The sequence below is a fragment of the Acidobacteriaceae bacterium genome (assembly GCA_028283655.1).
GTDB lineage: Bacteria > Acidobacteriota > Terriglobia > Terriglobales > Acidobacteriaceae > Granulicella.
Map to the genome: position 1 here is coordinate 3,512,637 of JAPWKE010000003.1, position 57,671 is coordinate 3,570,307.

Annotated in this window: 57 protein-coding genes (2 of these 57 cut by a window edge); 17 read left to right on the top strand and 40 right to left on the bottom strand. The window is 61.6% G+C overall.

All coding sequences use genetic code 11. The features are described from left to right. Together PW792_17400 and PW792_17405 are read right to left on the bottom strand one after the other, a co-directional pair. Positions 1-331: the 5' portion of a hypothetical protein gene (locus tag PW792_17400; GenBank protein ID MDE1163703.1), read on the bottom strand. Its footprint begins 377 nt before the window's first position; only the first 331 of its 708 coding nucleotides appear in the window; the start codon lies at positions 329-331; its stop codon lies off the left edge, out of view. 83 nt (positions 332-414) lie between these two features. Then, complete coding sequence (locus PW792_17405; GenBank protein MDE1163704.1) at positions 415-1,413, bottom strand: isoaspartyl peptidase/L-asparaginase; 999 nt, start codon at positions 1,411-1,413, stop codon at positions 415-417. 111 nt (positions 1,414-1,524) lie between these two features. Between PW792_17405 and PW792_17410 the strand changes: the two genes are divergently transcribed. After that, on the top strand, positions 1,525-2,148 hold the full coding sequence (locus PW792_17410; GenBank protein MDE1163705.1) for an FMN-binding negative transcriptional regulator: 624 nt from the start codon (positions 1,525-1,527) through the stop codon (positions 2,146-2,148). Positions 2,149-2,163: 15 nt separating this feature from the next. Here the strand turns inward: PW792_17410 and PW792_17415 are convergent, their stop codons facing one another. Continuing rightward, positions 2,164-3,135 (bottom strand): amidohydrolase family protein, encoded by a 972-nt coding sequence (locus PW792_17415; protein ID MDE1163706.1) that lies wholly within the window; start codon positions 3,133-3,135, stop codon positions 2,164-2,166. A 14-nt stretch (positions 3,136-3,149) separates the two neighbouring features. Next, the gene (locus PW792_17420; GenBank protein MDE1163707.1) at positions 3,150-3,782 is read right to left on the bottom strand and encodes a CDP-alcohol phosphatidyltransferase family protein; all 633 of its coding nucleotides are present in this window, start codon (positions 3,780-3,782) and stop codon (positions 3,150-3,152) included. A gap of 103 nt (positions 3,783-3,885) precedes the next feature. Here PW792_17420 and PW792_17425 point away from each other — a divergent pair, with 103 nt between their 5' ends. Beyond that, positions 3,886-6,000 (top strand): prolyl oligopeptidase family serine peptidase, encoded by a 2,115-nt coding sequence (locus tag PW792_17425; protein MDE1163708.1) that lies wholly within the window; start codon positions 3,886-3,888, stop codon positions 5,998-6,000. Between the two features lie 77 nt (positions 6,001-6,077). Here the strand turns inward: PW792_17425 and PW792_17430 are convergent, their stop codons facing one another. Both PW792_17430 and ruvX read right to left on the bottom strand, forming a co-directional pair. Beyond that, the gene (locus tag PW792_17430) at positions 6,078-6,551 is read right to left on the bottom strand and encodes a transcription elongation factor GreA (protein ID MDE1163709.1); all 474 of its coding nucleotides are present in this window, start codon (positions 6,549-6,551) and stop codon (positions 6,078-6,080) included. Positions 6,552-6,641: 90 nt separating this feature from the next. Next, positions 6,642-7,127: a Holliday junction resolvase RuvX gene (ruvX, locus tag PW792_17435; protein MDE1163710.1), complete on the bottom strand. Its 486-nt coding sequence runs from the start codon at positions 7,125-7,127 to the stop codon at positions 6,642-6,644. A 32-nt stretch (positions 7,128-7,159) separates the two neighbouring features. On the opposite strand from ruvX, the gene PW792_17440 reads away from it, so the two are divergent. Beyond that, positions 7,160-8,191, top strand: a complete 1,032-nt coding sequence (locus PW792_17440) for a VWA domain-containing protein (protein MDE1163711.1) — start codon at positions 7,160-7,162, stop codon at positions 8,189-8,191. A 3-nt stretch (positions 8,192-8,194) separates the two neighbouring features. Here PW792_17440 and PW792_17445 read toward each other — a convergent pair whose 3' ends face one another. From PW792_17445 to PW792_17455, 3 genes are all read right to left on the bottom strand, one after another. Next, the gene (locus PW792_17445; protein MDE1163712.1) at positions 8,195-10,783 is read right to left on the bottom strand and encodes an ATP-binding protein; all 2,589 of its coding nucleotides are present in this window, start codon (positions 10,781-10,783) and stop codon (positions 8,195-8,197) included. A gap of 143 nt (positions 10,784-10,926) precedes the next feature. Beyond that, positions 10,927-11,520, bottom strand: a complete 594-nt coding sequence (locus tag PW792_17450; GenBank protein ID MDE1163713.1) for a biliverdin-producing heme oxygenase — start codon at positions 11,518-11,520, stop codon at positions 10,927-10,929. Between the two features lie 29 nt (positions 11,521-11,549). Then, positions 11,550-14,015 carry a Smr/MutS family protein gene (locus tag PW792_17455; GenBank protein MDE1163714.1) on the bottom strand — a complete coding sequence of 822 codons (2,466 nt, stop codon included), beginning with the start codon at positions 14,013-14,015 and terminating at the stop codon, positions 11,550-11,552. Between the two features lie 78 nt (positions 14,016-14,093). On the opposite strand from PW792_17455, the gene hemB reads away from it, so the two are divergent. Next, on the top strand, positions 14,094-15,080 hold the full coding sequence (gene hemB, locus PW792_17460) for a porphobilinogen synthase (GenBank protein MDE1163715.1): 987 nt from the start codon (positions 14,094-14,096) through the stop codon (positions 15,078-15,080). On the opposite strand, the gene PW792_17465 is transcribed toward hemB, so the two are convergent. The 5 genes from PW792_17465 to PW792_17485 form a co-directional block, all read right to left on the bottom strand. Beyond that, positions 15,077-15,598 carry a Uma2 family endonuclease gene (locus PW792_17465; protein MDE1163716.1) on the bottom strand — a complete coding sequence of 174 codons (522 nt, stop codon included), beginning with the start codon at positions 15,596-15,598 and terminating at the stop codon, positions 15,077-15,079. The genes hemB and PW792_17465 overlap by 4 nt on opposite strands. A 50-nt stretch (positions 15,599-15,648) precedes the next feature. Continuing rightward, complete coding sequence (locus PW792_17470) at positions 15,649-16,617, bottom strand: nucleoside hydrolase (GenBank protein ID MDE1163717.1); 969 nt, start codon at positions 16,615-16,617, stop codon at positions 15,649-15,651. 49 nt (positions 16,618-16,666) lie between these two features. Then, a complete protein-coding gene (locus tag PW792_17475) occupies positions 16,667-17,059 on the bottom strand; it encodes a helix-turn-helix transcriptional regulator (GenBank protein ID MDE1163718.1) in 393 nt (130 codons plus the stop codon). Beyond that, a complete protein-coding gene (locus PW792_17480; GenBank protein MDE1163719.1) occupies positions 17,031-17,474 on the bottom strand; it encodes a type II toxin-antitoxin system RelE/ParE family toxin in 444 nt (147 codons plus the stop codon). Before PW792_17480 ends, PW792_17475 begins: the two co-directional genes overlap by 29 nt. 64 nt (positions 17,475-17,538) lie before the next feature. Further along, positions 17,539-17,976 (bottom strand): lysozyme, encoded by a 438-nt coding sequence (locus PW792_17485; protein MDE1163720.1) that lies wholly within the window; start codon positions 17,974-17,976, stop codon positions 17,539-17,541. Between the two features lie 140 nt (positions 17,977-18,116). On the opposite strand from PW792_17485, the gene lpdA reads away from it, so the two are divergent. From lpdA to sucB, 4 genes are all read left to right on the top strand, one after another. Beyond that, the gene (lpdA, locus tag PW792_17490) at positions 18,117-19,541 is read left to right on the top strand and encodes a dihydrolipoyl dehydrogenase (protein ID MDE1163721.1); all 1,425 of its coding nucleotides are present in this window, start codon (positions 18,117-18,119) and stop codon (positions 19,539-19,541) included. Positions 19,542-19,863: 322 nt separating this feature from the next. Further along, on the top strand, positions 19,864-20,331 hold the full coding sequence (locus PW792_17495) for a nuclear transport factor 2 family protein (protein MDE1163722.1): 468 nt from the start codon (positions 19,864-19,866) through the stop codon (positions 20,329-20,331). A 33-nt stretch (positions 20,332-20,364) separates the two neighbouring features. Then, positions 20,365-21,093 (top strand): lipoyl(octanoyl) transferase LipB, encoded by a 729-nt coding sequence (gene lipB / locus PW792_17500; protein MDE1163723.1) that lies wholly within the window; start codon positions 20,365-20,367, stop codon positions 21,091-21,093. A 147-nt stretch (positions 21,094-21,240) separates the two neighbouring features. Next, positions 21,241-22,845 (top strand): 2-oxoglutarate dehydrogenase, E2 component, dihydrolipoamide succinyltransferase, encoded by a 1,605-nt coding sequence (sucB, locus tag PW792_17505; GenBank protein ID MDE1163724.1) that lies wholly within the window; start codon positions 21,241-21,243, stop codon positions 22,843-22,845. A gap of 152 nt (positions 22,846-22,997) precedes the next feature. Here sucB and PW792_17510 read toward each other — a convergent pair whose 3' ends face one another. The 17 genes from PW792_17510 to PW792_17590 all read right to left on the bottom strand — a co-directional run bounded on the left by PW792_17510 (position 22,998) and on the right by PW792_17590 (position 39,648). Then, the gene (locus PW792_17510) at positions 22,998-23,312 is read right to left on the bottom strand and encodes a hypothetical protein (GenBank protein MDE1163725.1); all 315 of its coding nucleotides are present in this window, start codon (positions 23,310-23,312) and stop codon (positions 22,998-23,000) included. A gap of 4 nt (positions 23,313-23,316) precedes the next feature. Continuing rightward, positions 23,317-23,538 carry a hypothetical protein gene (locus tag PW792_17515; protein ID MDE1163726.1) on the bottom strand — a complete coding sequence of 74 codons (222 nt, stop codon included), beginning with the start codon at positions 23,536-23,538 and terminating at the stop codon, positions 23,317-23,319. Positions 23,539-23,565: 27 nt separating this feature from the next. Beyond that, a complete protein-coding gene (locus tag PW792_17520) occupies positions 23,566-25,914 on the bottom strand; it encodes a hypothetical protein (GenBank protein ID MDE1163727.1) in 2,349 nt (782 codons plus the stop codon). Positions 25,915-25,926: 12 nt separating this feature from the next. Then, entirely contained in the window at positions 25,927-26,871 is a 945-nt protein-coding gene (locus PW792_17525; protein MDE1163728.1) for a hypothetical protein, read from the bottom strand. Continuing rightward, on the bottom strand, positions 26,868-27,374 hold the full coding sequence (locus PW792_17530) for a hypothetical protein (protein MDE1163729.1): 507 nt from the start codon (positions 27,372-27,374) through the stop codon (positions 26,868-26,870). Before PW792_17530 ends, PW792_17525 begins: the two co-directional genes overlap by 4 nt. 9 nt (positions 27,375-27,383) lie before the next feature. Then, positions 27,384-27,770 (bottom strand): hypothetical protein, encoded by a 387-nt coding sequence (locus PW792_17535; GenBank protein MDE1163730.1) that lies wholly within the window; start codon positions 27,768-27,770, stop codon positions 27,384-27,386. Next, positions 27,771-28,367, bottom strand: a complete 597-nt coding sequence (locus PW792_17540; GenBank protein ID MDE1163731.1) for a hypothetical protein — start codon at positions 28,365-28,367, stop codon at positions 27,771-27,773. Positions 28,368-28,472: 105 nt separating this feature from the next. Next, positions 28,473-29,444 (bottom strand): hypothetical protein, encoded by a 972-nt coding sequence (locus tag PW792_17545; GenBank protein MDE1163732.1) that lies wholly within the window; start codon positions 29,442-29,444, stop codon positions 28,473-28,475. Between the two features lie 75 nt (positions 29,445-29,519). Next, positions 29,520-29,867, bottom strand: a complete 348-nt coding sequence (locus PW792_17550) for a hypothetical protein (protein MDE1163733.1) — start codon at positions 29,865-29,867, stop codon at positions 29,520-29,522. A 62-nt stretch (positions 29,868-29,929) separates the two neighbouring features. After that, positions 29,930-30,460, bottom strand: coding sequence for a hypothetical protein (locus PW792_17555; GenBank protein MDE1163734.1), 531 nt, complete (start codon positions 30,458-30,460; stop codon positions 29,930-29,932). Positions 30,461-30,471: 11 nt separating this feature from the next. Then, positions 30,472-31,794: a phage portal protein gene (locus PW792_17560; GenBank protein MDE1163735.1), complete on the bottom strand. Its 1,323-nt coding sequence runs from the start codon at positions 31,792-31,794 to the stop codon at positions 30,472-30,474. 113 nt (positions 31,795-31,907) lie between these two features. Continuing rightward, a complete protein-coding gene (locus PW792_17565; GenBank protein MDE1163736.1) occupies positions 31,908-32,723 on the bottom strand; it encodes a DUF3037 domain-containing protein in 816 nt (271 codons plus the stop codon). Next, entirely contained in the window at positions 32,723-33,706 is a 984-nt protein-coding gene (locus PW792_17570) for a phytanoyl-CoA dioxygenase family protein (protein ID MDE1163737.1), read from the bottom strand. Before PW792_17570 ends, PW792_17565 begins: the two co-directional genes overlap by 1 nt. Positions 33,707-33,714: 8 nt before the next feature. After that, a complete protein-coding gene (locus tag PW792_17575; protein ID MDE1163738.1) occupies positions 33,715-34,581 on the bottom strand; it encodes a phosphatidylinositol kinase in 867 nt (288 codons plus the stop codon). A gap of 39 nt (positions 34,582-34,620) precedes the next feature. After that, positions 34,621-36,147, bottom strand: coding sequence for a terminase (locus PW792_17580; protein ID MDE1163739.1), 1,527 nt, complete (start codon positions 36,145-36,147; stop codon positions 34,621-34,623). A 17-nt stretch (positions 36,148-36,164) separates the two neighbouring features. Continuing rightward, the gene (locus tag PW792_17585; GenBank protein ID MDE1163740.1) at positions 36,165-37,661 is read right to left on the bottom strand and encodes a hypothetical protein; all 1,497 of its coding nucleotides are present in this window, start codon (positions 37,659-37,661) and stop codon (positions 36,165-36,167) included. After that, a complete protein-coding gene (locus PW792_17590; GenBank protein ID MDE1163741.1) occupies positions 37,597-39,648 on the bottom strand; it encodes a hypothetical protein in 2,052 nt (683 codons plus the stop codon). Before PW792_17590 ends, PW792_17585 begins: the two co-directional genes overlap by 65 nt. Before the next feature lie 73 nt (positions 39,649-39,721). Here PW792_17590 and PW792_17595 point away from each other — a divergent pair, with 73 nt between their 5' ends. Then, complete coding sequence (locus tag PW792_17595) at positions 39,722-39,928, top strand: hypothetical protein (protein MDE1163742.1); 207 nt, start codon at positions 39,722-39,724, stop codon at positions 39,926-39,928. 141 nt (positions 39,929-40,069) lie between these two features. Beyond that, positions 40,070-41,098, top strand: a complete 1,029-nt coding sequence (locus PW792_17600) for a Gfo/Idh/MocA family oxidoreductase (protein ID MDE1163743.1) — start codon at positions 40,070-40,072, stop codon at positions 41,096-41,098. 176 nt (positions 41,099-41,274) lie between these two features. Here the strand turns inward: PW792_17600 and PW792_17605 are convergent, their stop codons facing one another. From PW792_17605 to mltG, 4 genes are all read right to left on the bottom strand, one after another. Then, entirely contained in the window at positions 41,275-42,171 is an 897-nt protein-coding gene (locus PW792_17605) for a DUF4292 domain-containing protein (protein ID MDE1163744.1), read from the bottom strand. 65 nt (positions 42,172-42,236) lie between these two features. Further along, positions 42,237-42,524, bottom strand: coding sequence for a hypothetical protein (locus PW792_17610; protein ID MDE1163745.1), 288 nt, complete (start codon positions 42,522-42,524; stop codon positions 42,237-42,239). 344 nt (positions 42,525-42,868) lie between these two features. Next, positions 42,869-43,513, bottom strand: coding sequence for a sigma factor-like helix-turn-helix DNA-binding protein (locus tag PW792_17615; protein ID MDE1163746.1), 645 nt, complete (start codon positions 43,511-43,513; stop codon positions 42,869-42,871). A gap of 649 nt (positions 43,514-44,162) precedes the next feature. Next, positions 44,163-45,158 carry an endolytic transglycosylase MltG gene (gene mltG, locus PW792_17620; GenBank protein MDE1163747.1) on the bottom strand — a complete coding sequence of 332 codons (996 nt, stop codon included), beginning with the start codon at positions 45,156-45,158 and terminating at the stop codon, positions 44,163-44,165. A gap of 215 nt (positions 45,159-45,373) precedes the next feature. Here mltG and PW792_17625 point away from each other — a divergent pair, with 215 nt between their 5' ends. Then, on the top strand, positions 45,374-47,470 hold the full coding sequence (locus tag PW792_17625; protein ID MDE1163748.1) for a radical SAM protein: 2,097 nt from the start codon (positions 45,374-45,376) through the stop codon (positions 47,468-47,470). Between the two features lie 198 nt (positions 47,471-47,668). After that, complete coding sequence (locus PW792_17630; protein ID MDE1163749.1) at positions 47,669-48,643, top strand: Abi family protein; 975 nt, start codon at positions 47,669-47,671, stop codon at positions 48,641-48,643. 11 nt (positions 48,644-48,654) lie between these two features. Here PW792_17630 and PW792_17635 read toward each other — a convergent pair whose 3' ends face one another. Further along, positions 48,655-49,551, bottom strand: coding sequence for an AraC family transcriptional regulator (locus PW792_17635; GenBank protein MDE1163750.1), 897 nt, complete (start codon positions 49,549-49,551; stop codon positions 48,655-48,657). Between the two features lie 101 nt (positions 49,552-49,652). Here PW792_17635 and PW792_17640 point away from each other — a divergent pair, with 101 nt between their 5' ends. Then, a complete protein-coding gene (locus tag PW792_17640; protein MDE1163751.1) occupies positions 49,653-49,823 on the top strand; it encodes a hypothetical protein in 171 nt (56 codons plus the stop codon). Between the two features lie 4 nt (positions 49,824-49,827). Here PW792_17640 and PW792_17645 read toward each other — a convergent pair whose 3' ends face one another. Next, positions 49,828-50,469 (bottom strand): flavin reductase family protein, encoded by a 642-nt coding sequence (locus PW792_17645; protein MDE1163752.1) that lies wholly within the window; start codon positions 50,467-50,469, stop codon positions 49,828-49,830. A 116-nt stretch (positions 50,470-50,585) separates the two neighbouring features. Here PW792_17645 and PW792_17650 point away from each other — a divergent pair, with 116 nt between their 5' ends. Next, complete coding sequence (locus tag PW792_17650) at positions 50,586-51,296, top strand: hypothetical protein (protein ID MDE1163753.1); 711 nt, start codon at positions 50,586-50,588, stop codon at positions 51,294-51,296. Between the two features lie 301 nt (positions 51,297-51,597). Here the strand turns inward: PW792_17650 and PW792_17655 are convergent, their stop codons facing one another. From PW792_17655 to PW792_17665, 3 genes are read right to left on the bottom strand one after another with little or no spacing between them, the layout of a single operon-like run. Beyond that, a complete protein-coding gene (locus tag PW792_17655; GenBank protein ID MDE1163754.1) occupies positions 51,598-52,248 on the bottom strand; it encodes a PepSY-associated TM helix domain-containing protein in 651 nt (216 codons plus the stop codon). After that, complete coding sequence (locus PW792_17660; protein MDE1163755.1) at positions 52,229-53,779, bottom strand: DUF2271 domain-containing protein; 1,551 nt, start codon at positions 53,777-53,779, stop codon at positions 52,229-52,231. The genes PW792_17655 and PW792_17660 overlap by 20 nt, the downstream gene beginning before the upstream one ends. Next, positions 53,779-54,642, bottom strand: coding sequence for an EF-hand domain-containing protein (locus PW792_17665; protein ID MDE1163756.1), 864 nt, complete (start codon positions 54,640-54,642; stop codon positions 53,779-53,781). The genes PW792_17660 and PW792_17665 overlap by 1 nt, the downstream gene beginning before the upstream one ends. A 102-nt stretch (positions 54,643-54,744) precedes the next feature. On the opposite strand from PW792_17665, the gene PW792_17670 reads away from it, so the two are divergent. From PW792_17670 to PW792_17680, 3 genes are all read left to right on the top strand, one after another. Then, positions 54,745-55,365 (top strand): YdeI/OmpD-associated family protein, encoded by a 621-nt coding sequence (locus PW792_17670; GenBank protein MDE1163757.1) that lies wholly within the window; start codon positions 54,745-54,747, stop codon positions 55,363-55,365. 13 nt (positions 55,366-55,378) lie between these two features. Then, positions 55,379-56,617 carry an A/G-specific adenine glycosylase gene (locus tag PW792_17675; protein MDE1163758.1) on the top strand — a complete coding sequence of 413 codons (1,239 nt, stop codon included), beginning with the start codon at positions 55,379-55,381 and terminating at the stop codon, positions 56,615-56,617. Positions 56,618-56,705: 88 nt separating this feature from the next. Then, positions 56,706-57,671, top strand: partial view of a M28 family peptidase gene (locus PW792_17680; GenBank protein MDE1163759.1) — the 5' portion only. It continues 702 nt past the right edge of the window; the window shows 966 of its 1,668 coding nt (coding positions 1-966); the start codon lies at positions 56,706-56,708; its stop codon lies off the right edge, out of view.

Genomic DNA, 57,671 nt, shown 5'->3' on the forward strand with positions numbered 1-57,671 from the left:
CTTTGAAGCCGTGAGCGCGCACCTGTGTGGCTAGGCCGGTGTACGTTGCGAGCGAAGAAGTCGTGGTTGAGCCGGAGTAGGCCAGGTAGTCGATGCTGCCCTGTGCCGTGACCGATTTCCCGGCGCGTGGCGAGCCGGAGCGTTCGACCGGGCCGGTCGGGATGACGAACTCGTCCATGTCGATGCGCATGGCACCGATGGCGATGGCGTTGGTGGGGCGCTGGATTTCGGGAAAGTCCGAAGCACCGGGGAAGTCACTGGTTTGCGCAAAGAGCGGAGCCGTAGCGAAGAGGGCGGCAGCAGCGAGGGATGTCCTGAGGAGCGTCTTCATGCACGTCTACGACGCACCTCGCGCTGGCGAAGTTGCGCGGCTTTACGCTTCTTTACAAAGGATTTGCGTCCCTCTGCGGTGAGCTAGTCGTTGCGCGTGACGCCGAGTTCGAGGCCGTTTTCTGTGGCGATTCCCCAGGCCATGCGCGGCGTGTTGTGCGCCAGGCCGATGCGGCCGTCGGGGCCGAGCAGGATCATGCCGCCGTGGCCTCCGAGGCGTGTGTGGAGGTACTGGATGGCGTCGGCGGCGGCCTCTTCCGGCGTAGCGCCAGCGGCGACGCGGTCGACGGCCCATTTGCCGAGCACGAGCTTCATGATGGGCTCGCCCCAGCCCGTGAGCGAGACGGCTGCAGAGAGATTGTCGGCGTAGCATCCGCAACCGATCAGCGAAGAGTCCCCGACGCGTCCGGGGGCCTTCGACAGTGTGCCGCCGGTGGAGGTTCCTGCGGCGAGGTTGCCGAAGCTGTCGAGCGCGACGGCGCCGACGGTGTCGTGCGAGTGCAGCGTCGGGTCGCTGCGAAGCTCGGCGGGCAGGCCCTGCTGGGCTTCAGCATTGATGGCGGTTTCGTTCTGCGCGGTGTCACCGCTGAAGGTGGTGTCGGGTTTGCCGGAGAGCTGGAACTCCATCAGGCGCTTCTGCTCGCGCGGAACGACGAGCTCCATGTTGTCGATGAGTCTCATGCCCTGCTGGGTGGCGAAGCGCTCTGCGCCGACGCCGACGAAGTATACGTGCGGCGAGCGTTCGAGCACGAGCCGCGCGGCCTGGATGGGGTTCTTCAGGCGTTCGACGCAGGCAACGCCCCCGGCGCGGAGGTCGCTGCCGTTCATCATCAGCGCGTCGCACTGCACGCGGCCGTCGCGGGTCAGGTAGCTGCCGGTTCCGGCGTCGAAGATGTCGTCATCTTCCATGGCCGAGATGGCGGCCTCGACGGCGTCGGTGGCTGTGCCGCCTTTGTTCAGCGCGTTCCAACCTGCGGTGAGTGCGTGGCGAATGCCACGGTTGTGCGCGTCGATGGCATCGTCGGGCATGGCCCAGGCTCCGCCGTGAATCAGGAGAATCGGTTTGTGAGTAGGCGAGGACATAGGCAGGTATAAGTGTAGAGCTTGGGAGTTGTCAGTTGTCAGTTGTCAGTTGTCAGTTGGGAGTTGTCAGTTGGGAGTTGGTGGAGTGGGTGACTCTATACTTGCAGCAACTTGTATAACCCTGCGCCATTTCGCGTTGATGAGCTTGACGAGATTCACGCGATGATTCGTGCCTGTGGGCTGGCGACGCTGGTGACACGCTCCGAGGGCGAACTGGTTGCGACGCAGTTGCCGATGGTGCTCGCGGCGGAAGAGGGCGAGCACGGCGTGCTCTACGGCCACGTTGCGCGGGCCAACGACCAATGGAAGCAGGCTGTGGAGGGAGATGCGATGGTGCTGTTTCCCGGGATCGACGCCTACATCCGGCCGGGTTGGCTGGCTTCAAAAGCCGAGACCGCGCGCGTTGTGCCGACGTGGAATTACCTGGCGGTTCATGCCTGGGGGGCGGTGGAGTTCTTTGACGAGCCAGAGCGGTTGCTGCGCGTTGTAACGCAGTTGACCGAGTTGCACGAAGCTGGGCGCGAGGAGCCGTGGTCCGTGACCGATGCTCCGCCGGAGTACCTCGAAGGGATGTTGCGTGCGATTGTTGGCGTGCGGCTTCCGATTCGTCGCGTCGAGGCGAAGAAGAAGCTGAACCAGCGGCAAGGCGCGAAGGACCGCGCGAGTGTGCGCGAGGGGCTGGCTTCGAGCGGCTCCGAGAGTGGACGCAGCCTGTCGAAGCTGATCCCGGAGTAGCTTGCTACGCGAGGCTTACCGCGTCAGACGCTCCCAGTTGCCGTGGGCGAAGAGTTCCTTTTCCTGCGGCGAGAGAGCTGCCTCGCTGAGGAAGGTGCGGGGCGCGCCTCCGGGACGGTACTGGTAGGGGAAGTCTGTGGAGAAGAGGATGCGTTCCGGGCCGACGATCTTCAGCGTCCGCTCCATGTACTCGTGGTTCCACATACCGCTGGGGGTGACGTAGAGGTTCTGCTGCACGTACTCCTCGATGGAGCGGTCGAGCTTCATGACGCGTGTCAGCGACTTCAGGCGTTCGAGGTAGAAGAGCACGACCTCGCCCCAGTGGCCGAGGATGATCTGCAGGTTGGGGAAGCGGTCGAATATGCCTCCGGCGATCAGGCGCACGAACTGCATCCCGGCCTCATAGTGCCAGCCAAGGACGAAGGCGGCCAGCGCCGTATCTACCGGCTCTCCAAAGCCCGAGTAGTAGGCGTCGCGGACGGCACGCTGCGGAATCTGCGGATGAATGAAGAGCGGTACGGATAGCTTTTCTGCGGTGGCGAAGAGTGGCAGAAAATCGGCGTGGTCGAGGTTCTTGGAGCGGGTGCGGCCGCAGAGCATGGCTCCGCGAAGTCCAAGCTGCTGGACGCTGCGGTCGAGTTCCAGCGCAGCCTGTTGTGGCGCAGCGGTGGGCAGAGTGGCAAAGCCTTGAAAGCGTTCCGGATACGTTGCGATGGTCGCGGCGATAAGGTCGTTGGTGCTGCGGGCCAGCAGCACGCTCTCTGCAGGCTCAAGGTTGTGCAGGGCGGGGGTGGTGACGGAAAGCACCTGCACGTCCACGCCGCTCTCATCCATCAGGGCGATGCGGTTTGCGCCGAGGTCGGCCAGTCGCTCCCCGTTTACGCCCTGGTCGAAGACCTCGGTGCCTTCTTCGCCTATCGCCGAGTTGGCCCATGCCGTTCGAATGTCCGAGGGGAGGAAGTGCTCTTCGATGGCGATGAGTTTCATGGAGGCCCTGGCGGCTAGACGGCGCCTGCGAGTTTACGTCGTTCGGTTTCGAGATAGGTGTAACGGATGCGATGGATGACCGTGATCGTGGAGAAGACAGCCAGCACCCACAGCGCGGCGGGCATCATGTCCCACTTTTCACACAGCGCGCCGAGAATGACGAGCACAATGCGCTCCGGGCGTTCCATGAAGCCGACCTTGCAGGAGCCGATCAACGCTTCGGCGCGGGCGCGCGTGTAGCTGACCATCAGCGACGCCGTCATCACAAACGCGACGAGGAAGACGTAGAAGTAGCGATTTCCGCGAGCGTAGAAGACCAGCAGGCCGAAGAAGAGCGCGACGTCAGAGTAGCGGTCGAGCACGGAGTCATAAAACGCTCCGAAGACCGAAACCTGGTTGGTCTGGCGCGCGACGCGACCGTCCACCATGTCAAAAAGCCCCGCACCGATAATGACCAGGCCCGCGTAGCGGAACATCACTACGTAGTTTTCCTGCCGGGCATAGCCAAAGAAGAACGCGGCGACGATGTTGATCAGCAGGCCGATAAAGGTCAGTGTATTGGGGGAAATCTTCGACAACGCGAGGCCGTTGACGATCTTCTGCAGCAGCCAGCCGCTGCCTTTGCCGAATTGGCTTGTCCAGGTCATGAAATATCTCTGTTTTTCAGTTTAGTTGACTTGGGCGCTCTGGTGCAGGGGGAAGGCGTCGTAGACTGTTTGCAATTTAGGCAGTTTTGAAAGGCGGCAAGCGTTGAACCTCGGAAATGTGGCGCGTTGGAGTGCGGTTTTAGCGATGACCTCGGCGTTGGGGGTGCTTGCCCAGGCACCGCAACTGCCTGCTGACAAGTACCTGTGGCTGGAGGATGTTTCCAGCCCGCGCAGCATGGAGTGGGTGAAGGCGGAGAACGCCAAGACCACGGCGCACTTTGACGCCGATCCGCGTTTTGCGAAGGAGTACGCCGCAGCGCTGGCGGTCCTGAACGACCCGGAAAAGCTGGCGATCCCCGGTCTGAAGGGCGAAATGGTCTACAACCAGTGGCAGGATGCGCAGCATCTGCGCGGCCTGTTGCGCCGCACCACGCTGGCGGATTATCTGACCGCTTCGCCGACCTGGCAGCCGGTGCTCGATGTGGACGCGCTGAACCGTGAGGAGAACGCGAAGTGGGTCTCGCGCGGCGTCAACTGCCTCTACCCCGGCAACGATTATTGCCTGGCGGTGCTCTCGAACGGCGGCGAAGATGCGACGTCTGCTCGCGAGTTTGACCTGAAGGATGCGAAGTTTGTCCCGGCAGGCTTTACGCTGCCGCGCAGCAAGCAGAACATCGAGTGGCAGGACAAGGACACGCTGCTGATCGCGCGAGACTGGGGCGCGGGTACGACGACCGACTCCGGCTATCCGTTTGTGGTGAAGCGCTGGAAGCGTGGCACGCCGTTGTCCTCGGCGGTGGAGGTCTTCCGCGGCGGGTCGACGGACCAGCTTGGCTCTTCGGCGGACGTCATGCACGATGCCTCGGGCAATACGCTTGTGTACTTCCATCGCGGCGACACGTTCTTCACGCAGAAGAGCTTCATCGAGACGCCGAAGGGGCTGAAGCAGATTGCGATTCCGGCCAAGGCGAGCCTTGCCGGCATGGTGGAAGGTCGCGTGCTGATCCATACGCACGAGGACTGGAAGCTGGCCGATGGGCAGACGATCAAGGCTGGCTCGCTGGCGGAGGTTCTGCTGGCTGAGTTGAAGCGCGATCCCGAACACCTGAAGCCCCGCGTGGTCTTTGCGCCGACGGCGAAGGAGTTCCTGCAGGCGGCCCGCGATACGCCACATCATCTGCTGATCACCACGCTGGATAATGTGCAGGGCCGTGCCTATCTCTACACGCCGACGGCGAAGGGCTGGACGAAGAAGCGGCTGGAGCTGCCGGAGAACTCGGCGATCGCTATTGTTTCGACCGACGACGAGAGCGGACGCTTTGTGCTGAGCGCAACCGGCTTCCTGACGCCTACGACGTTGTTCCTGGGCGATGCGAAAACGGGTTCGCTGAAGGCGATCAAGACGGCACCGGCGCGCTTTGATGCGAGCAAGGACGTCGTCGAGCAGTACTTCGCGACGTCGAAGGACGGCACGAAGGTGCCTTACTTCATCGTCCACCCGAAGGAGATGAAGCTTGACGGTACGAACCCCACGCTGCTGACGGCGTACGGTGGCTTCGAGGTCTCGCGGACGCCTGCGTACAACGCCATCACCGGTAAGCTGTGGCTGGAGAAGGGCGGCGTCTACGTGCTGGCGAACATCCGCGGCGGTGGCGAGTTTGGCCCGGCGTGGCATGAGGCTGGTTTGAAGACGAAGCGTCAGGTGATCTATGACGACTTTGCTGCGGTGGGAGAAGACCTGATTCGCCGCAAGATTACGTCGACGCCGCACCTTGGGATCGAGGGTGGATCGAACGGTGGTCTGCTGATGGGTGTGGAGATGACGGAGCGTCCGGAGCTTTGGGGCGCGGTCATCATCGAGGTGCCGCTGCTCGATATGCTGCGCATGGAGAAGATCGCAGCCGGTGCAAGCTGGGTGGGCGAGTACGGCTCGCCGAGCCATCCGGACGAGCTGGCTTTCTGGCTGGCGCACTCGCCGTACAACCAGTTGAAGCCGGGCGTAACGTACCCCGATCCGTTCATCTGGACGACGACGAAGGATGATCGCGTCGGTCCGCAGCATGCCCGTAAGTTTGCCGCGAAGATGGCCGAGTTCCATGATCCGTATCTCTTCTACGAGGTCATCGAAGGCGGCCACGGATCAGGCGCGGACGCAAAGCAGACGGCGCACACGGACGCGATGAACTACATCTACCTGCAGGAAAAACTGATGAAGTAGAGGTCATCGGAGGGAACGTAAACGAGGGGCATGGCGAAAGCCATGCCCCTCGTTTTTGATTTCTAGAAAGTGGAAAGTTACTCAGGAACGACTTCGTGGATCGTGTAGAGCTTCTTGATTTCCATGATGCGCTTGCCGGTGGGGATGACGATGGTGACTTCGTCGCCGACTTCCTTGTTCAGCAGTGATCGGCCGATCGGCGAGGTCGTCGAAATGAGGCCCTTGGCTACGTCGGCTTCTTCGCTCATCACCAGCTTGTAGGTCATCTCCTGGTCCTTGGCCTCTTCATAGACCACAACCGTAGAGCCAAAGCCGACGCGGTCCGTCGGCAGGTTGTCGAGGTTGACCAGAGCGAGTTCGCCCATGCGCTTCTTCAACTGGCCGAGGCGCGCGTTGACGAACTCCTGGCGCTGCTTGGCCATGTGGTATTCGGCGTTTTCGCTGAGGTCGCCGAGGGCGACGGCCTTCTTGATTTCCGCGGGGAGTTCGGTGGTGAGTTCGTGCTCAAGCACCTTGATCTGCTCGGTGAGAGCTTTGAGAATATCCTGCATATCTGGGTGCTCGCTCAATGGCGACCGCGCGCGAGTGTCAGCAGCGACCGCCGGGGGATTGAACGTCCATTATACGGCGCGGGGGCGAAATTACACGTCTGCGCCGTCGGGATCGGGCAGCAGCGTTGGGCCCTCTCGTTGCGAAACGAAGGCTTCGAGCAAGAGCACGGCGGCCACCTGGTCGATCAGATCGCGGCGGTCGAGACGCGCGTCGCGGCCTTCGAATCGGGCGCGGTAGCCGGCCTCGGAGAGCCGTTCGTGAGCGTCGCGCGTAGTCAGTCGTTCGTCCAGCATGTGGTGTTCGAGTTCTGGATGGCCGACGCGGATCTCTTCGGCAAACGCCCGTGCTTTGCTGGCCTGTGGGCCTTCTGTGCCGTCGGCGTTCAGAGGCAGACCGGAGACGACGACGGTGGCTCCACGCTGGCGGATGAACCGCGCGATGGTCTTGAGGTCAGCCTTCAACGAGGTACGGTGCAGCGTGAAGAGCGGCTGCGCGGTCAGCCCGAGTTCGTCGGTGATCGCGAGGCCGATGCGGCGGTCGCCGATATCGAGCGCGAGGATGCGGGGAGTGCTCACAGGCTTGAGTGTAGACGGCGTAGACTCAAGCCATGCGTGGCAAGGGTTTTCTGGCAGCGGTGATGGGTGTTTCGATGGGTATCGGAAACGCGTGGGCGCAGCAGGCTACGCCGCCGCAACCTGCCCCGCAGGACGACACGGTGCTTCATGTGCAGTCGAACATCGTCTTCGTGCCGACGACGGTGCAGACGAAGAAGGGCGACGTGCTCTACGGGCTGAAGGCCGAGCAGTTTGAGGTGCTCGCTGACGGCGTTCCGCAGAAGGTCACGCTTGATACGAGTGAGGACGTGCGGCCGATTGCGCTGGCGGTCGTCGTGCAGTGCTCACGCGGCTACGCGTTTGAGTATCCGAAGATGCAGGGCGTGGCGACGATGATCGAGGAGATGATCGGCGGTGGCCCTTCGCAGGTCGCGGTGATGGACTACGGCTCCGAGCCTGAGCTGATTACGAACTTCACCACCAACGCCACCCGCCGCGAGCGTGCGTTGAACAGCATTACCCCGTGCGATGATGACCCGAAGAACGCCACGTTCGACGCCGTGGACGCCGCGAATAAGCTCTTTGAACGTATGGACCCGAAGGGCCGCCACGTCATTTTGCTGATCAGCGAAACGCGTGACCACGGTTCCAAGGTGAAACCGAGCGAGGTGATTCGCGCATTGGGCAAGACGGATACGATCGTCGACTCGCTGGCGTTTTCGCCGGGCCGGGACGAGCTCGCCGAAGACGTCAAGCATTCGGACGGCGCCAGCGGTGGCCCGATCGGGCTGATCCTGATGGCGGTTCAGGCGCTGCGCAAGAATGCGGCGAAGGAGTTCGCCCGCGAGAGCGGCGGCGAGTACATCAACTTCGGCACGCAGACCAAGTTCGACCTTGGGCTGAACGGACTCGCCAACCGGGTGGACAACTACTACCTGCTCAGCTTCCAGCCGCACTTTGCGCCGGGACAGGGTGAGGCGGGAGACTTCCACAAACTGACCGTGCACGTACCGTTGTACCCGGACGCGAAGATTCGTCATCGCGAGTCCTACTGGTCGGAGCCGGTCGCAACCGTACAGCCGTAACGGCTAGGCTGTCAGCGGAAACTCCACCGTCATCCTTGTCCCGTCGGCGCTTGAGTCCACGTGGATGGAGCCGTGGTGGCGTTCCACGATCTCTCGCGAGATGTAGAGGCCGAGCCCGTTGCCGAGGTCGCCTTTGGTGGAGACGAACGGCTCGAAGAGCCTGGGGCGCAGCTCCTGCGGGATGCCTTCACCGTTGTCGGAGACGGCAAAGCCGAAGGTGTGGCCGTCGCCGAAGAGCCTGACCTCGACGGCGCCGTCGATGGGCGCAGCGTCGATTGCGTTGGAGACGAGGTTCGCCAGCACCTGCCGGATCTGCCCCAGGATGCCGTGGAAGTGGGTGTCGAGATCGCCGCTGACCGTGAGTTCGATCTGCCGGTTGCGGATCTTGCCGGTGAAGAGTCGCAGCACGTCGTCGGCGAGCGTGCCTCCGGTGAAGTCCTGGCTGCGATCGCTGTTTTCGCGGCTCCAGCGCAGGGTCTGCTTGGTGATGCCGCTGATGCGCTCCAGCTCGCTTTCGACCATGCTGATGTAGTTTGCGGCCGAGCCATCGACGTCTTCGCCGAGTTCATTGCGCAGCAGGTACATCAGGTTGGTGATGGCTTCGAGCGGGTTGTTGATCTCGTGGGCGATCACGCTGGTCATGCGGCCGGTGAGCGCCAGCTTCTCGTTCATGCGCAGAGCGGCTTCACGCTCCCTGTTTTCGGTCAGGTCGACGAACGTTCCGATCCATCCGGCGCGTTCGGCTCCGGCGCGCTGGAACGGAACGGCGCGGACGACGTTCCAACGTTCGCCTTGCTGGACGCTGGTGGCACAGACCTCGACCTCGAAGTAGGAGTTGCCGGTAACGGCCTTCTCCCAACGCTGGCGGCAGAGCGTGCGGTCGGCTTCGGCAAGGCTGGGATCATCGAACCAGTACCCGGAGGGGAGCAGACCGAAGCGTGTCCAGAGGTCGTTGGTGTAAGTCAGGCGGCCGTTGTCGTCGGCGATGAAAATCTTGATGGGCAGCGATTCGGTCAGGCGTTGGAAACGCGCTTCGCCCAGCTCGATGGCCTCTTCTGCCTTGCGCAGGCCGATGGTGGTGAGAGCCGCGCGGAAGTCGCGTGCTGACTCGATCTCGGTGGCGGTCCAGGCCTCGGCCCGTCCGCGAACGGTCTCTTTCCACTCGGCAAAGCTGTTGCGCGGGTGCAGACGCCTGTCCTGTCCGACGATCTTCTCCGGCTCGCCAGCCCAGCGCACCGTGCGCACGATCTCAGGCTTGAACCACATGAGGTAGCGGTCCAGCACGGAAGAGATGCGTACCGCGATCAGGCCGCTGGCGTGCTCGCGCAGGTTCTCGTTTACGTCGAGCCCGGCCTCGAGGCCAAGGTTTGCAGTAGCGAAGACATCGCCGTCGGCCATGCGCTCGCCCAGCCAGCCTGCCAGCGTTTTCACGTTCTCTTGCGTAGGTGTTTCGCCGTGCAGAGAGAGGTGGCCGTCGACCAGCAACGCCACGCCGGAGGCGTTGGCGATCTTCTGCACGTGGCCGAGTTCGCGTAGCAGGCCGTCGAGGTAATCCGGCTCTGCGGCCAGCAGCGTCAGCACGTTGCGCTGCACGGCGTGGAGGTGCAGCGTCTGCTCCAGGCGTGAGGTTGTGCGGAAGGTGTTGAGCTGCGTGCTCAGCAGGCGCGTGAGCATGTCGCAGGCGGAGCGCACGAGGTACGGAACCGTATGCGGTGTGGCATGGTGGCCGCTCACAAGGCCCCAGAGCTTGCCGTCCACGAGGATGGAAACACTCATGGAGGAGTACGTACCCATATTGCGCATGTACTCGACGTGCGTGGGGGAAACCGAGCGCAGCGTGCTGAGCGAAAGATCCAGCTCGGCGGCTTCCAGCCCCGGAGCCCCGACCAGCGGCGAGGGGGTGTAGTTTGCGTCGGGGATGATGCGGACCGTGCTCAGCAGGTAGAGCCGCCGCGCCTGGGCGGGGATGTCCGTGGTGGGGAAGTGCAGGCCAAGGCATGAAGGCAGGAGGCCGTTGTTCACTTCAGCGAGCACGGTGCCGTGGCCTTCTTTATCGAAGCTGTAGACCATCACGCGGTCAAAGCCGGTTAGCTCTGCGGTTTGCGAGGCCAGTGCGGCGCAAACCTCGTTCTCCGAGCGCAGGCTGCCGAGCGTGGAGACGAAGTTCGTGATGACGTTGTTCATCAGTTCGGAGCTGACGAGCCGTTCCTGAACCTCGAACTCCAGCACGCGCCGCATTCCAATGCAGTGCGAGATGACGGCGAACGCTTCGCCATGCACCGAAAACGTGCCGAGGAACGTTGCCTTGGCCTCGGCCCTGACGGTGCAGATGGGGTTCGTTACCTGCGGAGAAACGCGGGTCAGCGAAAAGAGGATTTCGCGATCGAAAAGCTCGGTCAAGCGGCCGCCGAGGATGAGTTTGAGGGGGACGCCGAGAAAGCGCTCGGCGTTCTGGCTGGCCGCGACGACGTGCTCAAACGCTTCATCGAGCAGAAGGAAGAAGCCGTGTTGCTGGATGCTTCCGGAGAGGTGGATCGGTTCGTCCGCACAGGGACGGATTAGTTCGTCGCTCGAAACGATTGAGTCGGACAAGAGCCCTCCAGGCCCGGCGGACAGGATGCAGATTCACGTCAACAAGTGCTGGCAAAGCGAACGCTGCCAGCACTCTTACACTTCAGTTTGGATGCAGCTTTTGCTGCTGAGGTTGAGGCGAAAAACTCTGCGAAGCCGGGAGGTCAGGCATGCAACCCTGTCATGGCATCGCCGAAGATGTTGAACATTCGCTTTGCTGCGGCGATGACTTCGTCGGTCAGTTCGTCCGGCACAGCAGCCATCACTTCTTTGAACTCGCGCCAGCGTGCGCCGGTCTCTTCGCCGTATCCGCGGAAGTACGCCGTTCCATGTTCAGGGTTGAGGCCGAGCAGCGGCTCAACGTGACGAGCGATGTGCTGGCCGCCGAGGGTGGAGCCTTCGACGACGTACATTGCGCCCAGAAAGCCTGCGGGAGTAAGGAATGCATCGTCTGCCGGAAACACTGGCGGTGGGGTCGTGCGGCCCAACGCAGCGAGGTCGCTGACCAGTAGCGGCGCGCGCTTGCGGTTGCGGACGAGCCCGGCGTACGGCGCAGGTACGTGCTCTGCCGCCCACTGCTCCCAGCCCGCGATAAGCGGAGAAAAACATGCCAGCACGTCGGCGTACTCGCCGCGGGAAAGGTCCGCCCGCATGACGGGCATCTTTGCTTCCACGGCTTCGTGCTCGGGGGTGGTTGCTTCGCGAAGTCGAAGAAGGTCCATGCGGCTATTGTCGGCGGGCTGGGCGGTCGAGCGCAAACGCCCTTTGCAGGGAGCCTGCGGCACGCTTAGTGGCGCAGCTCTACCACCGTCGCTCCCTGTCCGCCTTCGTTGTACGGTGGCTCGGCGATGGAGGTGACGTGCGGGTGATTGCGCAGGAACTCACGCAGCGTGCGCCGCAGAATTCCCATGCCCACGCCGTGCACCACGCGGATGCGCGGTAGCCCGGCAAGAAACGCCTGTTCGACGAAGCGGTCGACTTCACTCTCGGCTTCGTCTGCCGTGCGGCCGATCACGTTGATCTCGGAGCTGAGGTAGTCGTTGTCGGAGTTCGATGTCTGCACATTCACGCCGCCGCCGCGACGCCGCAGAGCATCCAGAGGCTTTTCGCGCACCGGCGTTACTTCCAGCACGTCGGTGATCGGCACGCGCATCTTCATCTGCCCGATGTTGACCTCGATGGTCTTGGCATCGACCACGCGTGCAACGCGGCCTTCGCTGTTCAGCGACTTCAGGCGAACAAGATCGCCCACATGCGGGTCGCGTTTGCGGTCAACCTTCTTCTGCGTCGCAGGCGTCGGATCATGCGCTGCCACGGTGGATTGAAAGCGTTCGGAGAACTCACGCCGCAGACCCGCGATGCGTACAGCGGCGTCGCGCTGAATCTTCTTCGCCACCGCTTTATCGTCGATGGCCTTCACGGTATCGCGAAGCTGGCCTTCGAACTCTTCGATCAACTTTTCGAGCTGGCGGCCCATCTCGCGTGCCCGCGTCTGCTGCTCGGCGCGACCTTCTGCGGCCAGGCGTGTGCGTTCGTTGTCGAGCTTGCGTTGTGTCTCGGCAAGCTGCTCACGCTCCTGCGTGGCTTGTCCAAGCTGGTTGTGAAGCTCATCGAGAAAGCGAGCGATGTCGGCCTGCTGCGTGGTGCGCTGCGCACGCGCTTCGGCCACAATCTCTGCGTCCAGCCCAAGCCGCGCCGCAATGTTCAAACCTGCTGACGCACCGGGCACGCCGAGCCGTAGCTCGTACGTCGGCGAGAGGGTCGCTTCGTCGAAACCGACGGCCGCGTTGAAGACACCCTCTGCTCCTGCGGCGTAGACCTTCAGCGCCGTAAGGTGCGTGGTGATCAGCGTCCACACGCGTCCGCGCAGGAAGTGTTTGGCCACAGCTACGGCCAGCGCCGCGCCCTCTTCGGGGTCGGTTGCCGAACCAAGTTCGTCCAGCAGCACCAGCGAATGCTCATCGGCTTCGCGGGAGATGCGGTTCACGTTGACCACATGCGCGGAGAACGTCGAGAGGTTCTGCTCGATCGACTGCGCATCGCCAATGTCGGCGTATACAGCGGTAAACAGCGGCAGCGAGGCTTTCTCTGCGGGCACCGGAAGTCCAGCCTGCGCCATTAGCGCGAGCAGACCTGCGGTCTTCAGCGCAACGGTTTTGCCGCCGGTGTTGGGGCCGGAGATGATCATCTGCCGCTTGGCGGTCTCCCCGGCAACGGGCTCAGGCAGTGCAATGTCCAGCGGGATGATGCGGTCGCCACCCGCGTCGCGCAGACGCATTTCGAGCAGCGGATGCCGCGCGCCTTCGAGTGCCAGTGTTCCGTCAAACGAAGGCCGCACGCACTCAAACTCTTCGGCAAACTTTGCCACGGCCTGATGAGCGTCGAGCGCCGCAAGCACGTCTGCGCCCATCATCAGCACCTCTGCGCTGGCTGCGACGCTGCGCGTCATCATCACCAGGATGCGATGGATCTCGGCCTGCTCCTCATCCAGCAACCGCACGAGTTCGTTGTTGGCTTCAATCGTTTCGAGCGGTTCGACGAAGACCGTCTGCCCGCTTGAACTGGAGCCATGCACTACGCCCTGCACCTTGCGTCGGGCCTCCACCTTCACCGGGATCACGAAGCGCTCGCCGCGCACAGAGATCAGCGAGTCCTGCACGCTGCCGTCCTCGCTCAGGCGATGCAGTGCGCGACGCAGTGTGTCTTCAATGGCACGATGTTGACGACCCATCTCACGGCGTATGCGTGCGAGGTCGGGCGAGGCGTTGTCGGCGAGCGAGCCGTCGGGCTCGATCTTGCCGCGCAACATCCGCAGCAACGCTTCCACGTCATGCTCCAGCAGCGAGGCGGAGAGCGCTTCAATCGCCCCCCACTTGCCCTTCACTGCGGCGGGCGGGTCCAACAGCACCTGCTTCCATTCGGCGATGCGCTCGGCGTGGGCCAGCACCTGCAGCAACTCTTCGGCCTCAAGCGCAGAGCCCTGAATGCGCGCCTTCGCGCAGAGCTCTTCGGGATCAATCACGCCGCGGAACGGGAAGGTGGAACCGGAGGCTACGAGCGGCCGCATCTCTGCGCTGCGCGTTTGTTGCGCGGCAATCCACTCGCGGTCGGCAGAAGGCTCCAGCGCAGCGAGCAGGGCGCGACCGGGCACGGATTGTGTACGCCGCGCGAGGAGTTCGCGCAGTACGGCCCATTGCAGCGCAGCGCCGCCTTGCTCGGTCAGCGGTGTAGGGATATCGGCAAGCAAAAGCATCTTCTCCATGTTAGGCGGTTTGCTGCTGCTACGCTGCACCGGGCAAAGAGTGTGGTGCCGGACGTAAACTAAAACGGTATGAGCTTTCCTGCCACACGACTCCGCCGCCTGCGTTCTTCCGCCGCCATCCGCTCGCTCGTGCGTGAAACGCACCTTGAGCCGTCGGCGTTGATCTATCCGCTCTTTATTTGCGAAGGGGAAGGTGTGCGCCGTGAGGTCAGCTCTATGCCCGGCGTCTTCAACCTCTCGATCGACGAGGCGGTGAAGGAAGCGGAGGAGTGCGCCCGGCTGGGCATCGGCGGCGTACTGCTCTTCGGCATTCCCGACCAGAAGGACGACGTCGGCACTGGCGCGTATGCGAGCGATGGCATCGTGCAGCGCGCGCTTCGCGCGATCAAGGCCGACCGCGCCACGCGCGACCTGCTGCTCATCGGCGATGTCTGCCTCTGCGAGTACACCTCGCACGGCCACTGCGGCATCATCGAGCAGCACAGCGACCACTACGACGTGGCGAATGACAAGACGCTGGAGTTACTGGCAAAGACCGCCGTCTCTCAGGCGCTGGCCGGTGCCGATATCGTCGCTCCCAGCGACATGATGGACGGCCGCGTCGCCGCTATTCGCAAGGGGTTGGACGAAGCAGGCAAACAGAACACGCCGATCCTCAGCTACGCGAGCAAGTTCGCTTCGGCGTTCTACGGGCCCTTCCGCGATGCGGCCGATTCTGCTCCGCAGTTCGGCGACCGCCGCTCGTACCAGATGGACGGAGCCAACCGCCGCGAGGCGATGCGCGAAATTGCAGAGGACCTGGAAGAAGGCGCGGACATGCTGCTGATGAAGCCCGCGATGCCGTACCTCGACATCATCCGCGAAGCCCGCGACCGCTTCGATGTACCGATGGGGGCGTACCAGGTCTCAGGCGAGTACGCGATGCTGCAGGCGGCGTTCGCCAAGGGCTGGCTGGACAAGGAGCGCACGATGCTCGAAAGTCTGCTCGCCATGCGCCGAGCAGGCTCAGACTTTATCGTGACGTACTTTGCGAAGGAAGCCGCACCGCTGCTTTAGCTCTCATCGAACTCGCGAAAGAGTTCGATGAGGCTCACGGCAATCGGTGTGTTGGCAACACGCAGCACGCCGTCTGCCGGTTGCTCAAAGCCGCGAGCAGACGCGTGATAGCCGATGCGTTTCCAGGGATCGACGACCCAGGTATGGCGCACGCCAATCGCGGCGTAATCCTCCACACGGCCTTGAACCTCACGCAGGCGATCGTCCGCGGAGAGTACCTCGATGCAAAGCAGAGGCGCGAAGGTGATGATGTCATCTTTGGGATCGGTGTCTCGCAGTACGCAGATGTCGGGTACACGATAACGGCTGGAGGAGATCTGCACGCGCTGCTCCGGCAATGGCCGAACGTGCCAGTTCTTGCGCTGATCTCGAAACATGCCGTAAAGAATGCCCTGAATCAGAGCGTGCGGCTGCTCGCCCCCGTTTCTCTCCTTCAACTCGCCGTCAATGTAGTCGACGTCGGGACGGTAGGTGGTGCTCAGGTATTCACGTACCGGGATGAGAACGGCAGATGCCATAGCGCAAACCCTCGTGGAGTCATGCTACTCCGAATTCCCTGAAAGAGCCGCTAAATCAGGCTTTCGAGGAGCAGCTTCTTCCAGCCCGCCACATCCAGCTCCCAGTGGATAACGGTTGGCTGAGCTTGTGCGCGTGTCTCTGCCCACAGGTCCTCGTTGCGCGCATCGCTGCTTACGCCGAGCACGTCCACCACGGTCATGCCGCGCGTCAGTTCACTGGCGGCTTCGATCTGTAGGAAATGTTTGCTGCTCCGCAGGCTTAGTTCCGGCTTCAGCAGGATCGCCATCGCGATCGGGTCCGGCAGGGAGATGCCGTGTTCGCCGGTCTGCGTAAAGTACGCCGTCTTTGCCGTGCTGTTGGACTCCAGCGTGAACTCTGCCAGCGAGCCCTTCAAAGCGGCAATCTTTGCGATATCGTCCTCATTGACGACAGCGTCATGTCGCGAAAGCTGCCAGCCCACAAGTTCCAGCGGAAGTGCGGAAAGAAAGACCGCGCGAGCAGCTTCCGGGTCGACCCAGATGTTGAACTCGGCCGCAGGCGTTACGTTGCCCTCGCACGCAGGCGCTCCGCCCATCACCACGCATCGACTCACCAGTTCGGCCAGCTTCGGCTCGCGCTCCAGTGCTCGGGCGAGGTTGGTCAGCGGGCCCAGAGTGACGATCTCCAATCCCGGATGCGCCTTCGCCGCCGCGATGATCGCGTCTACAGCGTCGGTCGTTTCGGGCATGCGCGCCGCAGGCCGCAGCCCGTGATCGCCCAGTCCGTCTTCGCCGTGGAACCAGTTTGCAATCTCCAGCAGCCGCTGCAACGGCCCGGTAGAACCGGCATAGACAGGTACCTCCGCTCCGCAAAGCTCCACGGTGTACACCGCGTTGCTTGTCGCCTGCTCCACCGGCACGTTGCCGGCGACAACGGTGATGGCGACCACTTTAACCTCAGGCGAACGAAGCGCCATGATCAGTGCCACAGCGTCGTCAGAAGCGGTATCGGTGTCAATCAGCAGATAGCGTTGGCTCATTGGATGACGATACCGAATAGAGAAGAGGTGAGGTAGCTTTCTTCTGCCGTTATGTCGTTGCCAATGACTTTGAGCTTGCGGTGGCCTGAGTCATCTTCCTGGAGCGTTTGGGCTTTGCGGCTGTCGGTGCACTGCCAGGTTTTGTGAAATGGGCTTCAACGCCTAGCCCGAGTCTGATCGCGTATTTGATGAACGTTTCGACGCTAAACCTCGACAACTTGCCCGTCAATAGATGGCTGACGTCAGGCTGATGAATCTCGAGTCGCTTTGCCAACTCCTTTTGGGAGTAACCGAAAGTCTCAATATGCGTCACAAGGTCCCGCCAAAGCTCTGCTTTGATCTTGGCTTCCGTCGCTTCATTGGTGCTGAGACCAAGATCGTCGAAGATGCTGCCTGTCGTTACATGCGCCGCTTTATTTGTGCTTTTCTTTGCGCTTGGCATTCTTCCGCTCCTCTAGAAGTCGTTGGTGTACTTGCTGATATCGAGCTTTTGATCGAGAAAGATCATTCTTTTCTGTCTTTGCCGTGTCCTTCTCGAAGCAATCAAGAATGTAGATCACGTCCTCAAGACGGGCGATATACATCAGCCTGTACCACTTCGCTGTGTCATCCGTTTTGAGTTCATAAACGCCGTCACCGATCGTGCTCATCCGTCGTGACTGTAGAGTTGGCATCCGGCCTTCCTGCATCTCGTTGAGAGCATGGCCAAAATCGACGCGCACGTCTTTAGACCACTCGAGCAGCTTGTCTCTCGAATCACCTTCCCAGGCTACAGACGCTCTTGGCTGCCTGGGCGTGAGTGTCCGTGGATCGCCTCCCTCTTCAGTAGACGTGCGAATGGAGGCAGGAGACTTCATCACAAGACGATTTCTATAGGAATAAAACTATAAAGACAAGCACCCTTTGTATGTATTCGACTACCTACCCACGAAACATCTTCGCCTCGGCCGCCCTTCGCGCCACTAGTCCGGGCAGAACTTTGCCACCCGCCCGCACCCACTTGCCGAACTCCTCTGCCGCGCCTGCCGAATCGCCAAGGTTCAGCTTCTTCAGCAACGCGGAGCGCTCGAAGCTCCCGCCGCCCACGTTGAAGCAGAAACTCACCAGAGCGTCGAACTGGTTCTGCGTAATCACTGCGATGATCACCTTATTGACGGATGCCACCGTCGCTGCCACATCCGAACGGAGCAGCGCCTCGGCTTCAAGGTCGCTGATTCTGCGGCCCGCAGCTACGTCCGCTCCGGTATGCCCGTAGCCGATCGTCCAGATACCGGTGGCGTCCTGGTATGCGCGCTGCCGCAGGCCCTCGGCGCTTTTGATCAGCTCTAAGCCTGCGCAGCTCAACGAAAACTCCTGCATTTTGAAGATCCTCTCCGGCCGCCTTCTGCGACCAATCCGCTGCTCGCGCATCCGAATACCGTTCGGAAGTGTGCTGGCGAAGGCGTAGACTTACACCGTCCATTCGCTGGCAATTTTTCCCAGAACGGAGCGAAAGCACCTTGGCTGAAACCACGACTTACGACCTCGCAATCATCGGCGGCGGCCCCGCTGGATACACCTGCGCCATCCGCGCCGCACAGCTCGGGCTGAAGGTCGCTCTGATTGAAAAGACTGACAAGCTCGGCGGCACCTGCCTTCACGTCGGCTGCATCCCCACCAAGGCCATGCTCTTTTCGGCCGAGGTCTGGGACCATCTGAAACACGCTGAAAGCTACGGTATCGACGGCGTTTCCGCGCCCAAGCTCAACTGGCTGAACGTCCTCAAGCGCAAGAACGACATCATCACCAAGCACACCACCGGCTTGAACTTCTTGATGAAGAAGAACAAGATCACCGTCGTGCGCGGCTGGGGACGTCTCGCCGGCGCGGCCAAGGCTGGCGTGCTCACCATCGACGTCACCGGTGACGACAAGAAGGTTTCGCCCGTGCTGGCTAAGAAGGTCGTCCTTGCGACCGGCTCCGACGCCCGCATGTTGCCCGGTTACACGGCTGACGACACCATCCTCACCAACATCGAGATCCTCTCGCTGCCCGCTATGCCTAAGTCGCTGATCGTTATCGGCTCCGGCGCTGTTGGCGTCGAGTTTGCTTCGGTCTTCAACTCCTTCGGTGCGGAGGTTTCCATCATCGAAGCGCTTCCGCGCATCGTCCCGGTTGAGGATGAGGAAGTGTCGAAGGAGCTCACGCGCCAGTACAAGAAGCGCGGCATTGAAGTGAACACAAGCTGCAAGGTCGAGAAGATCGAGAAGACCAAAACCGGCGCGAAGGTCACCTTCACCGACGCTTCCGGCAAGTCCGTCGTCAAGGAAGCCGAGAAGGTTCTCGTGGCTGTCGGCCGCGGTCCTCGCACGGCGGATGCCGGCATCGACAAGACCAACATCCAGCTCGATCGCGGCTTTGTGCCGGTGAACGAGTGGATGGAGACGACCGAGCCGGGCGTCTATGCCATCGGCGACATCGTCGCTGGCCTGCCGCAGCTCGCACACGTCGGCGCTATGGCCGGTGTGGTCGTTGCGTCCAAGCTCGCAGGCAAGTACGCCCGCGCTGTCCGTAAGGACCGCGTCCCGGGCTGCACCTACTGCGATCCCCAGATCGGTTCCGTTGGTCTCACCGAGGCTCAGGCCAAGGAGAAGGGCTACCAGGTCAAGGTCGGCAAGTTCCCGTTCGTCGGCAACTCCAAGGCCACGATTCTGGACGCGCACGATGGCTTCGTGAAGGTCGTTTCCGATGCGAAGTACGGTGAAGTCCTCGGCGTCCACATCATCGGCCCCCACGCTACAGAGCTTATCGGCGAGTGCGTCACCGCCATCGAACTCGAAGCAACGGTGGAGGAGATGATGTTCGTCATCCACGCTCACCCCACGCTCAACGAGTCGCTGCTCGACGGCTTCTCGGCGGTCGAAGGCATGGCGATCAACGTCTAACTTCACTTCTACTCGCACATAGTCTGAAAGGCCGTCTCCTTCTTTGGAGACGGCCTTTCTGCTTTGTTCTCCGCAAGATGAGAGAAGTGTAAAGAAGTGTCAGGCATGTGTAGTTTTTTGTCGAACATCCTGTGACTCATGGCCTACACTGGGCCGCACACTCCTTACAGGCCCCTGCTGAGCTTCCTCCCAGGTCTGTGGTGTCGTGTCTTCCTCTCCTGCGGGCTTTCCTTCGCTGAGCAGTACCTGCGGAGGGGATGATGTTCTCTTGCGGCGTGTCGCGGGCTCTTTTCGTTGCCGCAGGAAGAGCATACTTATCTGCATGGAAAGCAGACCGCCGTTCCCTCCGTTCACGCTCGCGACCGCCACCGAAAAAGTGCGCAAAGCAGAAGATGCCTGGAACACCCGCGACGCGGAGAAGGTGTCGCTGGCCTACTCCGCCGACAGCGAATGGCGCAACCGCGAGGAGTTCCTCCACGGCCGCCAGCAGATCGTCGAGTTCCTGCGCCGCAAGTGGTCGCAGGAGCTGGAGTATCGCCTCATCAAGCAACTCTGGAGCTACACGGAGGACCGAATCGCCGTGCGTTTCTGCTACGAGTGGAACGACGCCTCCGGGCAGTGGTTTCGCTCCTACGGCAACGAGCTCTGGCACTTCGACGCCAGCGGCCTGATGACGCATCGTCACGCCAGCATCAACGATGTCGCCATCGCCGAAAGCGACCGCAAGTTCCACTGGCCACAGGGCCGTCGCCCCGACGATCACCCCGGCCTGCCGGAACTCGGCCTCTGACGGCCTGCCGATTTATCCTCTTTATAGAGCGTCATGGTTCTTCAGCTTCTCCAACTCGGCCGTATCTCCTATCTCGAAGGCCTGAGCCTCATGCGCGAGGTCGTCGACGCCCGCAAGGCCGGTCGCATCGCCGACACGCTGCTGCTCATGGAGCACCCGCCGGTGCTGACGCTCGGCCGAAACTCCTCCCGCGCCAACATCCTGGCCACGGACGCCGCCCTCGCCCAGCGAGGTGTCGAAATCCACGAGATCAACCGTGGCGGCGACGTCACCTACCACGGTCCGGGGCAGCTGGTTGGCTACCCTATCTTCGATCTCCGCGGTGACCTTCCCGGTAAAAAAGGTCCGCACCTTGGCCCGGTTGACTTCGTCCGGCTGATGGAAGAAGCCATCATCCTCACCTGCAAGGACTTCGGCGTCTCCACGCAGCGCGTGCCCAAACGTACCGGCGTCTGGACGATTCCCGGCGGCAGCATCCGCGAGAAAAAGGTCGCGGCCATCGGCGTTCACGTTTCCCAGGCGGTCACCTCGCACGGCTTCGCGCTGAACGTTACCACCGACCTTCGCGACTTCAACTGGATCGTCCCCTGCGGCCTCACGGACGTTGGCGTGACCTCGCTCGAGCTGGAAGCTCCAGAGGGGACAGCCGTTTCTCTGTCCCTCGCCTCGAACTCTGCCGCACGCAATTTTGGCCGCGTCTTCAGCCGCCAGGTGGTGGCCAGTGAGACGCTAGACGATCTGCTCTCGGTCGCAGCCGGTTAGCTGCTAACGATCACATTCGGCGGGGCCGATTTCGCACAGCGGTGCGCTAACCGCTCACCCTGCGCTGACTCCGGCAACCTCGCCGCCGTATAATCCACAGTTGCGCGGATACTCCGCACCCATTCGTTAACCCCACGGAGAAGCTTGATGCCGACCGAAGTCGTAATGCCCCAGATGGGCGAATCCATCACCGAAGGCACCATTACCAAGTGGCTGAAAAAGCCCGGCGATACCGTCCAGCGTGACGAACCGCTCTTCGAAATTTCCACCGACAAGGTTGACGCCGAGATTCCCTCGCCCGTCGCCGGTACGCTCGGTGAGATCAAGGTGCAGGAAGGCACCACCGTCGGTATCAACACGGTCGTCTGCACGGTAGAAGAGGGCGGCTCTGCTGCAGCTCCTGCCGCTTCTGCGCCGAAGGAAGACACCGTGACGCCGTCGGCCGTTTCGGTCGCCGCTGCCGATGCTGCTGTGAACGCTCCCGCAGCCGCTGGCACGGAAGTTCCCATGCCGCAGATGGGCGAGTCCATCACCGAAGGCACCATCACGAAGTGGCTGAAGAAGGTCGGCGACACCGTCCAGCGCGACGAGCCCCTCTTCGAAATCTCCACCGACAAGGTTGACGCGGAGATTCCGTCGCCTGTCGCCGGTACGCTTACCGAGATCAAGGTGCAGGAAGGCGCAACCGTCACCATCAATACCGTGGTTGCGGTCATTGGCGGCGCGGCTGGCGCTTCTGCTCCCAAGCCTGCTGCGGCTGCTCCGGCAGCGGCACCTGCAGCCCCCGCTGCTGCACCTGCTCCCGCAGCGTCGGCTTCGGCTGGCGAAACCCCGCGTTCCTCGCCGCTGGTTCGCAAGATCGCCAGCGAGAACAACGTCGACCTCACACAGGTTCCGGGTTCCGGCGCATCGGGACGCATTACCAAGGACGACATCAACGCGCACATGGCGGGTGGCTCGAAGCCTGCCGCCGCGGCTCCGGCTGCTGCAGCCCCCGCTGCCGCTAAGCCTGCTGCCCCGGTAGCAACGCCGCTCTCGGCTCCCACACCGGGCGAGCTCGTCCCGATGACGAAGATGCGCAGCATCATCGCCAAGCGCATGGTCGAGTCCAAGCAGACCAACGCTCACGTCCACACCGTCTTCAAGGTCGACATGACGCGCATCGTCAAGCTCCGCGAGAAGGAGAAGAGCAAGTACGAGCAGCGCAACGGCGCAAAGCTCACCTACATGCCCTTCATCACTCGCGCAGCCATCCAGGCGCTCAAGAAGCACCCCATCGTTAACGCCAGCACCCAGGGCGACGCGATCCTCTACAACAAGAACATCAACATCGGCATCGCCGTCGCGCTGGAGTGGGGCCTCATCGTCCCCGTCATCAAGCAGACGGAAGAGCGCAACTTCCTCGGCATCACGCGCGCCATTGTTGACCTCGCCGATCGCGCTCGCAACAAGAAGCTCGCTCCCGACGAAGTTGCTGGCGGCACCTTCACGCTGACCAACGCCGGCATCTTCGGCGAGCAGTTTGGTACGCCGATCATCCCGATGCCGCAGTCCGCAATCCTCGGCATCGGCGGCCTCTTCAAGGAGCCGATGGTCATCGTCGACAAGGAAGGCAACGAGTCGATCGCGATCCGTTCCGTCCAGCGCTTCACGCTCGGCTTCGATCACCGCATCATCGACGGTTCCGACGCAGGCAAGTTCATGGGCGACTTCAAGAACTACCTCGAGAACTGGTCCGAAGACATCGGTTAATCACGAGAAACGAAACACCAGCGGCAGAGCTATTCGGCTCTGCCGCTTTCTCTTGCCGCCACTCCGCAGAGCTTCACGCGCCAAAGAAACCTTTGCGTACCCTCTGTGGCCTTCGCGACCTCTGCGTCGAAGCTTTCCTCACCCCGCATAAACTACAGCGAGATCCCCAGCGCCTTCAAGTCCGCCACCAGCACTGCATCCCCTGCCTTCGCATCGGCAATCAGCTTCTGAATATCCGCCAGCACCGCTTCATCCAGCGTCAGCGAAATCCCCTTCGCTTCGATCGCCACGGTCGCATCCTTCACCAGCTTGATGGCATCTGCTCCCAGCGTCAGCAGCACGTTGCGCGTCTCTGCGCTCGTCACCAGCAGCCACGCCTGCTTGGCCCAGCGAAGGTCTGCAGCCAGCTTCGCGTAGAAGCTCTTCACGTCATTCCCAATCGTCTTCAACACTGTCTCAACACTCATCTTCTTATCTCCTCTCGATCAACCATGCAACCGCCAGATGCGCGACCGTCAGCAGCCCACCCCAGGCACTTACCATGCCCTTCCATCGCTGCAGATCACGCTCATGGCCCTCCACGCGTTCTTCCATCGCATGCAATCGTCCGGGCTGTCCTATGCCCAGCAACTGCTCCATCTGCGACGTCAGTACACGCAACTCACTCAACACCTGGCTCTCAAAATCCGCCATTGCTCCACCACACTTCCTACCCCGGCGTTACGCCACCGGAGCGCTCACCACCACCGCGCTCGACCACCGCGAGTACCTCCGCGGCGCACTCGCGTCATACATCCTCACGAAGTAGCGCTCCACCTGCTCCGCCCGCGGAATATCGAACGCCCGCACAGGACTCCGCAACACCAGGTCCGTACCATCCACACCTTCGCCGAACGCATCGTCACGCCTCCGCACCTCGAAGCCTCCACCGCTCGGCGGCGTGATGCCAGCATCGACACTGATCACGCTGCTACTCAACGACGTCACACTCAACTGCGACAGGTTCGCCAGCACGGCAGCTTCCGCGGTGCTGTCCTCTGCTGTCTGCGGCAACGCTGCATCCGCTGCGATGGACTCACTCAAGCGCATGCCCAAACCATCGCCCCACTCCATCGCCCAATCGTTGGCAAACGTGAGCTTGTAACGCCGCGTCTCCGGCACACTTGCTCCATCAACCAGAGCAACACTTCGCACCAATACCTGCACCGTATCGTCATCGCTCGTCAGCGCCAGCACATCTCCCGGCCACACATCCGCCGCGGGATTCACGCACTGCACCTCGCCCGCAATCGCTGCACTGCGGCTTGTGGAGAAGGTCAGAATCGCTCGTGCCGCAGCCTCGCAGTCTTCGCTGTTGCGAGCCACGGGTTGCAGCACTTTGCCCAGCCATCGACTCGTGCCGCTCGCTCCACTTGCCGCTTCCGCAGCCACGCTGGCCACATCGGCCACCCGCGCTATCGCACGTCGTTCTGTGCGATAGCTCACCGTGATGCGCTCATTCGCCTCGGGCACGCGCCCGGCGAAGAACGTGACCTCACCGTTTGTTCCAGCGCTCGTGCCATAGCTCACCTGGACGTCCGCACCGTCACCTGCCACACCAATCAGCCGTGTTGAGCGAACCCCGGTAGCTGTCACACTCGTCACCGCCAGTGGCCCATCCTGCGTCACCAGCACCGCACCCACAGAGCCAACCATTGACACCGCATTCACCGCCGCAAACGCGCACGTCGCCGGTGAAGCCGCTATGGACAAACCAGCAGCGAAGCTGTCATAAAGCACCGTCATCGGAGTAGCCGAAGAGATACCTTCATCGCGAACTTCGAACACCACATTCACACCAGCATCCACACCGCCCAGCGCACCGAAGCCTTCCACCACGCCATCGATCATGGCGTAGTAGCGTTGTCGCACGCGATGCATCTCATTCGCGTCCACACGCAAACGCAGCGTGTAACGATGCCCTGGTGCAGGAGGAAATACCGCACCAATCTCTGCTCCATTCAGCACAGGCACAACAACTGTCTGTGCATCCTGCTGCCTCACGCGAAAGCCCGCAAAGCAACTCGCGAACGTCATCGTTCCCTGGTAAAGCCCGCTCAACATGCCGTTTGAGCCAGCCCCGAAGACCACGCTGCCGAGCTCCACCACAATGCGCCCGCCAATCTCCAGCGCATCCAGTGCGGAGAGCATCGTGACGGCGTCAGCCCCTGTGCCTCCATTCACCGTCAGCCCTGCACCGGTCAAGCTCAACGCGCTACCGGGGTCGCTCACCGCCCACTGCGTGGTGTCGAAGCCCGCGCCCTCAAAGCGATCGCTCAGCCATATGCGCTGCGTTGGTCGAAACGCTGCATTCCGCATCGTGAAGATGCTTGTCGTGCCATCGCCAACAAAGCACTCGGTCACATAAGCCGCAGGCTCTTCCGCTCCACTCAGGGACACATCATTCGTCAACTCGCGAACGTTCGCAAGCTTCAGCTCATCCAAACGCAGCGAACCATCTTCCTCGCTAAACGCATGAGTCACTGCTCCCGCAGGCTGCAGCATCACCTGCCCACCCAGCGCACGATAGCCCGCATACGCGGCACCTGCAGCCGCAGAGGCGTTCGCACTCCACGCCGCACCTGCATCCGTGCGGAACACTCCAGCCGTTCGTGCGTCGCTTCCAGCAGCAACGCTTAATTCTGCGCCAGGCAGGCGGTTCGTTAACCTCGCCAAGATGCTGCTCGCGTTCAGCGCCAGCATCGTGCCGTTGCTCTTCGCCGCTCCGGAGCCCAGCTTGTCCAGCAGCCACTCATCGCTCACTGCAGTAATGCGCGCGCGATACACCTTGCCCTCGCTGGCCGCGCCTGCGAACACCTTCACCGGCTCCGTCGCAAGATAGCCCGTGAAAAGAACGCTCGCATCGTCAGCACTCACAATCACTCGCGCCCTGCGAACAGGCGAGGACACACCGCGCAGCAGCAACTCTGCCGTACACCGCGATGGAGCGTTCAACGTACGCTGAATCGTAACCGGCCCCTCTTCCGTCACCATGCCGGAGTAATCCACTCCGTCGATCAGTATCTGCACACATGCTCCTCTCTACGCAGACCTCACATAGCTGCGCCAGCACACCGCTGTTTCGTTATCGAGCTCATCCTTCGCGGGCAGCGCACGAAACGCCGCCGCAAGCCGCAACGCATGGAACCCACCAGCGTCTTCGCTCGCCTCTTCGGCAACGCCGCTCATTGCTTCCAGCCGCGGATAATGCCACACCACTCGCTCGCCCTGTTGCCCTTCCGCCACAAACACCGCAGACCACTGCTGAAAGAACGAAGATCCTTCACGATCGCAAAACCCCACCACCGCGCTCGCTTTCATCTCCGCTGTAGGAGCACCCGCAGGCAGTGCTGTTTCCAGCGTCAACACATTGCCGACAACGCTCGCAACCCTTGCCACATTCAGCGTTACACGCCGCACGTAGTCCACGTCCGTCAACGCCGTCGTCAGATACGCGCCGTTCATACCAGCGCCGACGTAGCCAGTTGCGCCCGCATAATCAACGTCCACTGCGACAAGATCTCCCGCGGAAAATCCGTCCGCACTCGTACCCGCGAGTACAAGCGAAGTCGCCGTAGAGGTCGCATCAAGCGCCGTAGCCGCAACGGCAGCGCCACCTGTGCGTTGCATGGCCACTGCGCTTGCGGCACGCAGCAGATTCATCTGCTGCGTGCCCGCACTCAACGCAAGCTGCAGCTTCCCCCAGCTCTCAAAGCTGAATCGAACCGTCGCTTCCACTTCGCTGCGAACCTGCATCGCCGTCGTCAACGGAGCGCCCGTCTTTATGGCATCCACCTTCGTACTACAGCTCCTCGCAAACCCTCGTACCCATCCCAGGTCAATCCACGGCGAAGGCGGAGCGTCCAAATCAAAGCTGCCCCTCTGTGCCGGATCGAAGACCGCCGGCGTCTTCGCCACGCGATCTACCGGCGCAAAGAACGCACGCACCCGCTCCACTCGCGGTGACATTACATCCATCGTCGTCATCGTTCTCCTGCTTCCTCAAGCGCCATGACTTCTACGCTTGCCATGCGCTCCAGTACGTCCTCCGTCGCCTTCACCGCACCAAACGCCAGCGAACTCCACCACACCTTCGTCGTCATCGCAGCAGCGTTATGCCCCAGGGCCACACCCGCGTAGTTTGTCTTGCTGGCATTGCGTACGGGCTGCTCTACCATCGCGAGCAACTCCGCATCCATCGCCGCCAGCACGCGTCCGCGATCCATTCCACTCTGTTCATTGCTGCCAGCGGTGGTGTAGACAATCTCGCAGCGCAGGAACGTTGTCGGCAGCGCGGAACTCATGCCAACAGCCGCTTGCGTCCAGCGCAGTCGAAAGCAATTCTTCGGCGGAGCAACCTTGCTCAACTCGTTCTCTTCGACAAGCACTGCCGGTCGCGTTGTTCCGCGAACCACAACCGTACGTTCAGCGTTCACCGTCGCCAGCCGCTCTCGCATCACTTCATAAAATGTGTCCTTCGCGTTCTGCATGCTCTCCTCTCACTCCGTCTCGCGCAGGCCAAGCACATAGCAGTACGCCGACCCCATTGCCTGCCCCGCTTTGCAACTTGTAATGGCGTAGAGCACGCCGCTCACCTCCACGCCATACGCCGTCGCAAACAGAGCTGCCGCCGAATCCGCCTGTGCAGTTCCCACAGCCTCGCTCACAGCCTTTGCCGAAACCATCAACGACGTCGTGTTCGCTACTTTGCGGAAGACCGCAGGCGCAAGCTCGACGTCTTGAAACGCAGGTGCCGCCAACCCAAGCTCTTCGCTCGCATCTCCCGCAACCGCAGGCAATGGGACACGCAACACCACACGCTGCCCGCCGTTCACTCGCAGCAGAGCCTCTGCCGTTCGTTGTGCCGCATACGCTGTCGCGTCCATCTAGCCCATCCTCTCTGCCACATAGGGCCGCAACATCTCGCGCACCTGTGTATCCAGCAGCGCATCGCTGAAGTACTCCGTCTGCAACGTATCCAGCCTGGTCGACTTCACGTTCAGCGCCGGAACCGCCTGTGCATTTTTCACCACCTGCGCACACGCAATCTTCACCGCATCTGGTACCACAGCCAGCCCCGCTGTATACGTCACCTCGACCTCGCTGTATCGCATGCCCAGTGCGCACATCGTCAACGACACTTCTTCGCGATACACCTCCACTGCCGATAGCTCAACGTTGGTCCACGCACCGTGCAGAGCAAAGGCATCGGCAACAAAGTCACCGAACGCCATCACGCCATCACCACCATCGCGCCGCGGCACATACCTCGCTCGTACTGCCGTAACAGCGCTGACCGGCCCGTAGCTCAACGTCACGCGTTGTGCTGCTCCCATCCGCAGCCGTTCGGTATAACTCGTCTCCAGCAGCGAAGGTCGGCGACAGTGTGCCTCGATCATCGCGCTCGCCGCCGCAACCCAGGCATCCGCTGTGTCGACCTCCAACCCAAACTCCGCATACTCTGCGGGCAATAAATACGCCATGCACTCCCCTCCAGCAAACAAAAGGAGGCTGCGGTGCGTTTGTGACGCGAACGCACCGCAGCCCACTCCTCACTCCCTATTTCCTACTCCGTGGTTTCTTCCGCTTTAGCGGTCGACCAGCACCTGGTAGTGCGCATAGCTTGCGCCCTTCACCACCACGCCGCCAAACTTCGCCACCACATACTGCGAAGCCAGCGAGCCCGGCGTGCCAAGCTGGAAGACGCGCGGGTTCGCATCGCCCAGCCAGTGGTACTCGATCAGGTCTTCCGTCACGATGTACGCCGGCAGCACGGCAGAGCCAGAGCCCGGCGTACCGGTGTACGGCAGCGTCCACTCAGGAATCAGCGGCAGTTCACCTGCCTGCGTCGACAGCGTCTTCACCGTCATGCCGCCTTCCACTTCCTTCGTGCTCAACACCACGTTGAACTCCGACTTCATCTCGCGGTCGATCAGGTCCAGTAGCACCGGGTTCGCATAGATAGCCGTCGGCCGCACTCCATAGCTCGTGTTCGAAAGCATCTGCGCCACAGTGGACTTCAGACCATCGACGATCGAATCGCTCACGCCGATCGTCGTCGTATTGCCGCCTGCAGCAATCTGTCCGGCAGCGCCGTAGTACTGCGCGGTCGTCGGCGAACTCAGGCTGGTATCCGAGCCGTTCCAAAGCGCCACATCATGCGTACGCAGCACCCCATCCACGGTGTCAGCCAGGTCCTTCGCCTGCAGATACGCAAACTGCGCCTGCTGCTTGCCCAACTCCATATCGAAGAGGTTGTAGTTGATCTGCGCGACCAGCGCCTTCAGCGGTACCGAACGCTCCACGCGTGTCGGCTGCACCACCGGCGCGACAATGTTGCGCGGATCGACAAACCCTGCCGAAGCCGCCGGCGAAGGAATCGACGTCTCTTCAAAGAACCGTGACGGATGTCCCGTCGCCGGAACCTGCTTGATGCGCTGTCCAAACACACCACGACGGCGCACCAGGTCCGTAATCTCTGTCTGGTACAGCGGCACTTCTACCGCACCCGGTCCGATGTAATCCGCCGCTGCACTGATCTCCGTAAACTTCGCGTTCATTCTTTCTCCTCGTGATTTTTCAAAACAAGAAAGACGCAGCCTCAGCCGCGTCCACCTCTCCACCAGCGTTTGCCGTCAGACCGCAATCGCGCCTGAACGCAGCAACTCCGCCTTCACCGCAATGCGTTGCTCCACGCTCAGGTGAGCCAGCGCGGCATCCAGAGCACCACTCTTCTCTTCGCTCTTGGCTACCATCGCACCCACGGTCTTGCGACCGGCCGACGTCATCGCCGCGGCGCTCAACTCCGCAATCCTTGCTTCGGCCTCCTCCAGCCGCCGCAGCAACTCTGTCTCGCGTTCGTTGCTCTCCACCGTCGCGGTAATCTTCTCCACTCGCTCTCCCATGGAGCCTTCGAGTCGTTCCACCGACTCAATCAACCGCTCCATCGCATCCACCAACTCCACCGTCATCTCGTCCTTCATCTCCTCGCCTTTCTCCGCGCTCTCTGCGCGTCTTTCTCTGCGCGCTCTGCGTTCTGCTCTTGCTATCCACGACACCGACGCCGCAATCGAAACGATGTCCCGCGATATGCCGCCTTCTCGCGCAGCAGAATCGCCGCTCCGGTAAACGTCGCGCGCGTCAACGTCCAGATACTCGCCTTCATGTCCGCTACATGCGCGTCCGCCAGCTCAAAGCTCATACCCATCTCGCTCTGCGCTGTCAGCACACCGCCCATTCGCTCTTCCATCTCCGGAAAGTCACGAGCAAACACAAACCCGCTCACCATCAACCGCTGACCCTCCAGGTGTGCGCTGGTGATGATGCCGCACTTCTGCCGCGCATCGTGGCCATCCCATCCAGCTTTGTAATCGACAGCCATGCCCAGCAAGCTCGGCATCGCTCGTTCTGCTGCTTCCCGCGTCAACACCACGCGGTGCCCCCGCGCTCCACTCGGCGCCTTGTCGCTCGCCTCATCCACCAGAGTCAGGCAGCCTTCAAACGGCAGCCGGTTCGGATGCTGCGCCACCTCTGGAAACTCCACCTGCATCGCTACTGCACGATGCCCTTCTCTCACAAGCACCTCCTTCAGTTGCAACCAACCTCTTTTGACTTGTCCTCCTGAGCAACGCAAAGGACCTGCTTGCCGTCAGCACAACCGCTGACGCATAGCTCAAGCCGCAGAACCCGCGACGTTTCCTCCGTGTCCTTTGCGCTCACGGCGTCGAAACGTTCAGCCTGCACCGCCTCAGAGCTACGCGTCGGCAAGCCACGCATCACACGCACTTCGTCGATGCTTAGAACGTTCGCCTGCAGTAGACGAATCTGCGCATCGATCTCCTTCATCTCATCGCGGCTCTCCAGCTCGCTCCATACAAAGCGAAGATCTTCCCACCCCAGCCGCTTCAAAATCACATCGCGCGTAATGTGCTCGGCGATCAACCGGGCCAGCGGCACCACCGCGTTCTGAAACGCCTCGTCCGCCATCTCCGCAGCCGTCGAGCGGTTCACATCGCTCAGCACGCCCAGCATCATCGGCGGCAGGTCGAAGGCGTTCGCAATCATCGCCAGCAGAAACTGCTGCCACTGTAAATGCAGGTCCGCATCGGTGCCTCCTGCAAAGCGCAACACCTCGGGCTTCTCTTCGCTGTTCAGCACCGGCACACGGCCAGAGCCTTCCACCTCGTCCTGCCACCAGCGAATCAGTCGCTCCTGCTGCTCCGGCGTGCGGTCCTTCATCCACAACGCGTACTGGGCCACGCCGTTCGCCGCCAGCTTTCCCGCATACCGGTGCGCCAGCAGAAACTGCGAGATCGCTTCAAACGCAACCTCCAGCTTGCCCAGCCCCAGCACCGTATGCGTGCGAGGATTCAGCCGTATGTACATCAACTCTTCATCCAGCAGAGGTACAGACTCGCTCGCCAACCCGGCGCCCCGCACCTGTGCATAGCGAGCGTCCTTCGCCTCGCCCTTCCAGGCTGCATTCACCTGCACCGTCGCCCCATCCACGGGATACATCTGCACCGGCCTGCGTGCCTCGCCCGTCAACTCAATCTCTGCCGCTCCAAAGCCGCCGACCAGAACGTCCTCCAGCACCTGCTCCATCAACGTCTGAAAGCTGTCGTTCGCGTTTGGTGCCTGCAGCGACCGAGTCACCGCTGCGATGCGATCCTGTTGGCCTCCAGCATCCAGACCCACCGCTCCCACACGAGGCTCCACACGCCACTCCATCGACGCAATGCGGTTCTTGATGTAGTTCAGCGCCCGCCTCGCCGCAGGCGTCTCCGCAAACCGTCGCAGGTTCACCACTGTCGGCTTCGGTGCTGCAAACGCCTGCTGCATCGGCGCAAAGAGCACGCTGTTGCCAACCACCCCGCTCGTCTTGCGCTCGTTGTCCGCCGCGGCTTCCATCCCGGTCCTCCTGGACCAGGCCTCTCTCACTGTTGCTCCCCAACCCATCTCGCCTCCACGCAAAAAGGCGCAGCCTCTATGGCTGCGCCTCGCTCTCTCATCCCGATCTTTCCTTACACGTGCAACTCGCGCCTCGCCGTCTCTGCCGCGCGCGCCATGTCCGCCACCGTCAGCACCCGAATCGCCTCCCGCTCCATCACGTTGACGCCAAACGCATACTGCTCCGCATCGCTCACCGTCGCCACGCGCTCCACGACGGCGGTCAACTCCAGCTCCGAGCCTTCGACTCGTGCCACCCCTTCGCGTAGCTGCGCCGCCGAGTACGCCAATCCCTTCGCGCCTTCCACATCCGTCTCCAGCGACACCGCATGAAACATCCGCACCTTGCCGTTGCGATAACCGCAGTCCAGCTTCAGCGGATCGCCCGCCTGCGTGTACTGCGCGGCCGCAATGCGCTTCTGCATCAACCGCCACACGCCTGCGTGCTCAAACGTCGACCGCATCTCTGCTGCAAGCAACGTTCGCCCACTCTGCCTGCGCCGCACCTGCGGAGCTTTTAGCGGCTCCACATACATCCGCAGCAACTGCTCCATCTCTGCGGGCACGCTCTCTGCCAGCGTCGCGCGCATCGCCGTCATCTGCACGCTGTTCGAAAGCGAATCCTCCAGCGTCTCCACAATCGGCTTCGCATTCACCGTCTCGACGACACCCGCGTCCAGCCGCGCCGCAATCTCTGCTTCCAACGCCTCCAGCAGCTCGGTGTCCGCATCCGGATCCAGACACCGCACCCGTCCCCAGTCGCGCGTAAAGCGTACCTGCGCCGCTCCTCCCGGAGCCCGCAGCACCACGCCGATGTTGGCAAACTCACCCTTCACCACATCCGGCACATACCGTATCAACGAGAACTCGCACTGCAGCCGCTCAGCCATCACATCCACTCCGTGTTGTACTCGAAGTGCGTCGGCCACATCGACAGATATTGCACGACGCGCGGCTTCCCCGCATGGTTCGCGCTGCTCGCATGGGGCAGCGACTGGTGCCACAGGACGAAGTCGCCGCGCTTCGCCGCAATCGGCTTCAACTCCTTTGTCAACGTCTCCAACGCTACCTGCCGGGCGTCAGCCCCAGCGGGCAACTCTGCCAGCCAGCTTTTCAGCTTGCGATGAAATCCCGGCACACAGCAAAACGCTCCCTGGTCCTCCGCCACATCCGCAAGGTACAGGATGCCCTGCACGCCAAAGTGATGCGGCTCCACCAGCGTCGTATCCCAGTGCAGATGCGGCCCCGGAAACCTCCATCCCTCCCTCTCCGGAGGATTGAAGCCAGCCTGGTCCACCGTAGCCCAAAGATCGTCACGTCCCCACAACTGCGTAAACGCCTTGGTGATTCTCGCGGAGCGTCGGTTCCTTCGCATCGCAGCATGGCGCAGCAGCGGAACCCAGATCGTATGCCCAAGCTCTGCGCTGTACCATCCATCCGCCTCTTCAGGCCTCATCCCCAGATGCTCATACACGGCCATTTCGGCCTCACGAGCGTCCTCCTCGGAGATTGCTCCCTGCAGCACCACATACCCCTGCTCGTCCCACTGCGCCAACTCTTCGTCCGTCAGCCCTTCCACGTTCTCCAGCGAGACCGCAGGCGCCACCACTTCGCCCTGCAGTGCCCGCCGCAAACGCTCCACCGTGGCTTCGTCCATCTCCCCGCCGTTACGCGCAATCACCCAGGACTCAAACGCTTCCAGGCTCGGCCGCTCCTGCAGCAGGTACAGGTTCGCTTCCCGCACATTCAACTCCAGGCCTGCCAGCAGCGCCATGTCCCGGCTCCACATCGACGCATCTTCGTTCACGCGATGCTGCGTCTTGCGCTCCCAGAACGCAACCATGTGTTCGATGCCAAAACCCGTTGCCGTCACACTCGTCCTCACAGTACAAATTTTGCAGCATCCGCCTGCACTTGAAACGTCGCCGGCACCACCACGCTCGTCGCCCGTCCCCAATTCGGGAACGGCTCCCGCGGGGAATCGCGAAACGCCATCACAAGCTCCCGCACCTTCGTCCGTCGTTTCAGCATCGTCTCCATCAGCGCCTCGATCTCGCGCAGATCGCCACCGTACCACTCCGGCGGCACGCTCTCCGCAATAGACCACAGCGTGTCCGCGGCAAAGCTCTCCACCCGCGACAGCCAGGGCTCAAAGCTCTCCCATCCTGTCACCGAACGGTACACCGAGTTTCTCGCAAACACGCCACGCAGCGGGATGTCGGGAAAGTTCCACTCGCCTGCGTTGAAGCAGTATCCCTGGTCCACAAACACCGCGCGATACTTCCGTTCCCGCGGCTTGCGTTCGTACACCGCCTGCCGACCGTTGCAGTTCGACGCCCACTTGTCGATCAACAACATTCCCGCAAACTCACGCAGGTTTCGCACATCGTTCATCTGTGCTTCGGGCAGATAATCCACCACCTGTCCCGGCATCAACCCGCCCACGAACCGCGAGCCAAACTGCAGCCCCGCCGCGCAGCGTTCGCGTACTCCGCGCCCCTGCTCCAGCAGCATCGTCGGCGAGTTCGTCACCAGCCACTCGCTCACCTCCACCACATCGCACTTCGGAACGCTCAGCCCCACGTGCTCCGCCAGCTTCGTTGCCACCAACTCATTCGCCAGCACTCGCAGATGCTGCGGGTTGTTCTGGAACTTCACCACCCACAGTGCGCCGTCCGAGCCCAGCATCAACTGGCTCTGCGCTCCGCCCCGCATTCGCTGCACCGCCTGTACCGCTGTGACTGCCAACTCTACGTGTCACCTCACCTGCCCACCATACTAGACACGTCAAGCCCGCATCTCTGCACGCACACTCAGCGCCAGTGCCATGGACATCACCAGGTCGTCATGCGCGCCGCCGGACGCTCCCATCTGCCCACGGTCTCCGCTCACAAACGTGCGACACTCGCCCAGCAAACGCCTGCTCATCACCGCATCGGCCCGCTCCTGCAGCCACGTATCCAGTCGCGCAATCATCTCCGGCTTCGACGCCATCGTCGTCAGCCACCCAGCCTCTCCACCCTGCCGATACAGCCTTGTATACCTCTCGGTCGACTCCAGGTACGCCAGCACGCCCGACCCGTGGTTGTTCCTCTCCACCGCCAGCAACGCTCCGTTGAACTCTCGCGCCAGCTCTGCCGAAACCCTCGCCAGTTCCGCCGGCCGCAGCCGTTCCTGTAGCTCCGCACACTGCATCCCGGTCACGCGATCCAGCACCTGCACCGCGCAGAAATCCCCATCGATGCCGCCCCCGGCCGTATCCACGGCCACCACATACTCGCGCCCCGCCCGCGGCCGCAGCCACACTCGCAGCGCGCCTCCACGCCGACTCTCTACCGGTCCAGGCACCCTCTCCAACCGCTCACAGATCGCCTCCATCTCGAAGCAGCAAGTTCCTGTTGCACGAAAGCAGCTCTCCGCATCCTCTGCAAACTCCTGCGTGCGCGTCCCGCGAAAGCTCCGCTCCAGCCCCCGCCGAAAGCCCACCTGCTCCGCGCTCAAGCCATGCCTCTCCATGAGGGACCGTTCTTCCTCACTCATCGCCGCCGCGTCCACGGCTTGTCCTACATACGTGCGCTCCATCCACCACGGCAGAAAGTGTTTCACCGCCGCGCCCGTTCGCCATTCGTCGTAGAACGCTCCGTACGCTCCGTTCGGCGTACTCTCCAGCACGCTCAAGCCGCCTGGAGCCAACGCCGCCCGCAGCCCAGCCAGCGTGGCCTCTGCATCGCCCGGCCACCTCGCCACCTCGCTTGCATGCAGCACCTGCACGCTCAACCCTCGTCCCGCGTTCGCCTCCGCCGCACTCGCCACGCGAAACTCGCTATCCATCTCTGCAAACACCATCTGAGAGCTGTTGCTCCGTCGCAACCGCAACGGCCCCTCGCGCAGATCTAGTGGCAAGCCATCCCACATCCGCCGCACAATACTGAACAACGCCTCCGACGCTTCGCGCGTATGCGCCACCTCGAGCACCATCGTCCCTGGAACTGTCATCGCCCGCAGGAGAGACGTCGCGGCGATCCACGTCGTCATGCCCATCTGCCTGGCCTTCAACACCACATTGTGTTGCCCACGCCTCAGCTCAAACGCTCTCTGCGCCTCGTTCGCGCGGAGAGCCACCGCACGCCCATGCCGGTCTCGAATCTGGAGCAGGAGCTCCGCCGCGCGCATCACCAGCAGGGGCTCACCATCCATCCTCTTTCCCACATCGAGCAGGCTGCCCAACTCCGTCCTCTTCTTCTTCCGCACACTCACTCCGCAAACACTGCGGGGCGACGTAGCCATCGCCACGCCGCCCTTTCCGCAACTCACCTTAGAAGCTGCCTGGTTTAGAAGCTGCTTAGTGCTGCACGCTTCCATGTATTCGTCGCCACGCACACATAGTGATAGTTCGCGTCATCGGCAAACTGTCCCGCCGTGCATGAGCTCGAAGAACTCGCAGGCGTCATCAGCGTCTCCTGATAGCTCGTACCCACCACGTTGCCCGTTTGGTCCACCTGGAACTGCTGACCCAGTCCGACCGACAAGCCGTACAGAGGGGCCGTCGTTCCGTTGGAGCCGATGTTCAACCCATACGGAAAGCTGCTGCGTGGACCGAAGTTCACATCCTGCGGTCCAAACATCATCGAGCCAAACGAGTAATACACCGCCACCAGGTTCGAGTCACCGCCCGACAGCACCGGCCCGACCACCGCTGTGCTTCCGCGAAGCTGAGTAAACGATGCCGCCCCCGGCGTCGTCGCGCCGATGGTCACGTTGTCCAGAGATCCGCTCGTCGCATGCACCGCAGCCACCGTCGGGTTCGGATACGTTCCCGAAAGGTCGCCTCCGGCATCGCCTGTGCCTCCACTACCGCCTGTCGGCACCGCCCACGTCCCATCCTCGCGCAAGTAGCGGGTAGCTCCTGCCGTTGCACCCGGATCAGGCACCGCACCTACGCTGTGCGAGCTCCCGCTCGGTCCAAACACCGGCAGCCGCGCTGCCGCGATCGTTCCGCTGTTGATCGCATCGGCACTCACGCCGCCATTGATTGTCGTTGCATTCAGCGTGCCAACGTTGATCGTGCCTGCCGTAAAGCCGCTCGGAGAAAACGCATACGCTGCGCCTCCCAGCGACCACGTCGCCGTGCGTGTCTGCGGAGCAAACTGCAGCGAATCGCTTCCCGGACCAACCACACTGTCCATCAGCATCAGGTAGTACGAAGAGTTCCACTTCCCACACCCATGCAGATTGCAATGCACTCGCATCGCAGCCAACTCGCCTGCATCGACTTCAACCGCAGACGTCCACGCTCCCCGGCCAAGAAACGCCGCCGAAGGAACATGGTGCGTTCCACCTTCGCCGTAATACACATTGCTCGGGTTACCATTCACAGCCGCAAAGCCGTTTGTGCCCGGCCCGACGTTACCGCTGTAGAGCAGCCCGTGAAAGCTCGTCCCATTTGCCTGCGGCAGAATGCGCTGCACCTGCTCATAGCTGGCATGAACGTCCTGCTGAAAGTAATGTGGCTCTTCCAGTGCATCGCCCGCCGCCCACGCCACCGTGTTGGCTGCCAGGTGAAACGTGCCATCCACTCGCTGGCTCGTGTGGTTCATCACGTCCAGAACCTCTGCCATCGGGTACAGCGCAAACGATCCCGTCAGCAGACTCAGCGATCCGCCGCTGCTGCTCGTGTCCGCTCCAGTGCTTGCAAACTGGAACGTCGTGGAAGACGTAGACGTCACCGGAAAGCTTCCATTGAAGCTTGGGTCGCTCACACCATCAATCGTCACCACCAGCGCGTTCAAATCCCATACCGCGGGTGAAGACGTTGTAACCGTCGCCACATTGCCCGATCGCGTTATCGATGCAATCGGCAACTGTACATTGGCATACGCCGTCGCCGTCGCCACACTGCCCGCACCCACAATGCCGACTCGTCCACCCATATAGAAGAGCTGCGTTGTGCTGATCGATCCAATCACCGGAAAGATCTGCTTGATGCTTCCCTACCGTATCGACCTTCTGCTCCAACCCATAGCCGCATAGCCCGCCTACGGCAATCGTCGCTCCAGTGTCGTGCGGCTTGTTCAGCGTCAACTGAATGTGTGTGCCATCGATCACGGTGTATGCCGCTGTCTCGAAGTTATCAATCTGAAACGGTGGCAGGTCCTGGTCCGCAACACAGGCAACACCACTTGCATTGGGCAGTGCGGCCGTGTTGGTGGCATAGCCGCTCGGCGCTCCACTGCTCATGATCGCAAGCGTTACCGTGCCCGGCGCCGCATCATTGGCCTGTGAATTGGCAACCTCTGCAGTTGCCAGAAACGTACTCACCGGAAAGCTGCTGCCGCTGAACGTCGCTACAAAGTGGCGCGTAAGATCACCGCCGATCAGCGTCCCCGTCGTGATCGACTTTGCTGCAGTCGTATCCATCAGGTATCGGCCATCGCCCTGCGTACTTCCGCCTGCCGTCACCGCAACCACAAGGTCTGTTGAGCCGCTAACGCATCCCGTGTCGCACGTTCCCTGAAAAAGCTGAGGATCTTCCTGCGTCAGATAGTCATACTGATGCGTGCCCTCATCGCTGCCATCGCGGAATCCTCCATCCGACGTCAGAATGCTCGAACGATCGATGCAATCACCCACGCTGTAGCACCCCGCCAGCGACGTGTAATTCACATGCTGGCCCTGCGTGTTGTAAATCCCTTCGCCATACTCCAGGCCATACGTCGACTTGAAGTAGGGAAGACTTGTGTATGACTGCGGGCTCAGGTTCGACCCTCCGCTCAACGCCCGCATCGTCTGCTGCAGCACCCCAGCCGTCACAGAGTTGTGCTGGCTCTGGTAATACTCCGGAGCCGTAATCGTAGAGGTCACCAGCCCTGTGCGACCCACAAGATAGGTCGAAGACGGTGACTTCGGATTCAGGGATGTATCGAACTCGCTGGCTCCGCGTTCATCTTTCACATGCGCCGACTGTGTCGCCGTGTCCGTGCTTGCCACCGCATTTTCGGGATAGGTTGGCTCCACGATCACCGTGCAACTCGAGTCCGTACACTCCGGAGAACTCAGCGCCGTCGTAATGCCGTCCGTGTTCTGCGAGGTCGCAAACTGCGAAGCATACAGCTCGCCGTTCAAACGGTTCGTCTGCAACTGCGTACTCTCCGGCTGCCCCACCACCTGCGTTCCACTCGGCAGCAATGCCACCTTGCCGGACAGCCCGCTCGTCAGCGCCGTCACATTCGTGTCGACATAGTTCTTGTCCGCTGCTTGCGTCGGCGTCGCCGGATCTCCCGGCAGCTCCAGCGGCCCCGTCATCGTATCGCCCGCCTTCAGCACATACGGCGACGAGTCCAGCGGATACGCCCCAATCTGCGCCTGTGCAATCGAGCTGTCCACATACTGCTTGCTCACCGTCTGCATCGCCACCGACGAAGGCAGCACCTGGTTGCGAACCCCCGCAAGCTTCGCCGCGCCGCCCCCAGGAACCGTCACCGGAATCACCCAGTACTCCCGGCTCACCGTCCCATCCGCCAGGTGATACACCGCCGTGTAGAAGCTCCCCATCGGCGTCGCACCAGCGTTCGGCGCCAACACCATCGAAAACGCGCCATTACTTCCCAGCACCGCCGTCTTGCTGCCAGCTGGCACGCTCACGCCGTTCGCCATCGTGAACGATCCCCACGTCACCACTACCGACCCCTGCGCTGGAGTCCCATCCGCGCGATACACCGTATCGTTCAGCGTGGTCGTCGCCACCTGCGCTTCTGCAGGCACAAAACATCCCATCGCCAGCAGCAGCACCGCCATCCCTCTCCACAAACTCTTCATCGTTCCTCCAAACTCGTTCCGTTCTTTTGGACTGGTTCCTGTTTCGCGGCCGCAATTTGCTACCATCGACCCCATGGAATCCAGCGCACTCCCGACCTCTCGCCGCACCGAAGACATCGCTCTCGACCTCCTCAAGTTCGTCGCTTCTCAAGCCAACCTCGGCCGCACCGCCTCCACGCCCACGCGTGGTTTCGCCCCCGCCGCGGAGACGAAGTCCGAGGACCCCGTCGATGCGTTGCTCGAGCTCTACGCTCGCTGCCGCGAAGCCGTCGAAAAATAGCTCGATCGCATCTCCGTAGATCTCTGTTGGCGGCCACCTCGCTGCCAAAACATCTGAGGCATCGTTCGCCCACGCGAACGATGCCTCTTTGCCTTCGCCCACTCACCGCCACGGCCGCAAACCACTACACTTGGAGGTGGAATGTCGCATCCTATTCGCACCGCCGTCATTGGAGCCGGGGCCTTCGGCCGTAACCACCTTCGCGTCTACCGTGAGCTGGAAGCCACGACCGGCGTTCAACTCGCCGCCGTCGTAGACGCCAGCCCCGAGACCCGTTCCGCGGCTTCCGCGCAGTACAACATCCCGGCCTTCGCCACCATCGACGATCTCCTCGCCTCCGGCCTCGAACTCCACGCCGCCAGCGTCTGCGTCCCCACCATTCATCACGCAGCGGTCGCGTCTCAGCTCCTCGTCGCGGGCCTCGACGTCCTCATCGAAAAGCCCTTCGCCGCCACACTCGCAGAGGCTGAGTCGGTCCTTGCCCTTGCAAAGCAGCACAACCGGATCGTGCAGATCGGCCACCTCGAACGCTTCAACCCCGCCGTCGCTGCCACCGTCGATCGCCTCAACCGGCCCATGTTCTTTGAGGCCCACCGCCTCAGCCTCTTTACCCCGCGCTCGCTCGACGTCGACGTCGTCCTCGACCTCATGATCCACGACCTCGACATCGTCCTCTCGCTCGCGCAATCCGAGGTGCTCGACGTCCGCGCCACAGGCATCCCCATCCTCTCCGCGAAGACCGACATCGCCAACGTCCGCGTCGAGTTCGCCTCCGGCGCCGTCGCCAACTTCACCGCCTCCCGCGTCTCCACCGAGCAGGTCCGCAAGCTGCGCCTCTTCCAGCCGCACCAGTACCTCTCGCTCGACTTCGCTCGTCAGGAGCTCCTCTCCATCGCTGTCGACCCAGCCCTGGCTGCACAGATCGCCGCTGGCTATCGCCCCCCGGCGACGGTCCCGGCCTCCCACCCCACCACCGGCTTCGACCTCCAGAAGCTCGACCTTCCCCGCGCCGAACCTCTGCGCCTTGAGCTCGAAGACTTCCTCCGCGCCGTCATCACCCGTCAGCCCCCGCGCGTCACCGGCGAAGCCGGCATGGCTGCCCTCGCCCTCGCTCTCCGCATCAATGAAGCCATCGCCGCCCACCACGAGCGCGCCGGCCTCCTGCCTTAGGGCTCGCCATCCTCTCCGCAACAAAAGGGGCTTGAGCCCCGGCCCAGCCCCAAATCCCTTCGCGAAACGTAGCGCCCTTCGCGCCCGTTGCGTCGAAGCTTTCTCTTTCCCCAGGCACTCCCTCAAAAAACGAAAGGCCAGGCATAAGCCTGGCCTTTCGTTTCCATCCGCGAACCTTACTTCATCTCCTGCACCGTAACTCCCGCAGGAATCGCCAGCTCAAACTGGTCATCGTCAAACGGTGCATTCACGGTCAGCTTCGTCACATCCACCTTCAGCGAATACTCATCGAGCGGCCGCTTCATCGTGATCGTCATCGGAAACTGCACACCGTTGAAGTCTTTGTAGTTCTCATAGAGCGCCGACGTCACCACACGCCCCTGGTTATCGTAGATGTCCTGTTGAAACGGCAGCATCGTAATGCGGCTGATGTGCAGCACGCGCGTTGTCTGCAGCACGTTCCCCGACTTCACCTTCGAAATCGTCAGATCGTAATCCGGCTCTTCAATCGCCACGCGCTTCTTGTCCGGCGAAGGCATAATCCGTGTCGACTCATTCAGACTCACAAACTCATTCGCCGCCACACCCGGCACCAGCAGGGAGTCGAGAAACACCCCTGGCCGTAGATTCTCCAGACCGTTCTTCGAAGGCGTCGTCACGGTATTGGAACCATGCATCCATACATCGCCGTGTCCAGCCGTCGCATGCACCAGCGTGAACGTCTTACCGTTCGAAACCATATCCAGCGCACGCGAACCGATCACAGGAAGCTGCATAATCACGCGCAGGTCTTCCGGCTTGCGGACGAAGATATACCCGCGGAAGGACGTATAGGTTGTAACCTGCCCCGTCTTACCGCCGCCCACCGTTGCGGTGATCAGCACGCCAGCGTTCAGCGTCTTGATCGCAGCATCGCGGTCCTGCACATCTTTTTCCAGGGCTTCCACGCTGGCCGAGTGATAAACGTCCGGCGCCATCGTCTTCTGCACCAGCTTCGTCGAGCGAAAGCAGCCTGAAGACACGCCAAGCATCGTCATCGCGAGCGCTACCGATACCGTGCTTTTTAAAGTCATCGTGTCGAAATCCAAGTATATCGACTCTGTAACATCCGCGTTCGATTCAAACTTTCGCCCGCCAGCTACGTTGGTTCATTCTCCAGCTCTTCCAGCAACTTCGCGGCCGAGCCTTTTTCCCGCCGTTCGCCCGGCATCTGTGCGACCTGCAACAACTCCGTCGCCAGCTTCACATGCTGACAGCTTCCATCGCGAGCCCCCCGCACCAGCCCATAGAGAATCCCCGGAAGATGCTCCGCCAGCGTCCGCCGCAGATAGCGCGCGCACTGCGCTGGCCGCAACGGCTTGCTGGGAAACTCAAACCCAAACTCCTCATCGCCTTTTTTCTCCTGCTTTACCTGATTGACCGCCATCCCCACCCCAAAATGCAAAAAGAGCGGCCGCCACCCAGGTGGCTCCGCTCTCGATTCCTTACTTTTCAAGAATACCAATCCGCTTAGAAAAACTACGCAAACTATTTCCAGCTTCTATCTCTATCTATTTCAGTAACTTGGCGGAGCCGCGTATCCTCAGCCCCCTTGACAGCATTTTCAACGCCCATCTCTTAAAACTCACTCCGTCAACGCCACCGCAAACCATCGCGCAGCCACAGCCCCCTCTGCGCTCTGCTTTCGCCTTTGGAGCTTTGCCCTCGGGGCAGAGGCGGGCTTCACCCCACCCTCTACCCCGCAGAGACAAAGAGGCTTCAGCCCCAACCCTACCCCCTACCCCCCTGTGGCTCCATCAGCTTCGCCGCCAACAGAATCCCCGTCAGCCGGTCCAGCGCCTGTCCATACTTCATCACCACCGCCCTCAGGCTCAGGCCCATCATCATCGCGGTTTCGCCATGCGTGTACTCCTGCAGAGCCACCCGCTTGATCACCTCCCGCTCCCCTTCGGTCAGCTTCCCCAGGCAGCGCTCCATGTCGAAGCAGAAGATCACGACATCTTCAAAGCTCTGCACCTTGTAGCTGGTCACCTTGCTGCGAAACAGCTCCCGGCCCAACATGCTCGGCACCCTGCCTGACTCCGTTGCCATACGCAGATAGCGCCGCAGCATCGCCTCCGTGTACTTCCGATAAAACGCCAGCTCCGGCTTCGGCCGGGGCTTCGGCGCAGCTGCTTCTTGTACCGGTTCGCAGCCCACCGCCCACATCCGCTGCACCACGCGTCCGGTCGAGCCTTCCCGAACACCTGCCACTACACGCTGCACCGGCTTCCGCGCCGTCACCGCTGCCGAATACACCAAAGCCAACCCGCTCACGTTCTTCTTCGATTCCTGCACCATCATCTGCTCCTCTGCTGTTTGTGCCTTTGTCTCTGCCGTCGCCGCTGTCATCCGTTCGGTCATCCACTCGCTCATCGCCCACCGCCTTCGCGCTCTGGCGTAGCGCCTCGCCGCACAACGTGTAACCCCGAACACCCGGCAGCCCACGTCCCGGAGCCCTTCCGGCGTCCTCGTCGGCTCCGCGACTGCGGTGCAGGGAACTCCTTCAGCCAATGCACGCAGCCCTGGCAGTAGCGCCGCACACCTTCCCCCATCGCAGGCCGCAACCAGAGCGCCCCACATCCCTCGCACACCTTCAACTCCACGATCTGCTTCCTGTCTTGCACACAAAAGTCGTTCATTCGTTCTCCAAAAGGCACAGCATCTCCCCGGCGAGCCTCGGGAATCAGCGGTCGGATGGGCTCGCTCAGTTCGTTGGGCAGACCGTCTTCTCTGACGGCCTGAAATTGTCGTTCAGTGCCTCGCTTCCCGTTCACCCGCGTTCGTCTTCGTTCGCCGGTTAGGAAGTCTGGTGTTTATAGCTGGGAGTACACACCCTGTCAATAAAATATTTTCAGACGTAACGATGTCAGCCAAAGTCAATGAATACAATAGTTTGCGATAAAATCCGGCAAATTGTATCAAGTTGTTTCGCTAAATGTTCGCTTGTTAATAATTTACGAGCGTGCTTGCACCGAAGAAGGTGCTTTGATCTTTCCGCCTGGGCTGGCGAACCGTACCGCGTCTAGCGGCCGGCCGCCGCCCGGTAGCTTGCCACGTTCCGCTCATGCTCTTCGAGCGTCTTCGAAAACACTGTATGCCCCGCCGCATCGGCGACAAAGTAGAGGGACTCGCTCTTCTCCGGCGACAGCGCCGCCTTCAGAGCCGCCACACCCGGGTTGCAGATCGGCCCCGGCGGCAGCCCCGCATGGGTGTACGTGTTGTACGTCGAGTCCGACTTCAACTCGCTCTGGTGAATCACCCCCGTCCACGTTCCGCGCAACTCGCTGGCATAGGCCACAGCCGGGTCCGTCTGCAGAGGCATTCCCAGCGCCAGCCGGTTCTCGAACACCCCGGCCACCGCCGCGCGCTCCTCCGGCACATGCACCTCGCGCTCCACCAGCGAAGCCATCGTCACCACCCGCGCCGCGCTCTGCGGCTCCAGGCCCAGCTTCGCCGCCTGCTGCCCAAACCGCTTCACCATGATCGAAATCATGTCCACGGCCGTCGCTCGGCGGCTGAACTTGTAGGTGTCGGGAAACAGGAAGCCCTCTACAGAAGGTGCCAGCGGGCTCCACTTCTTCACCAGTTCGGTGTGCTGCATCTCGGCCTGCAGAAAATCCTTCGCCGGAACCAGCCCCGCCGCTCCTACCGCCTGCGCCACCTGGAAGATGTCGTATCCCTCCGGAATCACCACGGTCAGGGTATAGACGTCGCCCTTGCGAATCCGGTCGTAGACCTCGGTCATTGCCACCGGATGGTCAAAGCGGTACTCGCCCGCTTTCAGGCTTCCACCCTTCCAGTGCTTCAGCGCGACAAACAGCAGGCCGCTCCGCACAACGCCAGCGGTCTGCAGCTTTTCGCCGATCTCCTCCGTCGTCGTCCCCGGAGCAATCTCCACAAACCGTTCATACGAAGGACCATACGGAAGCACAACGAGCCATCCGGCACCCGCCGTGCCTAGAAGTAACAGAACGAAAATCCACCCAAGCCAGCGCACATCCTGATCGTAAACTGCCAATCGGTCGCAACCAGAACCACATTCGGCACATCCCATCACCGTTCAATGCAGATTTTTGCCGTTCGCTGCATGATCCAAGACATCACCCATTCACAGGCTTAGGCTCAACGGTGGAATTGTCTCGGTCGCGCGGGACAGGAATCGCGCGATGTACTTCTCGGACCACGACGAAAGCGTTAGTCTGAGAACCTAGCTATTTTCAGGAGAATGCATACATGTCCAAGGTAACTAAGCTCGCAGAAAAGGGCGTAGTCCTCGCCGCGAAGGCCAGCTGGGCCGTTTTCGACAAGATCAACGCGATCAGCCCCAACAAGAGCTTCACCCCTAAGTGGTCTGATAAGCCTCTCCTGAAGAGCTACCAGAAGGAAAAGCCGCCCCTTGGCTGGCCCCGCACCACGGACTCGCTCTGCCCGCGCTGCGTGCCGGAGATCCGCCAGCAGATCCTCGATGGCAAGCTGCCGCACGAAGTCCTTCTGAATGAGAAGGTTGGTGAAATCAAGGCGCAGATCATCGAGCGTGACGGCCAGATCCTCATGGTTAAGGATTGCCCCATCCACGGTCACTTCGAAGACGTCATGTCTATCGATGCTCCGATGATGAAGCACCTCGAAGACGTCTTCCCGGGCCGCGACATCCGCGCCCACAACGATGAGAAGCTCCACAACCACGGCACGTCGACCGTTACCCACGGTCGCGGTTCGGTTCTCACCATCGATCTCACCAACCGTTGCAACATGATGTGCGATCCCTGCTTCATGGACGCCAACCAGGTCGGCTTTGTCCACGAACTCACGTGGGACGAGATCAAGACCATGCTCGACAATGCGATCACCATCAAGCCGCGTCGTCAGATGTCCGTGCAGTTCTCGGGCGGTGAGCCCACCCTGTCACCGTACTTCCTTGACGCTGTCTCTTACGCTCGTAAGGTCGGTTACAACTCGGTACAGGCTGCAACCAACGGCATTGAATTCGCGAAGTCGGCTGAGTTCGCACGCGCTGCGGCTGAAGCCGGTCTCCGTTACGCCTACCTCCAGTTCGACGGCATCGGCAACGCTGCCAACTCGCACCGTAAGGTTGGTAACTCGTTCGACGTAAAGCTGCAGGCGATCCACAACCTGCACGCTGCCGGTGTGGATATCGTTCCTGTCACCTGCATCATCAACGGCATCAACAACGAGCAGGTTGGCCGCATCATCGAGTTCGCTCTCGACAACCCGAAGAAGATCAACTTCCTCTCCTTCCAGCCGGTTTCCTTCACGGGCCGCGACGAAGCCGTCTCCGACGAGCGCCGCATGGCACAGCGTTACACGCTGTCGCATCTTGCACACGACGTTCGCTCGCAGACCGGCCTCGGCGAATCCACGCGCGACTGGTTCCCGATCTCGTTCATGTCCACCTTCTCTGACTGGGCCGATCTGGTTCACGGACCGGAGCACGAGTGGGGCCAGCTCTCCTGCGGTTGCCACCCGAACTGCGGTATCGGTATGGCGCTCATGATCGACAAGGAAACGAAGGAAGCCGTTCCCGTCACCGCGTTCCTCGACGCCGTGCAGCTTGCCAAGGACATTGCGAAGGTCAACGACGCATCGCGCGGCAAGCTCATGACGATCGTGGGTGCTGGTCTGGCCCTGATCCGCAACTACAACCCGTCGAAGGCCCCGAAGAACTTCAGCATCTTCGCCCTCCTCGAAAAGTTCGACAAGTGCTTCGGCGCGACCGGCCGCAACTACGGCAAGGTTACCGCTGACCGCACCATGGAAGACATCGAGAAGCGCCGCGGCGACCGTTGGAACTTCCTCTTCATCGCCGGCATGTGGTTCCAGGATCTCTTCAACTACGACTTCCGCCGCACCGAGCAGTGCATCATTCCGTACGCTACGCAGGAAGGCGAAATCTCCTTCTGCGCGTACAACACGGGTATCGGCTGGCGCAACATCATCGAGAAGATGCACATGACCGCTACGCTCACCAAGTGGTACGAAGAGCATGGCCGTCACGAGATCTTCGCCGGTGGTAAGAAGGTTTCGCTTGACCGTCAGGACAAGTACGACCTGAAGCTCAACGAGGCTCATGTCAACTCGGCAGCGAACGACACGTTCGAGAAGTCCGGCATTGCGAAGAATGCGCGCGAAGAAAAGATTCGCGCACGCGACGCAAAGATGAAGCAGGACGCCGAGAACGCTCGCATGTCGAAGCTTTACCGCAAGGAAATTCTCAAGGAGCAGGAGCAGCCTGGCTTCATCGCCCTCGGCGAGATCAAGGCAGCCCCCGCAATCAAGGCAGAAGAGAACGACCTCGTCTCCGGCGACTAGTTCCTCGCAAGCGACAACACAACGGCCACCCGCAAGGGTGGCCGTTGTCGTTTTGAGGGTTCCTGCAGGGGAGGGACCTCATAGGACATCTGCGGATATTAGTGGACACTAGCGTACGTCTAAGGCATCCTATAAACATACGGCCGACTCCAATGCGCGCAAGCGTACGTGTCGGCCTTCTTATTGCTGAGCACAATATTGAGCATTCCTTACATCAAGACCTATCTCTCGGTTGCCGAGCAAGTTGAACTGCTTCGTTCAAGAGGGATGTTCATCTCAGATACCGTGAAAGCTGCTTCTTGCCTGCATCGCGTCGGCTATTACCGCCTAAGTGGCTACGCTTATCCATTTCGCCATCGTGAAATCATTACGGACTTAGACGGCAAGAGCACCGAGAAGCTATTCGAGAGCTTTCGGCCTGGCACAGACTTTTCTACCGTGATGGATCTATACGTCTTCGATAAAAAGCTTCGTCTGCTCTTCCTCGATGCGATTGAACGTATTGAAGTGGCACTGCGTGTTGAAGTCGCTTTGCATCTAGGCCGGTATGGCGCTCTTTCTTACCGGGAACCAACAATCTTCAATCCTTTCTTTCACACTAAGACCACGGATAACAAGGAGACGCAACATCAGAAATGGTTGCGGAAGATTGATGAAGCATTCGACCACTCAAGAGAAGAGTTCGCAAATCATTACCGCTCAAAGTATTCGACTCCGCTTCCCATCTGGATGTCGATTGAAGTCTGGGATTTTGGGTGCCTAGCGATGGTTCTGAACGGCATGAAAGACGCCGATCTCAACGAACTCTCAAAGCTTTATGAACTTCCGAAACGTCGCTATCTTACGTCGTGGGCACAAAGCATGAACTTCGTCCGAAATGTGTGTGCGCATCACGGTCGACTTTGGAACCGTCCAATAGTGCAACAGCCAGCTCTCCCAGTGCATGAGGATCTCGCACTCTTACAGCATGTAAAGAATGACGAACTCGCGGAGCGTCGGCTTTATGCGGTAGCTGCCGCGATCCAATACTTTATGCGTATCGTTCACCCTGGTAGCTCTTGGAGCGATAGGCTCGCCGCCCACCTCGGCACTCTTCCAGAGTCAATGCATCTATCAACTCGCCACATGGGATTTCCTGAAAAATGGGAGCAGCTTCCGCTCTGGGCCGCGTAGGTCTATGCGCTCTACGCAAGTCTCTTCCAGCTCGCCGGGCTTACGCCTACCTTCTGCCGGAACGCCCGTACAAAGTTCACATCGGAGCTAAACCCAACCTCAGCAGCAATCTCCTTCACCGACATTCCACCCATTCGCAGCAACCGCTTCGCGCGTTCGAGCTTCTGCTCCAGCACATACTGATACGGCGTCTGCCCGGTACTCGCGCGGAACTTATGCGACAGATGCGATTCGCTCATCTGTAACTCCGTTGCCACCTCTGCCAGCCGCACATCACGATGCAGATTGTCGGTCATAAACTCCAGCGCACGCCGCAGCTTCTCCTGCGGGAGTCTGCCTTCAAACCCGCGTAAGCGGCCGTCGAACGAGCCATACCCACGCACCAACGCCTGTACCAGCCTGGTCTCAAGCTGATCGACATACAGCCCACCGAGCGGAAAACCATCGGCAGCCTCGCGCTGCATCTGCTGCATCAGCCGCGCGAGCCCCGCATCGCGTAGCGCCCACCGATTCGCGAAGTCCACACCGCTCTTCAGCCCAGCTTCCTCCGCCACGCGCTCCAGCAGATCAGCCTTCACGGAAACCACCAGCCGTGAAGAAGTGTCTGTCCAGCGCAGTCGATCACGCGTCCCCGGGGCCAGCAGAATCATCGACCCCGGTGCCGTAGTCTCCACGCGATTGCGCCCGTCATTCCACCACTCCATCTCCGGAGTGCCGGCAAGCTGCAGGTGCAGACAAAGCTCATTGTGCTGATGCTCAGGAATCTCAATCGAGCCAACATCGTGCCGCTCCATCAGCACGCCACGCCACAGCGGCGGAGCCGCCGCCCCACGCGCAGCACCCGGCAGCAACGGGACAAAGCGGTCCTGTTGCCAAACCTGAATCCGTTGCTGCGTCTGTATCGCCAACCCGATGCCCCCTCTACGTAATAGATGCCGTGACTTTATCGCAGGAATTGCATATTCCGCTCTCTCCCCTGCGCGACTCTAATCACACGAGGTACAAGCACATGCGCAGCATCTCTCAACTCGTCAGCGAAGGCTTCATCTGGGGCGTCGGCATCACCCGCCCGCGTCACGGCCGCGAACGCAGCGCCGCCTTCTTCATCACCGGCGTCCTCGCCGCAACCATCGCCTTTGTTGCCAGCATGTTCTTCGTGTTGAAGGGCGTTATCTACTAGCGGTCTACGTCGTCGGCCAGTCCTTGCGGGCAATGTGGAACACATCGCGTGTCGTAGCATAGCCACCTGCGCCGTGCATACGTCCCACCAGCCGCAGCTTCGCCGGGTCGACGTACAACCGCTCCAGGTTCTCGAACGCCTCTGTCCACACGTGCGCGTAGACGACGTTTGCGAGTAGTAGTGTGCTCTTGCCACCAAAGTTCATCGTCTGCAGCAGCGTGCACTCCAGCGCCGCAGGGGAGTCCTGCAGCCGTGGCACATTCACCACCGTCGGGGCCGCAATCTTCAACCCCGCCGCAGCCACTTCATCCACACCTCGCGGAGCGTTGGAGGCGGTGAGGTTCATTTCCTCGGCCAACTCCTCCGGCACCATGTTCACCACGAACTCGCCCGTCGCTAAAATGTTCGCCAGCGTGTCCTTCTGGTCGCGGTCAGGAGCATTCGAGAAGCTCACCGCCACCAACGGCGGATCCGACGACACGATGTTGAAGAACGAGAACGGCGCAGCATTCAACACGCCCTGCTTATCGTGCGAGGTGATCCACGCTATCGGTCGCGGAAGGATGATCGACGCCAGCAGCTTATAGCTGTCGCCGCGCGTCATATTGGCAATATCGAAGTGAGAGAAGGTATCTGCAGTAGGCATCGTGAATAGCTCGACCCTCAGCCTAGCAGAGTACCGGAACGGGGTATTTCGTCACCCGACTGTTTGCTGCGAAGATAGCCATGGCCCCAAGCCAAACATTCGCTCGCGGAGACTCCATGCCGAAGTTTCGTCCTGTCCTGACGGTTGTCCTTCTTGCCCTCTTCTCGTTTGCTGCCAGCCACGCCTTCGCGCAAACGCCCATCAGTATCTACGTCCAGGCAGGCACCGGCGGCTTTGCAGCTAACGGCGCGGGTGACTCCGCCACAGATATCGCTGCGAACCTGCAAAAGAAGCGCGGCTTCCAGATCGTGGACAGCCCGGCCAATGCAGACGTGATCCTGCGCGTCGACTCCCGCAACACCCGGCAGGAAGCGTACAGCATCACCACAAACGCCAATGAGAGCAAAGACGGCAAGAGCGCCACAGCCACCACCACGCAGAACAAGAAGACCATCCTAGAAGTCCACGCCACCATCGTCGCCGGTGACTTCCAGCTTCCTCTCCTCGGCGCCTCCACCTTCTCCTGGCGCTTGTCTGCGGGCGACATCACCTCGCAGCTAGAGCATTGGACCAAAGAGAACTACGCAAAGCTCGTCGAGAAGCGTATAGAGCGCGAAAAGAGCCGCCCCTCTCCAGCCGTCGCACAGGCTGCCCTCGCTGAGCCTGCCATGAACGCTGACATCGCCCCCGGCATGACCGAAGCCCAGGTACTCCGCACCCTCGGTCCCGCCGACAAAAAATTCAGCTTCGGCCCCAAGTCACTCTGGACCTACCGCGGCCTGCAGGTCATCTTCGAAAACGGCAAAGTTTCGGACGTAAAGTTCTAGAAGTTCTCAGTAGGAAGTAGGAATGGGAGCAGGAGCCACAGGCCTCTGCTCCCATTCTTTGTTCTTTACTCCGCACACCTTGTTGCTTTGTCATCCCGAGCGAAGCCGAGGGACCCGCTTGTCGCTCACTGCGCCCCTGACCTCAAGCTCAGCCTCATCCTTTGCGGACTTCGCTCTTAAACTTTGCGCACGTTGCGTTAAGGCCTTCTCTCCCTCCACCACGTCAGGCACGCTTGCCCTTGAAAGGGATGTTTGCCTTTCAGAGCAGAGGCGGGCTTCAACCCCGGCCCCCCGCCAAACATCAAGGCACAAACATCTTGTAGAGCATCACGACCACCAGCGTACCCACCGCTGCCAGAATCAACCCGCTCATCCGCCGCTTGTACACAAACCAGATCAGCACCAGTCCGGTCAGCGACACCAGCACCAGCAGCACGGCGGACACATCGATCACCGCAGCCCATACCTTGCCCGCATCGCGGCCCTTGTGCAGATCATTCATCACCGCGACGAAGCCCGACTTCACCACCGTCAGGTCGTACTTCCCTGTCTCGCGATCCACAAACGCATCGGCCGTATAGCCTGGCGCTTTGAACGACACCGACACCTGCGAGTCGTCCACGCGGAAGTCCGAAACCGCTCCCGTCACATGGTCATGCGCGCGCAGATACTCCACGATGCCCAGTTTGTCGGCACCATCCGCATCGTTGGTATGCAGCATCTTCGCTGCGATCGCACCATGCGCTTCAATCGTCCGCGACTGCTTCGCAAACCAGTCAGGATGGTTCAGCGTGAGCCCTGTCGCGGAGAAAAACAGCACCACGGCGAAGCTCACCATGCTTAGGTAGATGTGCAGCCAACGCGCGGAAACCGCCGTTGCCTTGCGCACTCGTACGCGCATCGGCACCGGCGGTTTCGTGTTGGGTTTTGGGCTAGTGTTTGCGGTAGTCAAGCGTTACCGCTCCCAGTTCCTTGCCGCCTGCAATCGACATCTGCGCGGTCTTGCCGTTGAACTCAATCTCACGACGCTGAATCTCGTAGCCGCCATGCTCGCGCGAAACCTCCACGCAGATCGTGTACTTGCCAGCCTTCACCAGCTTGCCTTCGTTGTCCTTGCCATCCCACTTCAGCGAGTACTTGCCAGCAGGCCGCGTCGCCGACGAAATTGTCTTCGACACATCCGTACCCTCTGCCAGGTTGCGGATTTGATCATCGCGATACCACTGCTTCAGATCAGGAATCCAGCGCGGATTCTGCACCCACAACGCAATCGTGCGCAAAGGGAAGTGGTCCGCATCTTCCACCCACACCGCAACATACGGGCGGCGGTAGCGAGCATCTTCAATGCGCGGCAGCTCCAGGTTGATCGTCAGCTCAAACGAGGGATTCCACGCACCAGCCACAGCGGCTTTCGCGGGAGCATACGGCGCGCTGTAAGCCACCGGCTTCACTGCCGCCTGCTCATACGCTGCCCATCCTGCGCTACGCACCTGCGAACCATCGGCCATCACCAGCATGTACGCCGCATCGCCGCTCTTCGCCGCCAACGTCGCGCTCTCTTCCGGCGACAAGACCGACATCGCCGTCGCCAGCGCACCAGCCGTCTCCGCATCGCGAGCGATCACCGTCGAGCTCAACACATGCCCCGTCGGCATCGCCGTCCGCGGGTCCAGAATGTGTGACATCTCCGCAGCCACCTCGCGGCGGTACGATCCGCTCGTCGCCACGGCACGATCCTGCACGTTTACTTCTGCCAGGGCCGAATCGTTCTCCGCATCGGCTGCCGGATTGGCAATCGCCACCCGCTCGCTCATCGCGCCGCGTACAACAACATCACCACCCACGTTCAACACCACGCCATGCGCACCCGCAGCCATCGCTGCATCGGCTGCCTTGGTCGTGATCGCTGACTTTGCAAACGTCGCAAACGCCAGCGGAACATCGCTCAAACGCGTCGCCGTGCCGTTCGCTGCATCCAGAGTCCAGTGCGGCTGCTGCATCGCTTCTACGGTGGTGCGAATCTCTGCAGCCGTCGGTTTGCGGCCTTCTGCTGCCGTGCGCTTCCAGAGCTGCGCCGCAGCTTCTGCTGAAGCATCCAGAGCGCCGTTGCTCTTCTCGCGCCACGCATCGAAGCTCGCCAGCATCGCAAACAGCTCCGGCGAAACCTTCACCGGCTCAAACCGCGTCCGCTCCCACTGCGACAGCTCGCTGTCCTTGCGCCACGAGCTCAACCGCGCTTCTTCGCCATCGAACACCTGCAGCGCCGCTGCTTCCGCGCGCTGCGCTTCGGCGTAGTTCGTCGCACGCACACGCACATCCAACGAAGTCCCCAGCACGTTCTCGTGCGCAAAGCTCCACGAGCTTGCATGAGCATCCGCTGCTGTATTCGCCGCGGCCTGCGCAAACGCCGGAGTATGTACCGCCACCATCGCCAGCGGAAGCATCAACGCCGCCGCTCCCTTACGCTTCATCGTCCAGGCCATTAGTGCTTCTCCTCGCCACCGTCTTTGTGCTGCCCACCTTCACCACCACCCGGCCGGCCAAAGCCGCCCGCAGGCATCGATGCGAAGTACACCTTCAGCTCTTCCAGATCGGCAAAGCCATCGCTGTTCGTGTCGATCTTCTCAAACTGCGCCTGCATCCGCTCCGGCATCTCTGCCTTACTCAGCTTGCCATCCTGGTTCGTGTCCCACTCTTCCAGCATGTGCTTGGCACGCTCTTCGGAGGTCATCTGCCGCGGCTTCATCTCGTCGGGAGTGATCTCGCCATCGCCGTTCTTGTCCAGTGCCAGCAACGCCTTCGGCGCGGCAGCAATCTCGTCGGCTTCGATTACGCCATCGTGATTCGCATCCAGCGTGTTCAGCAGCGGGTCCATGCGGAACATGCCCTCCGCCTTGCCTGGCTCAGACTGGCGTCCGGTCGGCATACCCTGCTTGCGGGCCATCGCGCGAATCTCATCCGGCGTCAGCTTGCCGTCCTTGTTCGTGTCCGCGCGCTCAAACAGGCTCTGCATACGCGCCGGCAGCTCATCCGGAGTCAACACACCGTCGCCGTTCTTATCGAACGCCATCAACTGCTTCACCAGGTCCTCGGCAGACGCCCCGGCGTTCTCCGGGCGAGAGCTCAACTCATCGCTCGTAATCTGTCCATCGCCGTTCGTATCCAGCGTCAGCAGGCTCTTGCTCGAAGCCGCAATCTCAGTGGCAGAAAGCTTGCCGTCACCATCGGTATCCATGGCCTTCAGCACCAGTCGCGGCCGATTCCCCGGGCCTTGTGCCGCCGCAAACTGCGCCGCTCCCATAACGGCCATCGCCGCCAGCAAACCTACTGTTCCCGCACGCTTCACTTCGTTCTCCTGCCCCGACTTTCATATCGGACTACTTTTGTCCTAGTTATATCTTCAATCAGGCATTCAGGGCAACGCTTTTGTTCGCATAAGATCATCGGCATGGCTGCCCGTATGGAAAAAATCGACGCCTACATCGCCAAAGCCCAGCCCTTCGCGCAACCCATCCTCACCTACCTCCGCGAAGCCGTTCACAAAGCTGTGCCTGACGTCGAAGAAGCCATCAAGTGGTCCATGCCCTTCTTCGTCTACAAGGGCATCATCCTCGCGAACATGGCTGGCTTCAAACACCACGTCAACTTCGGCCTCTGGGACGGCATGGCTCCCACCGCTCCCGGCGCCGACGGCTCCATCCGCAGCTTTGACAAGCTCACCAGCCTCAAAGACCTGCCCTCAGCCCGCGATCTCAAGCAGACGCTCGTTAGCGCCGCGCATCGCATCGACACCGGCGAGCGCACAAAGAGCATCGTTCGCCACGAAAAGGCTGGCACCAGACGCCCCGAGGTCGAGCTCCCTGCCGCTCTCTCCGCAGCGCTCAAGAAGAACAAGGAAGCTGCGGTCAACTTCAAAGCCTTCAGCCCATCCTGCCGCCGCGAGTACTGCGAGTGGATCACCGATGCCAAGCGCGAGGAGACCCGCGACAAGCGCCTCCAGCAGGCAATCGAGTGGATCGCCGAAGGCAAACACCGTAACTGGAAGTACGAGACCGCGGGGAAGAAGTAAGCTCGTAAGGAGCATGACTCGGCTTCGCCGCACACCTGACGCGTCTCTCCCGGACTCCTCCGCAGACAACGCTCCCCTCGTGCCGTTTGATCCGGCTGCCTTCTCGCGCCGTCTTTTCCTCTGGTATCGCGACAACGCGCGCGTCCTACCCTGGCGCAACATCGATAGTCCCTATGGAACGTGGCTCTCCGAGATCATGCTCCAGCAGACCCGCGTCGCCACCGTCATCGAGCGTTACGGCGAGTTCCTGGAGCGTTTCCCCACCATCGCCGCCCTCGCTGAAGCGCAGGAGCCCGAGGTTCTTGCCCTCTGGAGCGGCCTCGGCTACTACCGTCGCGCCCGCATGCTGCATCGCGGAGCCCAGTTCGTCATGCGCGAGTTCAACGGCAAGCTCCCCCGCGACTCCCGCACCCTGCGCTCACTTCCCGGCGTCGGCGACTACACCGCCGCAGCCATCGCCAGCATCGCCTTCCGCGAACAGATCGCCGTCGTCGACGGCAACGTCGAGCGTGTCCTCTTCCGCATCCTCGGCCAGCCGGAGGACCGCTCCAGCGCCGCCCGCACCCGCCTCTCCCGTATCGCGCAATCGCTCGTCCCGCCGCCGCTCACGCCCCGCGCCCGTGCGAATCCTCCTGGTGACCACAACCAGGCCATGATGGAGCTTGGAGCCACCGTCTGCACGCCCCGCGCCCCGCTCTGCCTGCACTGCCCCGTCGTCGACTTCTGCATCACTCGCGGCGAGCACCACACCGTGCCGCGCGACAAGCAGCGGAGCCGCACCGTCGCCCATCTGCTCGCTCTGCGCAAGCGCGGCACAGGCACCGAGGTCCTCCTGGAACGCCGTCCTGACACCGCCAGCCTCATGCCCGGTATGACCGAGCTGCCTCCGCTCCCGCTCGAAGCCGTCGCCGACCGCGAACCCGTCCTCCGCCTCCGCCACGCCATCACGAACACCAACTACTACGTCGAGCTTTACGCCGAGTCTGCTCCCGGCGTCCCGCCCTACCTTGACCCCGATAACCCTGCGATTCTCGAAGAAGGTCTCGTCGTCGCGGACCCGGAAGACACCCCGCACGACACGTATCTGCAGCAATCCATCCCTGCCAGCGAGGCCAACCTGTTCTGGGTCGCCACCTCCACGCTTCCTATGCAGCCGCTCACGGGCCTGGCCCGCAAGGCCCTGCAGCGCATGGGCGTGATGCGCATCCCCCGCCCCAAAATCGCCCACCGCACCCCCACGCCTTTGGCGTAGAGCCAGGCGTCTCACCACCCGCCGCTGTTTTGTCTGCCCACTCCCTACTCCCTACCCCCTGCTCCTCCCGCCCTATACTTTCCACAAGATGAAAATTCTCCGCTCTCTTGCCGCTTCCGTCGCGCTCGTGTCTTCTGCGCTCGCCTTTGCGCAAACCCCCATCGCCCGCGCTGAGAAAACCATCTCCCCCGACCGCATCCGCGAGTACGACAAGTTCCTCGCCAGCGATCTTCTGGAAGGCCGTTACCCCGGCCTCCGCGGCGGACAGCTTGCAGCCGAGTACATCGCCTCGCAGTTCGCCCTCTACGGCCTCAAGCCCGCCGGCGACAACGGCACCTACATGCAGCAGGTCAACTTCGTCGGCATGAAGGCCGTTCCCTCGGCCACGCACTTCACCTTCGAGCCCGCCAAGGGCGCGGCGCTCCCCCTCACCTTCGGTAAGGACTTCGTCGTCTCCAACGAAACCCTCACGCCCTCCGTCTCCTTCGACGCCCCCATCGTCTTCGTCGGTTTCGGGGCCACCGCGCCCGAGTACAACTGGGACGACTACGCAGGCGTCGACGTGAAGGGCAAAATCATCCTCTGCATCGTCGGCGACCCACCCTCCACCAATCCCAAGTTCTTCGGTGGCGACGCGCTCACCTACTACGGCCGCTGGACTTACAAGTTCGAGCAGGCCGCGCGCAAAGGCGCCATCGGTGCGCTCATCATCCACCGCACCGACTACGCCAGCTACGGCTGGGATGTCGTCCGCAACTCCAACGCCGGGGAAAAGACCTACCTCCGCGACGACGCCAACCCACGCCTGAAGGCCGCCAGCTGGATCCAGCTTGAAGTCGCCCGCAAGCTCTTCGCCATGAGCGGTCTCAACCTCGACGAGCAGATGGCCGCCGCCTCCAAACCCGGCTTCAAGGCTTTCGAACTCCCCGTCCACCTGAAGGCCACGGTCGAAAGCACCGTCCGCCGCTTCCAGAGCCCCAACATCGTCGGCATCCTGCCCGGTGCAAACGTCGCCGCGCACAAGCCCGATCAGGCCGTCCTCTACACCGCGCAC

Bases quoted from the DNA above. Each gene is read 5' to 3' on its own strand.
- PW792_17605 (MDE1163744.1), bottom strand. From the start codon at position 42,171: ATGACTTTAAAAAGCACGGTATCGGTAGCGCTCGCGATGACGATGCTT.
- PW792_17495 (MDE1163722.1), top strand. From the start codon at position 19,864: ATGGAAAGCAGACCGCCGTTCCCTCCGTTCACGCTCGCGACCGCCACC.
- sucB (MDE1163724.1), top strand. From the start codon at position 21,241: ATGCCGACCGAAGTCGTAATGCCCCAGATGGGCGAATCCATCACCGAA.
- PW792_17565 (MDE1163736.1), bottom strand. From the start codon at position 32,723: ATGGCTGAGCGGCTGCAGTGCGAGTTCTCGTTGATACGGTATGTGCCG.
- PW792_17650 (MDE1163753.1), top strand. From the start codon at position 50,586: ATGCCGAAGTTTCGTCCTGTCCTGACGGTTGTCCTTCTTGCCCTCTTC.
- PW792_17615 (MDE1163746.1), bottom strand. From the start codon at position 43,513: ATGAGCGAGTGGATGACCGAACGGATGACAGCGGCGACGGCAGAGACA.
- PW792_17670 (MDE1163757.1), top strand. From the start codon at position 54,745: ATGGCTGCCCGTATGGAAAAAATCGACGCCTACATCGCCAAAGCCCAG.
- PW792_17470 (MDE1163717.1), bottom strand. From the start codon at position 16,617: ATGAGCCAACGCTATCTGCTGATTGACACCGATACCGCTTCTGACGAC.
- PW792_17440 (MDE1163711.1), top strand. From the start codon at position 7,160: ATGCGTGGCAAGGGTTTTCTGGCAGCGGTGATGGGTGTTTCGATGGGT.
- PW792_17475 (MDE1163718.1), bottom strand. From the start codon at position 17,059: ATGCCAAGCGCAAAGAAAAGCACAAATAAAGCGGCGCATGTAACGACA.
- PW792_17590 (MDE1163741.1), bottom strand. From the start codon at position 39,648: ATGAAGAGTTTGTGGAGAGGGATGGCGGTGCTGCTGCTGGCGATGGGA.
- PW792_17675 (MDE1163758.1), top strand. From the start codon at position 55,379: ATGACTCGGCTTCGCCGCACACCTGACGCGTCTCTCCCGGACTCCTCC.
- PW792_17525 (MDE1163728.1), bottom strand. From the start codon at position 26,871: ATGACGACGATGGATGTAATGTCACCGCGAGTGGAGCGGGTGCGTGCG.
- PW792_17485 (MDE1163720.1), bottom strand. From the start codon at position 17,976: ATGCAGGAGTTTTCGTTGAGCTGCGCAGGCTTAGAGCTGATCAAAAGC.
- PW792_17480 (MDE1163719.1), bottom strand. From the start codon at position 17,474: ATGAAGTCTCCTGCCTCCATTCGCACGTCTACTGAAGAGGGAGGCGAT.
- PW792_17545 (MDE1163732.1), bottom strand. From the start codon at position 29,444: ATGAACGCGAAGTTTACGGAGATCAGTGCAGCGGCGGATTACATCGGA.
- PW792_17645 (MDE1163752.1), bottom strand. From the start codon at position 50,469: ATGCCTACTGCAGATACCTTCTCTCACTTCGATATTGCCAATATGACG.
- PW792_17405 (MDE1163704.1), bottom strand. From the start codon at position 1,413: ATGTCCTCGCCTACTCACAAACCGATTCTCCTGATTCACGGCGGAGCC.
- lipB (MDE1163723.1), top strand. From the start codon at position 20,365: ATGGTTCTTCAGCTTCTCCAACTCGGCCGTATCTCCTATCTCGAAGGC.
- PW792_17415 (MDE1163706.1), bottom strand. From the start codon at position 3,135: ATGAAACTCATCGCCATCGAAGAGCACTTCCTCCCCTCGGACATTCGA.
- PW792_17515 (MDE1163726.1), bottom strand. From the start codon at position 23,538: ATGGCGGATTTTGAGAGCCAGGTGTTGAGTGAGTTGCGTGTACTGACG.
- hemB (MDE1163715.1), top strand. From the start codon at position 14,094: ATGAGCTTTCCTGCCACACGACTCCGCCGCCTGCGTTCTTCCGCCGCC.
- PW792_17560 (MDE1163735.1), bottom strand. From the start codon at position 31,794: ATGGAAGCCGCGGCGGACAACGAGCGCAAGACGAGCGGGGTGGTTGGC.
- PW792_17510 (MDE1163725.1), bottom strand. From the start codon at position 23,312: ATGAGTGTTGAGACAGTGTTGAAGACGATTGGGAATGACGTGAAGAGC.
- PW792_17420 (MDE1163707.1), bottom strand. From the start codon at position 3,782: ATGACCTGGACAAGCCAATTCGGCAAAGGCAGCGGCTGGCTGCTGCAG.
- PW792_17595 (MDE1163742.1), top strand. From the start codon at position 39,722: ATGGAATCCAGCGCACTCCCGACCTCTCGCCGCACCGAAGACATCGCT.
- PW792_17640 (MDE1163751.1), top strand. From the start codon at position 49,653: ATGCGCAGCATCTCTCAACTCGTCAGCGAAGGCTTCATCTGGGGCGTC.
- PW792_17600 (MDE1163743.1), top strand. From the start codon at position 40,070: ATGTCGCATCCTATTCGCACCGCCGTCATTGGAGCCGGGGCCTTCGGC.
- PW792_17535 (MDE1163730.1), bottom strand. From the start codon at position 27,770: ATGGACGCGACAGCGTATGCGGCACAACGAACGGCAGAGGCTCTGCTG.
- PW792_17455 (MDE1163714.1), bottom strand. From the start codon at position 14,015: ATGCTTTTGCTTGCCGATATCCCTACACCGCTGACCGAGCAAGGCGGC.
- PW792_17465 (MDE1163716.1), bottom strand. From the start codon at position 15,598: ATGGCATCTGCCGTTCTCATCCCGGTACGTGAATACCTGAGCACCACC.
- PW792_17660 (MDE1163755.1), bottom strand. From the start codon at position 53,779: ATGGCCTGGACGATGAAGCGTAAGGGAGCGGCGGCGTTGATGCTTCCG.
- PW792_17530 (MDE1163729.1), bottom strand. From the start codon at position 27,374: ATGCAGAACGCGAAGGACACATTTTATGAAGTGATGCGAGAGCGGCTG.
- PW792_17540 (MDE1163731.1), bottom strand. From the start codon at position 28,367: ATGGCGTATTTATTGCCCGCAGAGTATGCGGAGTTTGGGTTGGAGGTC.
- PW792_17430 (MDE1163709.1), bottom strand. From the start codon at position 6,551: ATGCAGGATATTCTCAAAGCTCTCACCGAGCAGATCAAGGTGCTTGAG.
- PW792_17610 (MDE1163745.1), bottom strand. From the start codon at position 42,524: ATGGCGGTCAATCAGGTAAAGCAGGAGAAAAAAGGCGATGAGGAGTTT.
- PW792_17625 (MDE1163748.1), top strand. From the start codon at position 45,374: ATGTCCAAGGTAACTAAGCTCGCAGAAAAGGGCGTAGTCCTCGCCGCG.
- PW792_17550 (MDE1163733.1), bottom strand. From the start codon at position 29,867: ATGAAGGACGAGATGACGGTGGAGTTGGTGGATGCGATGGAGCGGTTG.